We start from the raw sequence: 56868 nt of genomic DNA, 5'->3' as shown, positions 1-56868 counted from the left end.
GCGGCCAGCACGGGGGTCAGCGCCTGCAGATAGCGAACGCCATCGAGCTCGCGTGCGGCGAAGCTGATGTCCTTGTTGGCCTGAGCGACGTAGGAATACGTCATCAACCCGAACGGAACCGCGACCAGCAGCAGAAGGCAGGACAGCTTCTTGCTGATCCTGAAATCAGCGTAGCGAAGGAAACCCATCACGATGACCCGAAGCCCCGGCGACCAAGATGTCGCGGACCGGATGACGATAGGTAAAAAGCTCCTCTATTTGATTAAGACGATGCCTGAAAATCGGGGATCGTCGAAAAGCAGCCGGAAACCGATCTCCAGGCGCTTGATCCATCTGCGTCATCGCTCGATGGTACGCATGACGACGCTGCCGATACTGACCTCGCCGGCTTCGATCACCCGCGCCGTGATCCCGCCATGGCCGCGCACGGCATTGTAACCGCCTTCGCCGAGGATTTCTTCCATCCGAGAGCAGGGATGGCATTCGCCGGTCGCCTCCAGCACCGCCGTGCCGAGCCGGAGATGGCGTCCCTTGAGGGCGGCGAGGTTGATCCCGGAGACCACGATGTTGCGGCGAAGCAGTTCGGGCGTGAGTGCGTCGCAGCCGAGATGGGCGGCGATGGCGGCCAGATGCTCGGCCTGGATCAGCGTGACATGCCGGGCGCCGCCGGTGCGGCTGCTGTAATGGTCGCCGAGCAGACCCTGCTGGGGATCGAGCGTCGCGGTCTCGACGATCTGCATTGGGCCGCGCCGCAGCGGCCGCAGGCCGATCCAGACCACGCGACCGGGCCGCATCGGGGCGTCGAGCAGCCGGGCAAGGGGGGAGGCGGGATCGAGCGGCAAGCGCCTCAGCCCATCACCCGCGCCACCACATCCTTCAGCCCTGCGCCATCCCGCTCCAGCCAGCCCGGCACCGGCAGCCCCTTCGAGCGCAGGAATTCCGGATTGAACAGCTTCGACTGGTAGCGCGTGCCGTAGTCGCAGAGGATCGTCACGATGGTGTGGCCGGGACCGAGCTGCCGGGCGAGCCGCATCGCACCCGCGACATTGACCCCGGACGAGCCGCCCAGACACAGGCCCTCATGCTCGAGCAGGTCGAAGACGATCGGGATCGCCTCCGAATCGGGGATCTGGAAGGAGACGTCGATCGGCGCATCCACCAGATTGGCGGTGATGCGGCCCTGGCCGATGCCCTCGGTGATCGAGGAGCCTTCCGACTTGAGTTCGCCAGTGGTGTAGAACGCGTGCAGCGCCGCGCCCATCGGATCGGCCAGCCCGATGGTGATCTTGGGGTTGAAGCGCTTCAGCGCGATGCCGGTGCCCGCCAGCGTGCCGCCGGTGCCCACCGCGCAGATGAAGCCGTCGACCTTGCCGTCGGTCTGCGCCCAGATCTCGGGGCCGGTCGTCTCGATGTGGCCCTGGCGGTTGGCGGTGTTGTCGAACTGGTTGGCCCAGATCGCGCCGTTGGGCTCGGTCTTGGCCAGTTCCGCAGCGAGCCGGCCCGAGACCTTCACATAATTGTTCGGGTTGACGTAGCCGACGGCCGGCACCTCGACCAGGGTCGCGCCGGCCAGCCGCAGCATGTCCTTCTTTTCCTGGCTCTGCGTCTCCGGAATCACGATCACGCAGCGATAGCCCAGCGCATTGCCGACGAGCGCCAGCCCGATGCCGGTGTTGCCGGCCGTGCCCTCGACGATGACGCCGCCCGGCCGCAGCAGCCCCTTCGCCTCGGCATCGCGGATGATGGCGAGCGCCGCGCGGTCCTTGACCGACTGGCCGGGGTTCATGAACTCGGCCTTGCCGAGGATGGTGCAGCCGGTCGCCTGCGAGGCGCGCTTCAGCCTGATCAGCGGCGTATTGCCGATGGCGTCGATGACGCCGTCGCGGATGCTCATGCGGAATTTCCCTGTTGGTCTGCAACCTGATAGGCGAAAGCACGAAACAGGTCATCCATCTCGCGCCCCTCCGCCTCGCTTCGGAAGAATGGGCTCGACGAAGGCCACCGCAGGAGACAATTCGACCCCGATGACGCTCGCCATGAACGAAATTCTCTCGGTGGCCCGGCTGGGCCAGCGCGGCGACGGCATCGCACCGACGCCGGGTGGCGACGTCTTCGTGCCCTATGCCCTGCCGGGCGAGACCGTGCGCGCCGTGCGCGACGGCGACCGGGCGCAGATCGTCGAGATCATCACCCCCGCCGAATCGCGCATTGCCGCGATCTGCCCGCTGTTCACGCGCTGCGGCGGCTGCGTCGCCCAGCATATGGAGCCCTCGCTTTACAGCGCCTGGAAACGCCAGCAGGTGGTCACGGCGCTGTCGCGGGCCGGCATTGCGGCGCCGGTCGCCGAGATCGTCGACGGCCATGGGGCCGGGCGCCGTCGCGTCACCTTCCATGCGCGGCGCGAGGGCGACGATCGCCAGGGGCTCGGCATGCTGGTCGGCTTCATGGTGGCGCGCAGCCATGACCTGATCGCCGTCCCGGCCTGCCCGGTGCTGGCGCCGGGCCTCGCGCGCGCGCCGGCCGTGGCGCAGCTTCTCGCCAACCGGCTCGGCGGCTCCAACAAGCCGCTCGACATCCAGATCACCAGCTCGGATGCCGGCCTCGACGTCGACATCCGCGGTCATGGCCCGGCCGCCGAGAAGCTGCGGCTTTCACTGACCGAAGCAGCCGAGCGGCTCGATCTGGCGCGGCTGGCGATGCATGGCGAGATCGTGGTCGAGCGCCGCCCGCCGCAGCAGCGCATGGGCAAGGCGATGGTCGCGCCCGCGCCCGGCGGCTTCCTGCAGGCGACGGTCGCAGGCGAGGAGGCGATTGCGGCGCTGGTGCTGGCGGCCCTGCCGGCCAAGGTCAAGCGCGTCGCCGATCTCTTCGCCGGATGCGGCCCGTTCAGCTTCCGCCTCGCCGAGCGCGCGCAGGTCCATGCCGTCGAGAGCGACCAGGCCGCGCTGCTGGCGCTGACCCGTGCCGCCGGTACGACGCAAGGCCTGAAGCCGATCGCGACCGAGACCCGCGATCTGTTCCGCCGGCCGCTGCTGGAGCACGAGCTCGACGCCTTCGACGCCGTCGTGCTCGACCCTCCACGGGCGGGCGCGGAAGCGCAGGTGCGGCGTCTGGCCGCCGCCAAGACGCGCACGGTCGTGTACGTATCCTGCGATGTCGGCAGCTTCGCCCGCGACGCCGCGATCCTGATTGCGGGCGGTTATGCGCTGGAAGCTGTCACGCCCGTCGATCAGTTCCGCTATTCCGCCCATATCGAGCTCGTCGGCGTGTTCCGGCGCGCCAAGAAGATCTGAGACCCCGGAGGCATCCTTGAGCGCATCCATCCTGGACGACATGGCGGCGATCATCGGCGCGAAGAACATCGTCACCGATGCGGACGCGATGGTGCCCTATCTCAAGGAATGGCGGGACCTGTTCCGCGGCAAGGCGCAGGCGATCGTGCGGCCGGGCTCGACCGCGGAGGTCGCCGAGCTGGTCAAGCTCGCGGCCCGGACCGGCACGAAGCTCGTGCCCCAGGGCGGCAATACCGGCCTCGTCGGCGGCCAGATCCCGATCGCCGAGGGACGCGAGATCGTGCTGTCGCTGCAGCGCATGGACAGGATCCGCAGCATCGACGCCGACAGCGATACGATGACGGTCGAAGCCGGCCTGACGCTGCAGAAGGCGCAGGAGGCGGCGGAAGCCGCAGGGCGGCTGTTCCCGCTCTCGCTCGCCTCGGAAGGCTCCTGCACCATCGGCGGCAATCTCTCGACCAATGCCGGCGGCACCGCCGTGCTGGCCTATGGCAATGCCCGCGAGCTCTGCATGGGGCTCGAGGTCGTGCTCGCCGATGGCCGGGTCTGGAACGGCCTGCGCCAGCTGCGCAAGGACAACACCGGCTACGATCTGAAGAACCTCTTCATCGGTGCCGAGGGCACGCTCGGCATCATCACCGCTGCCGTGCTGAAGCTGTTCCCGCAGCCTGCCGCGCGCGCCACCGCCTTCCTTGCCGTGCCCGACCCTGAAGCGGCGCTGGCGCTGCTCAACGCCGCCAAGGCCGGCGCCGGCGGCACGCTCACCACCTTCGAGCTGATGTCGCGGCTCGGTGTCGAATTCGTCCTGCGTCATGCCGCCGGCGCGCGAGACCCGCTCTCGGAGCCCTCGCCCTGGTATGTGCTGATGGAGGTCTCGGCCCAGTCCGCGACCGGGCTCGACGAGGCGGTCGAGGCCTTTCTCGGGGATGCGCTGGAGAACGGGCTGGTCACCGATGCGGCGCTGGCGGGCTCGCTCTCCCAGCGTGCGGATTTCTGGAAGCTACGCGAGATGCTCTCCGAGGTGCAGACCTATGAGGGTGGCTCGATCAAGCACGACGTCTCGGTGCCGCTGCAGGCGGTGCCGGCCTTCATCGCCCGCGCCTCGGAAGCCGTCACGGCGATGGTGCCCGGCTGCCGGCCGCTGCCCTTCGGCCATCTGGGCGACGGCAACATCCACTTCAACGTCAGCCAGCCGGTCGGCGCCGACAAGGCCGGCTTCATCGCCGGCTGGAGCACGATGAACGAAGCGGTCCATGCCATCGTCAGCGAGATGCACGGCTCGATCTCGGCCGAACACGGCATCGGCCGCCTCAAGCGCGACCTGCTGCCCGGGGTCAAGGACCCGGTCGAACTGGCCTTGATGAAGACGCTGAAGGCTACGCTCGACCCGCAGGGAATCCTCAACCCCGGCGCCGTGCTGGCAATGTGAGTTCCAACAGTTCGGGCGGGAAACCGGCTCGATTGTTGGAACCGCTGCTGTGCGTCAGAACAGGCTGCCCTGACCGTCATCCCTGGCACGCGCCACCGGTTTGGCCCTGGCGCTGACGGCGGCGGCCTTGGGCACCGTCGCCGGATCGAAGGGCGCCTGCACCTCCGGCCCGTCATGGGCGACCTTGTTCACGGCGCTGCCGATCCGGACCATCTCCAGCAGATCCTCCGGCGGTGGCCGCAGCAGCGCGTTGTAGGCCTGGGCTTCGGCTGCGGGATCGAGCCAACAGTCGAAGTCGCGCGGATCGAGGATCACCGGGCAGCGATCATGGATCGCCGCCATCAGCCCGTTCGCCGGTCCGTTGACCAGCGCGACCGTGTCGATTTCCGATCCGTCCGGCGAATGCCAGGTCTCCCACAAGGCGGCGAAGGCGAGGAGCCCGCGATCGGGCCGCCGGAACAGATAGGCACGGTTCTCGGCCTGCCGGCCCTGGCCCAGCCGATGCCATTCATAGAACCCGTCCACCGGCATCAGGCAGCGCCGCCGCGTCAGCGCGGCCCGGAAGGAGGGTTTCGTGGCGGCACTCTCGCCGCGAATATTGATCACGAGCGGAAAGTCCTTGGGGTCCTTGACCCAGCCCGGGATGAAGCCCCAGCGCATCAGCATGAACTGCCGCGCCCCCTCGTGCTGCCGGACCACCGGCACGGGCTGCGTCGGCGCGATGTTGTAGCGCGGCGGGAAATTCGGCTGCTCGGCATAGCCGAACAGCGACCGCATCGAAGCTGGCGGCAGGGTAATGGCGTAGCGACCACACATGATCTTGCAGATGTGGCGACGACTTGCTTTCGGATCAACACTTTATTTGGGTTTGCCGAAGCATAGTCCCGTCGGTTTGAGGCTCGAGAGGACCGTCTCCGCGATCGATGCGCAGGGTGATGGAGGGGACGCCAGGGGCGTAGATGTCAGAAGGTCCACGCCTCTCGACCGACTTTCTCAACCGATACAATGAAGCCCTGATGCTGATCGAGCTGGCGGCGGATGATCACGGCGTCATCGACGATCTCAAGGCCTGGCGCAGCATCACCTATTGCGAGCATTTCGAAACGTCGCCGCTGCGTTGCGCTCCCGCTGCGCTGGCGGCCTATGAGCAGGTCTCGCTGGAGCGCCGCTCCGGCTTCGAGGAACTCTGCGTGGCGATGACCCGGCTGGTCGCGACCGCCACCGCCCTGCTCTCCGACAAGCCGTCGGGGCTGGACGCCGCGACCATCGCGGAAGTGGCCGGTGAGGCCTTGCGCCGGCAGATCGGGCGCGCCACCCAGTTCATCAACGCCAACGGTGCGGTCGATATCGGCCGGGTCGAGAGCCGGGCCCTGCAGGCCGAGGTCGATGCGCTTCTGAAGCGCTGATCAGCCCAGCTTTTTGGCGCCGATCAGGAATTCGCGGTTGCCGTCGCCGCCCTCGATCGGGGAGGGGATGGGGCCTTCGACGGCAAAGCCGAGAGTGCCCAGCAAGGCCGCGATCTCGGTGCAGACCGCCTGATGCACGGCCTCGTCCCGGACGATCCCCTTCTTGAGCGCGGCGCGGCCGGCTTCGAACTGCGGCTTGATCAGGGCCGCGATCTGCGCGCCGGGCGCAAGCAGCGCCGCGACCGCCGGCAGCACCAGCCGCAGCGAGATGAAGCTGACATCGATGGCGGCGAGCGTCGGCGCGTCCGGCAGTTCGGCGGGCTTCAGCGTCCGGATGTCGCGCGCCTCGAGGCTGACGACACGGCGATCACCCCGCAGCGAGGCGTGGAGCTGGTCGCGGCCGACATCGACCGCGATCACAAGAGCCGCGCCGCGCCGCAGCAGCAGATCGGTGAAACCGCCGGTCGAGGCACCGACATCAAGGCAGATGCGGCCCTTGGGATCGAAACCGAAGGCATCGAGCGCCTCCGCCAGCTTCAGCCCGCCGCGCGAGACGTAAGGATGGGGTGACTGCGCCGTCAGCACGGCCGTCGGCGCCAGCATCTGCGACGCCTTTCGGACGGGAAGATCATCGGCAGTGACGAGGCCGGCGGCGATGGCGGCCTGGGCGCGGGCGCGGCTCTCGCACAGGCCGCGTTCAACGAGCAACTGGTCGGCCCGGAGCTTCATGACGAGCCTTCCGCGCGCCGTTTCAGGCCCGCCTGACCGAAGCGGGAACGCCGAGCGCGCCCTCGACGGTGCGCACGATGCCGGCGGCGTCGAGCCCGGCCAGCGCATACATTGCGTCGGGCTTGTCGTGTTCCTGGTAGACGTCCGGCAGCGTCAGCGTGCGCACCTTCAGCCCGCCATCGAGCAGGCCGCTGCGCGCCAGCAGATGCAGGACATGGCTGCCGAAGCCGCCGACCGATCCCTCCTCGACCGTGACCAGGACCTCGTGCTCGCGGGCAAGCCGCAGGATCAGCGCCTCGTCGAGCGGCTTGGCGAAGCGCGCATCGGCGACGGTGGTCGACAATCCGCGCTGGCCGAGCTGCTCGGCCGCCATCAGACACTCCGCCAGCCGCGTGCCGAGCGAGAGCAGCGCGACGCGCGAGCCCTCGCGGACGATCCGGCCGCGGCCGATCTCGAGCGGAACGCCGACATCTGGGATCTCGACGCCCACGCCCTCGCCACGCGGGTAGCGGAAGGCGATCGGACCCTCGTCGAAGGCGGCCGCCGTGGCGACCATATGTGTCAGCTCCGCCTCGTCGGCTGCTGCCATCACCACCATGTCGGGCAGGCAGGCGAGATAGGCAACGTCGAAGGCGCCCGCATGGGTCGCGCCATCGGCGCCGACCAGCCCGGCCCGGTCGAGCGCGAAGCGCACCGGGAGCTTCTGGATCGCGACGTCGTGGACGACCTGGTCGTAGGCGCGCTGCAGGAAGGTCGAATAGATCGCGCAGAACGGCTTGTAGCCTTCCGTCGCGAGACCTGCGGCGAAGGTGACTGCATGCTGCTCGGCGATACCGACATCGAAGGTCCGCGCCGGGAACTCCTTGCCGAAGGCGTCGATGCCCGTGCCGGACGGCATCGCGGCCGTGACGGCGACGATCTTGGCGTCCTCGCGCGCGGCCTTGATCAGCGCGTTGCCGAACACCGCCGTATAGCTCGGCGCGTTCGCCGGCGCCTTGGCCTGCTGGCCGGTCACGGGGTCGAACTTGACCACGGCATGATATTTGTCGGCCGTCGCCTCGGCGGGCGCGTATCCCTTGCCCTTCTGGGTCACGACATGGACGAGGATCGGACCGCGGCCGGCGTCGCGCACATTGCGCAGCACCGGCAGGAGGTGGTCGAGGTTGTGGCCGTCGATCGGGCCGACATAGTAGAAGCCGAGCTCCTCGAACAGCGTGCCGCCGGTCCAGAAGCCGCGCGCATACTCCTCGGTGCGCTTCGCCTTGTCGTGGAAGAAGCGCGGCAGCCTCTCGGCCAGTTGCTTGGCCGCCTCGCGGATCGAGCGGTAGGTCCGGCCCGAGACCAGCCGCGCCAGATAGGCCGACATCGCGCCGACCGGGGGCGCGATCGACATGTCGTTGTCGTTGAGGATGACGATGAGGCGCGAACCCAGCGCGCCGGCATTGTTCATGGCCTCATAGGCCATGCCCGCCGACATCGCCCCGTCGCCGATCACTGCGATGACGTTGTTGACACCGCCGGCGAGGTCGCGCGCGACCGCCATGCCGAGCCCGGCCGAGATCGAGGTCGAGGACTGGGCGGCGCCGAAGGGATCATACGCGCTCTCCGAGCGGCGGGTGAAGCCCGACAGCCCGCCGGGCTGGCGCAGCGTGCGGATGCGCTCGCGTCGGCCGGTGAGGATCTTGTGCGGGTAGGCCTGGTGGCCGACATCCCAGATCAGCCGGTCGCGCGGCGTGTCGAAGACATGGTGCAGCGCCACCGTCAACTCGACGACGCCGAGACCGGCCCCGAGATGGCCGCCGGTCACGGAGACGGCACTGATCGTCTCCTGCCGCAGCTCTTCGGCGAGCTGTCGAAGATCGGCATCGGGGAGCTTGCGGAGGTCCTCGGGCGTGGCGACGCGGTCGAGGATCGGCGTGTGAGGGCGCTTTGTCACGCGCCGGGTCTATCGCATCCCGCCGGGGTGGCACAAGGGCGCGGCGTCGCGAAACGCGGACGGCGCCGATGCGCCGCAGCGGATCTCGGTGCGGCCGATACGGCGCGCATGGCGCGGCATCACGTCGGACTGTCACAACCTGCAGTCGCAGCTGACAGCCAGGCCCAGGCCGTGCAGGGCTCGCCTGCTCAGCCTCGAAACCAGGGGGTGCGGCCTGCCGATCTTGAGGGCTTGCGCCACGGCTCGCAACTTGCAAAACGCAACCTGCAAGTTGCAAATTGCGCTGATGGCACTTGGATGATGCGGCGGGGGGGAAGACAATGCGTGGATGGACTTTTGCGGCCTCGCGCGGGCGGCTGGTGGCAGCGCTGAAGATCGCGATGCTCGCCGGCTTGTCCGGGCTCGGGTTGAGCGAGCCCCTGCGGGCGCAGGGCACGCTGCGCATCGCGATGACCGCCTCCGACATTCCGACCGCGACAGGCCTGCCCAATAACGGCTTCGAGGGGATGCGGTTTCTCGGCTACCCGGTGTTCGAGAGCCTCGCCCTGTGGGATTTGACGACGACCGATCGACTGGCGCCGCTGCGGCCGGGCCTGGCCGAGCGCTGGGAGCAGGCGGCCGAGGATCCGAAAACCTGGATCTTCCATCTGCGGCGCGGCGTCGCCTTCCATGACGGCACGGCCTTCGATGCCGACGCCGTGATCTGGAATTTCGAGCGCTACTTCAATAAGGACGCGCCCCAGTTCGAGGCGCCGTCTTCCGCGATCATGCGCGCCCGTGCGCCGATCATGACCGGTTACCGCAAGATCGACGCCTACACGGTGGCGATCACCACCAGCGTGCCGGCCTCCTACTTCCCCTACATGGTCTCGCTGGCGTTGCTCAGCTCGCCCGCCTCCTTCGAAAAGGCGGGCCGCGACTGGGCCAAGGCCGCGCTGCTGCCGTCAGCGGGGACCGGTCCGTTCCGGATCGCCAGTGTCTCGCCGCGCGAGCGGGTCGAACTCGTCCGTCATGACGGCTATTGGGATGCTGCGGGCAAGGCCAAGCTCGACAGGGTGGTGCTGCTGCCGATGCCGGAGGCGAATGCACGCCTCGCGGCGCTGCGCACCGGCCAGGTCGACTGGATCGAGGTGCCGCCGACGGATGGCATTCCCTCGCTGCGCCAGGCCGGTTTCACCATCGCCACGGGCTCCTACCCGCATGTCTGGCCCTGGCTCTTCAACATTGGCGCCGCCGGCAGCCCTCTGAAGGACGTCCGCGTCCGCCAGGCGCTGAACTACTGCGTCGACCGGGACGGCATCGTCGCGCTCCTGAACGGCATGGCCGAGCCGGCGGTCGGCTGGCTGAAGGCGAACGACCCCGGTTTCGGCAAGCCGGCCAACCGCTATCGCTTCGACCCGGCCAAGGCCAAGGCCCTGCTCGCCGAGGCGGGGTTCGGCCCGCAAAAGCCGCTCTCCTTCAAGGTGATGATCTCGACCTCGGGATCCGGGCAGATGGCGCCCCTGCCGATGAACGAATTCCTGCAGGCCAGCATGAAGGAGGCCTGCGACATCCGCATCGACTTCAACGTCACGGAATGGCAGGTGCTGCTCAACAGCATGCGCGCACTGCCTGACCAGCCCTCGCTGGGCGGCGCGATGGCGCTCAACATCAGCGGACCATCGACCGACCCAAGCGTCATGGCGCGCTATTTCGGCGCCGCCAGCGCGCCGCCCAACGGCTTCAATTTCCCGCAGTGGAAGGACGAGGCCTTCGAAGCGGCCCTGGCGAAGCTGGCGGCCGCGTCGGATCCGAAGGTGGTGACGGAGCAGACGGCGATCGCCCATGAGCGGCTGGTGGACGACCCGCCCTGGCTCTATGTTGTCCACGATCTCAACCCGCGCGCCATGTCGAAGAAGGTTCAGGGTTTCATTTCGCCGCAATCCTGGTTCGTCGACCTGGCGCGCATCAGCATGCAGTAGCCGCCATGGACACAGCCCCTCGCATCGGCACGGATCCGGTTCATCTGCCGGCCCATGTCCTGGCGCGGGAGATCGCGGCCCGGCGGCTCTCGCCCGTCGATGTGGTCGAGGCGCTGCTGGCCCGCATCGAACGCCTCGAGCCCAAGCTGCGCGCCTTCGTCGACGTCTATGCCGACGATGCGCGGCTGGCCGCCGAGGGGGCCGAGAAGGCGATCCGCTCCGGCCATGCGGTGGGCCCGTTGCACGGCATACCGGTGGCGCTGAAGGACCTCGTCGATCTCGAGGGACGCATCACGACCGGCGGCTCGGCCCATTGGCGCAGCCGGAGATCGGCGGTCACGGCGACGATCGCCCGGCGCATGATCGCGCAGGGGATGATCGTCCTCGGCAAGACCCACACCGTCGAATTCGCCTATGGCGGCTGGGGCACGAACCAGCATATGGGCACCCCCTGGAATCCCTGGGATCTCGCCCATGCGCGCACGCCCGGCGGCTCCAGCAGCGGCTCCGGCGTCGCGGTCGCGGCAAGGCTCGCCCCCTGGGCGATCGGCACCGACACCGGTGGTTCGGTCCGGCTGCCCGCCGCCTTCTGCGGCCTGACCGGGCTCAAGGTCACGATCGGGCGGATCTCGACGCATGGCATCATCCCGCTCTCGACCTCGCTCGACACGCCGGGCCCGATGGCGCGCGACGTCGAGGACGTGGCGCTGCTCTACAATGTCCTGCAGGGGCCTGATCCGCTCGACCCCAACACGCGCGGCATCACAGCGGCGGACCCGCTGCCGACGCTGAAACGTGGCGTGCGCGGCCTGCGGCTGGCCCGCATGCCGGCCTCGGAACGCATCGGCGTGGATGACGACGTGCTGGCGGCCTATGACCGCTCGTTGGCGACGCTGGCCGGGCTCGGCGCCGAGATCGTCGATGTGGCGCTGCCCTTCGCTTTTTCCGATTTCCTCGATTCTCAGGCGGTCCTGGAGGCGGAAGCCTATTTCAACAGCGGGCACCTGGCGGGTGACCCTGCGGTGGTGCTGGACGAGGCCGTCCGCGCCCGCGTTCTCGGTGGCGCCGGGGTCTCGGCGCAGGATTATCTCGCCACCAAGCGCAGGCAGGTGCGGGCCAAGCAGGCGATGGCGGAGGCGCTGGCGGGGACGGACGCCCTGCTGACGCCGAGCACGGCGATGCCCGCGATCCGCCTCGACGCGGTCGATCAGGCGGTGATGCCCTCGCGCTTCACCCGCTTCGGCAATTTCCTCGAGATATGCGCATTGTCGCTGCCCAACGGCTTCACGGCGGAGGGCCTGCCGCTGTCCCTGCAGATCTGCTGCCCTGCCTATGAGGAGGCGATGACCCTGCGCATCGGCTTCGCCCTGCAGCAGGCGACGGATCATCATCTCAGGATTCCGCCCATGCTCGGATGAGCGACGACACGGCGCGACTGCGGGAGAAGCGGCAGACTTCCCAGAAATCGGGTGGGCCCCGCCGGGCATCGCTGGGAAGACCTCCTGATCCAGGCAGGAGGCCGCCATGTCATCGCTTTTTCTTCCGTCCCTGCTGCTGGCCGGGATCATGGCGCAGTTCGCCGACAGGTTGGCGCTCGACACGATCACGCTGGCGGCCACGCAAGCCGGCGCGAGCCCGCGGCTGGTCGGCCTGCTTGTCGCCGCGCAATCGGCCGCCTGGCTGCTGGTCTCGCTGCCGGCGGGCGTCATCGCCGACCGCGTCGCGCCGCGCAGCCTGATCCGCCTCGGCGGGGTGCTGATGATCATCGGCGCCGGGGCGGGCGCGGGCCTGCTCGCGATCGGCCAGACCGGCTGGCTGCTGGCGGGCTCGACCTTCGTCGCGGCCACCGGGCCGGTCATCATCGCGTTGTCGATCTTCGTGCTGATGCCGCGCATCGTCGCCTTAGCAGAGTTGCCGCGCGCCAATGGCCGGCTCGAACTCGGTCGTGCGGTTTTGAGCCTCGCGGCACCGCTGATCGCAGGCTTTGCGGTTGCGCGCGGGCAGGGTTGGTTCGGGCTGCTGCTCTGCACCGCGGCGGGTGCGCTGGTGCTGGCTGCTGCGATGTCGCTCCCCGGCGAGCGGCCTCCGGCGCAAGCCCGCCTGAAGCTGCATCGCGCCATCGCCGAAGGCGCGGCCTTCGTCGCGCGCCATCCCTATCTGCGGCCGATCGCGCTGTGCGCCATCGCCTGGAACCTCGCCTTCTTCGCCTTCACCGCGATGGTCGCGCCCTATGCCGCGCGTATCCTGCTGCTGGCGCCGGAGACGATCGGGCTCGCCTCATCGGCCTATGGCGCCGGGCTGGTCGCCGGTGCGCTCGGCACCGCCTCTCTCATTGCCGGTTTGCCGACAGGCTGGCTGCTGGTCTTCGGCCCGGCCTCGTCGTTGCTCGGCGCGGGTGCTCTGGCTCTCGCACCCGTCGGGCTCGGCGGGCCTGCGCTGGCGCTCGCCTTCTTCCTGTTCGGCTTCGGCCCGATCCTCTGGTTCATCACCCAGACCAGCCTGCGCCAGGCGGTAACGCCGCAAGCGCTGCTCGGCCGCGTCAGCGCGACCCTGACCACGGCGATGTACGGCATGCGGCCGCTCGGGGCGCTGGCCGGCGGGCTCGCGGGCGAATGGTTTGGCCTCGCTACCGCGATCTGGCTGCCGGTCGCGCTGTTTGGCCTCTCGACGCTGGCGATCCTGGTTTCCGCGATGCCCCGGTTGAAGGCAATGCCGGTCTCGGAGGTCACCCCTCCGGGAGCGGGATGAACTCAGTATCGTCGCCCGGCACCGTGTCGAAGCGCCCCGCCTTCCACTCCGCCTTGGCCTGGTCGATGCGCTCCTTCGAGGAGGAGACGAAATTCCACCAGATGTGGCGCGGCCCGTCCATCGGCTCGCCGCCGACGATCATCAGCCGGGTCTGGTCGAGCGCCAGGATCGAGATCCGGTCTCCCGGCTTGAAGATCAGCAACTGCCCCGCCCCGAATTCGTCGCCGGCGATGTCGACCTTGCCGGAGACGATGTAGATCGCGCGCTCGTCATAGTCGGGATCGAGGGGCAGGACCGCGCCCGGCGACAGCACGGCCTCGGCATAGAGCGCCTCCCACGGGAACGACACCGGCGACGTCTGGCCATAGGCCGAGCCCATGATCAGGCTGACCCGCTTGCCGCCTTCGACGATGCGTGGCAGCTCGGGCGCGGCATGATGCATGAAGGCCGGCGCGGTCTCTTCATGCGTCTTCGGCAAGGCGAGCCAGGCCTGGATACCGTAGAGCCTGGGTCCGTTGGCGCGCGCCTCCAGCCCGGTGCGCTCGGAATGGACGATGCCGCGCCCCGCCGTCATCAGGTTGACCGCGCCGGGCCGGATCGCGAGTTCGGTGCCCAGCGAGTCGCGGTGCATGATCTCCCCGTCGAAGAGATAGGTCACCGTCGAAAGCCCGATATGGGGATGGGGCCGCACGTCGAGCCCTTCGCCGAGATGAAACTCCGCCGGCCCCATCTGGTCGAAGAAGATGAAGGGCCCGACCATCTTGCGCCCGATCGAGGGCAGCGCCCGCCGCACCGAAAAACCGCCGAGATCATGCGCGCGCGGCACGATCACCTGCTCGATCGCCGCGCAGGAGCGGGCATCGCCCAGGACGGGATCGTCGGCAGGAAGCTTGGACATGGTCGGGGCTCCTCGGGGCGGCGCTCTTCAGACTGGGAGCAACCGGGCTGGCGAGCAAGTCCGCGGACTGCGCAAGCCGCAACCGCGATCCGCTCATTGATGCTCGTAAAAGTTGTAAAAAGACTTGATCAATTAAAAAAGCTGTAGTTCTCTCTCCCGACGGCGGGGTCGGCGATGCAGCGATGGTGCTCGCTTCTTGGCGCGGCCGAACATTGTCGGGGGCGGACATGAAGGTCGATCATCACCGGCTGAAGCTGGACAGTGGAAAATTCGCGAGTTTCGTGTCCACGCCCAACATGGGCGGGCAGCTGGAGGGCGGAGCGCCCAGCATCATCGTCGTCCACTACACGGCTGGAGCGACGGCTGCTGGAGCGATCCAGACATTCAAGTCGCAGTCTCCGAATGGCAGGACATCGGCCCATCTGGTGATCGATCACGACGGCAAGATCACGCAGATGGTGCCGTTTGATCGCGTCGCATGGCACGCCGGCGCCAGCCGCTGGCGCGGGCACAACGGCATCAATCAGCATTCGGTCGGGATCGAAGTCGCGAACTGGGGCAAGCTCTCACGCACCGCGGGAGGAGGCTGGGTCAGCTGGACCGGTGCCAGCGTACCGGCAAGCCGTGTGATGCTTGCTCCGCACAAACATTTCCCCGGCCAGGAGCACGGCTGGGAGATTTTCGACGAGGCGCAGATCGAGGCCCTGATTGCCGCCTGTCGGGCGATCGTCGGCGCCTATGACATCCAGGGGTGGGATCTGGTTGGCCATGACGACATCTCGCCGATCCGCAAGATCGATCCCGGCCCGGCCATGGCCATGGACAGCATCCGGTCTCGCGTCTTCGGGCGCGAGGACGACGCCTTCAACGACAGCCTGTTCCGCGTCAACGCCCCGGGCGACGGGCTCAACCTGCGCGAGAATCCTGGGCTCGCCGGCAGCAGGGTGATCAAGAAGCTGCCCCACGGCACCACGGTGCATGTCGTGGAGGTCGTCGGAAGCTGGGCTCTTGTCGCGGAGGTGATCGGTGGCAATGACGATGTCACCGGCTTCACCCATGTGAATTGGCTCGTACCGTTGGCGGCCTGAATTGCGCCTGCCGACGAACGCCACCGCTCCAAACTGCGCGCAACTTTTGGGTGTGCAGTCCGATGCGAAGCATCCTGGGATGCTCCCGGTCGTCGTCGACGGGGCCGATCACGCCTTGTGAGTTGAATCTGCCATTCGAACGCGCGGAAGTCGGCCATGGACGCTTCGAGCCCGAAACCCGTCACATCATTCGTGAAAGGGTTTCTTTTCATCACGCTTTTCGTCGTGTCGATCTACTTCATCCTGCAGTTGATCAAGAACGGGTTCGCTGCAGACAAGCAGATGGACTTCGCGATCTGGGCGTCTGTCTTCATGGCGTTCGTCACGCCGGCTGCCATCGTCATGATCCGGCATGAAGTTCGGCTGAGCCGCATCAAACTCATCGAACTCTTCGCCGAAACCTTCAATTTCGTGCCGTCCGCCCCGCGAACGGCAGCTGTCCCGCCAGCGGTGCCCGTGCAGCAGGACGGGATGATCCAGCCGGCTCCGCAGGAGGCTCAGCTCCCCCAGCGAGATGCGAAGAGCAGGCAAAACGTCTCGTTCGAGTTCGTGAAGGGCAAGTACTTCGCCGATCTCGACATGCCACGGCATCATCAGCAGTCGACGGCGAACGTCCCGCGGTTCCCGATGATGATCCGCTCCGACTGGTTGATGCTGGTGTGCGCGATCCCCTTCATGGTGATCGCCTGGTTCGGCTCGTTCATTCTGTTCGCGCCGCTGATCGAGGTCTCCCGGATCGGCAGGGATTTTGGCGTGGGCTCCTGGCTGTGGCCGAGCATGCTGGCGCTGGGCGGCGCCGACATCAACACGATCAGGGATCCGGCGCAGTTTGAAGCCCAGCACGTCAACGTCCTCACCGTCGCGATGCTGGCGTTCGCGGGGGGGTATTTCTTCAGCCTTCGCTTGTTGCTGCGGGCCGTCGCCGTCTTCGACCTGTCGCCGATCACCTTCTTGCGCTGCTTCGTGCATATCCTGCTGGCGATGCTGCTGGCCGTGGTGATCTACCGCGTCTTCCCGACGGCCGAGAGCTGGGGGAATGCCATCTCCCGGACGGGCCAGGCGCTGCAGACCCTATCGGGCGCGCCATCGCCCCCTGCACCGCCCCCGACCGTGCCACCTGCTGCGGCCCCGGTCGCGCCCGTCATCGTGCCTCAGGGGGGCGTGGCCCCGCCCGTGGTGCCACCGACCCCCGGCCCGGGCGCGCCGGTCGTTTTGCCCGCGCAACCCACCGCCGGCGTGACACCGGCCGCAGCCGAACCGCTGCGCGATCCGAAAGGCGGCACGATCTGCCAGGCCAGCCAACCCTGCCAGGCATTGGGGCCGGCCGCCGGAGTCAGCGCCATCTGGCTGATCATCGCGTTTGCGCTCGGCTTCATTCCCGATGCCGCGCTGCAGTTCGTGCTTCAGAAGGCGGGTCTGAGCTTCAAGGAGCGCTATGCCGACCTCGACCCGCACGCCAAGCTCGTGCCGGTGACCCTGATCGACGGCATCGACAATTTCATCGCCTTCCGCCTGGAGGAGGCGAACATCTTCGATGTGCAGAACCTCGCCACTGCCAACCCGATCATGCTGCACATCGAAAGTCCGTTCGGGATCTACGAGACGATCGACTGGGTGGCGCAGGCGCAGCTCTGCACCGTGACGGGGCCCGATCGGTTCCTGCTGCTGAAGACGCTCAACATCCGGACGATCTTCGATCTGGAGCGGGCGGTGATGCCGCATGTCCCGGACCCGAACGCGCCGGCGGCTACGCTGCCGCCGCCTGCGCCGCCTGACGACGTCGTGCTCGCCATCGGCGAATTGCTGGTGCGCGACAGCGAGCGCGACAAGGCCATGCGGACCCAGCTGGCGCTTGGTCCTTCGGTCGGAGAGGGCCGCGACGGCGCGCGCGGCAAGCCATCCGTCACCGAGACCCAGCATATGGTGACGGTGATGATCGACGACCTCCATGTCCACCGCCTGCGGCAGATCTGGAAGCACATCGTCGGGGAACTCGGCGGCGCCAACGCGAGGTTGTGACGCGCCGCTGCCGCGCGGTTCCGGCCGTTCCACGCCAAAGCAGCGCCAGCCCGCTGCCGCTGGCGGGCCGGTCCGGTGCCTTCAGGGCGCGGCGCGATGCCCTACTTGTCGACGTCGAGCGGTGCGGTGCCCGTCGGCTTGCCGTCGGCGGAGAGGGTGATCTTCTCGATGCGCGCTTCGGCCTGCTTCAGCAGCGCATCGCAGCGGGCTTTCAGCGCCTCGCCGCGGGTGTAGATCGCGATCGATTCCTCGAGCGGCACGTCGCCGCGCTCCAGCCGGGCGACGATGTCCTCGAGTTGTTTCAGCGCAGCCTCGAAGGGCAGGGCGGCGACGTCGTCGTTGGAAATGGCTTCGCTCACAGCATGATTCCCGTTTGCCGCACGCTTATCGGCCGGAGAGACGGGACCCGCAACCCAAAAGCCGCCGCGGCGCACAGGCAGGGGCGGCCGCCCCGTGTGGCGTCACACCGGCAGCGCCGAGCTCTTCTTGATCGAGCGCAGCGTCAGCGTCGATTGCACGCGGGTGACGCCGGGCAGCTGCGTGATGATGTCGGTGTGGATGCGCTCGAAATCCGCGCTGTCGCGGTAAATCACGCGCATCAGATAGTCATGCGCCCCGGCGAGCAGATGGCATTCGAGGATCTCGGGCAGGTTCAGCACCGCCTGCTCGAAGCCCTCCAGCGAGGCGCGGCCCTGCTGGTCGAGCGTGACGAAGACGAAGGCCGTCCCCGGAAACCCCGCGATCTTGTCGTCGAGGATCATCGCATAGCCGCGGATCAGGCCGCTCTCCTCGAGCTGCCGGACGCGGCGCAGGCAGGCCGATGGCGAGAGGTGCACCTTCTCGGCCAGGTCCGAATTGGTGATGCGGCCATCCGCCTGCAGGATGCGCAGGATGGCGCGGTCGCGTGAATCGAGTTCGATGGTCATGATGCCCGTCCCTTGCGCGATGCATCATGGCAAATTCCGCTCAGTGCAAGCAATTTTCTGCATCGATTTTGGCTGGGGCCGCCGATTTCGGCGGCATTGCGGTCAGAGGCCGCACGAAGCTGCCCGGCGCCGCGAGGCCGTGGTGGCCTCAGTCGAGCCGTAGCGCAAACGGTGTGCCCTCGAACGCGTCCGCGCCGCGGCCGATCCGGGCGATCGCCGCGCTCATGCGGCCGTCGCGGCCGAGCATCGCGTCGGCGAGCGCGACGAGGCGGGCATTGGGCGTGGCGGAAGGGGCGACACGGCGCAGCTCGGTGGCGATCGCGTCCTCGTCGCGGGCGGGGCCGAGCGCGCAGGCCGCGATATAGGCCGCAGCCGTCGAGCGGCTGATTCCCGCCCAGCAATGGATCACCAGCGGCGCGGCCCGGTCCCAGCGTCGCGCAAAGGCCAGGAAGCGCTCGACATGGAGTTCGGCGGGCACGACATGGCCGTCCATCGGGGCGCTGATGTCGGACATGCCGAGAAAGAGATGGTTGCTTTCGGCGATGCCGAAGGGGCGTTCGACGACGGTATCGACATTGATCAGCGTCACGAGATGGCTGGCGCCAACGGCGGCAACCGTGTCGTGGAGCTTCGACAAGGGAGAGACGTGGAGGGTTGGCATGGGGTCCCCTGGGCGTGGTGTCGTGCGGCTGACGGTGTTGGCGAGCGCGACCTGCTGTTAAGCCAGCCATGGGACGCCGTCATCCGGCGCAACGTCGCGGCGCGGTCTCGTCGCTGGTCTTGCCCGGTCAAATGGTTCATACGTGAACCATGATGATCGTAGAGCGGCGCTGCCCGGCGTCCGACCCGCGGGGTGCGCCATGAATCTCTGGTTCCGCCTGATCTGGCTGCTGGTCTCGAGCCGGTTCGGCCCGCGGCTCGAGCCCCTGGCCGATCCCTCCCGGCTCGGCTTTCGCGTCTGGCCGCATGATCTCGATACCTCGCTGCACATGAACAACGGCCGCTACTGGTCGCTGATGGATCTCGGCCGCACCGACCTGATGCTGCGGACCGGGCTCTGGCGGGCGGTGCTGCGGCATCGCTGGGTGCCGGTCGTCAATGCCGGCATGATCCGTTTTCGCCGCGAACTGCGTCCGTTCCAGCCGTTCCGGGTCGAAACCGCGATCCTGTGCTGGACGGAGACCTGGCTGGTAATCCGGCATCGCGTCCTCATCCGCGGCAAGGATGGCGAAGAGGTCGTGGCGGCGCATGCCCTCGTGCGCGCCGCCCTCTATGATCGCGCCAACCGTGCCTATGTCCCCGTCGCGAGGCTGATGGCCGAGATCGGGACCCTGCAGGAGAGCCCCGGGCCTGGGCCCGAAGTCGAGGCCTTCCTGACGTCGGAAGAGGCGATGCGCGAGAGCACGACGGCGCCGCGCTGACCGGCGCTACTCGGCCGCGACCCGCGTCGCCCGCCACTGCGCCAGGAGCGCCCGCAGCGCGCCGGGTTTCACCGGTTTGTTCAGCAGGTGGACGTCAAGCGCAGCCGCTGCCTCGCGCACATGCGGCGAGCGGTCGGCGGTGAGCAGGATCGCCGGCAGACGCCCCCGCGACCGTTCGCGCAGCGTGCTGATGGCGGTGAGGCCGTTGCCATGGTCGAGATGGTAGTCGGCGATGACGACATCGGGCGTTCGTCGCTTCTGCTCCGCCAGTGCCGCATCGAGCCCGGCCGCTGTCGCGACGCTGCAGCCCCAGCCCTCCAGCAGCCGCTTCATGCCGTCGAGGATCGCGGGCTCGTTGTCGAGGACGAGCAGCTTGAGCCCGGCGAGCTGGCCGGCGGGAATGGTGCGGGGCGCGGCGCTGACGCTCATCTCGGGCAGGGACGCGGCGCGGGGCACCAGGACCGCGAAGCGGCTGCCCCGGCCGGGCACCGAATCCAGCGTCAGCTTGTGGTCGAGCGTGCGCGCGATGCGCTGGACGATCGACAGGCCGAGCCCGAGTCCCCGCGCGACGCGGGCGCCCTGGTCGAGCCGCTGGAACTCGCGAAACACCGTCTTCTGCTTGCCCTGCGGGATGCCCAGACCCGTATCGAGCACCTCGACCGAGACCTGCGCGCCGCGGCGGCGAAAGCCGATCAGCACCTTGCCGCTCGGGGTGTACTTGATCGCGTTGGAGACCAGGTTCTGCAGCAGCCGCCGCAGCAGCCGCCGGTCCGAGCGCAAGGCGAGGCTCGTCGGCATGAAGACGAGCTTGAGGCCCTTCTCCTGGGCGCTCGGCTCGAATTCGCGCTGGAGCTGGCGCATCAGCTCGTCGAGCCGGAACGCGGTGATCTCGGGTTTCAGCGCCCCGCCGTCGAGCCGGGAGATCTCGAGCAGCGCGGTCAGGATCTCCTCGACCGCGTCGAGCGAGGCGTCGACATTCTCGGCGAGGTCGGGGCTCCCGGCGGCGCGATCGCGCTCGACCAGCGAGGTCGCGTAGAGCCGTGCGGCGTTGAGGGGCTGCAGGATGTCGTGGCTGGCGGCGGCGAGGAAGCGCGTCTTCGAGGCGTTGGCATCCTCGGCTTCGGCCTTGGCGCGCTGGAGTTCGGCGTTGACGCGCAGGATTTCCTCGGTGCGCTCGACGACGCGCCGCTCCAGGCTTTCATTGGTGCGCTCGAGTTCCTCCTGCGCCTCCACCGCTTCCGTGATGTCGGTGTAGGTGGTCACGAAGCCGCCATCGGGCAGCGGGTTGGTGCGGATCTCGATGACCTTCTTCGAGGGGTAGAGCTTGAGCCTCACCGGCTCGCGGTCGCTGACGAAACTCTGCAGCCGCGCCGCCATCAACTCGTCCTGCTGGCCGTCGCCATAGGCGCCGCGCGCCGCATTGTAGCGGACGATCTCGTCGAGGCCCGTGCCGAAGCGCACCATCGCGGGCGGCAGGTCGTAGAGCTGGATGAAGGCCTGGTTCCAGGCCAGCAGCCGCAAATCGCGGTCGAGCACGGTGATGCCCTGGCCGGCATGGTCGAGCCCGTGCTGGAGGATGTCGCGGTTGTATTGCAGCGCCGCCGACGCGTCGTCGAGCAGCTTGAAGGCGGCCTCGGTCGTGAGGTTGCGCCGCCGCAGCAGGAGCGACAGCACCAGCCGAGAGGAGGCGGCGCCGATCGCCGAGGAGAGCAGATGCTCGCCAAAGCGCAGCAGGTGGATGTCGGCGTCGCGCGCGGGCGTCGGCGCCTCGCCCCGGCTGCTGGCGAAGCCCTCGAAGGCGCGCTGCGTGCGCTCCTGGCCGAGATAGCGCCCGATCGTCGATTGCAGCTCGGATTCGGTGACGCTGGAGCGCCAGAGCGAGAAGGATTGCGCCATCGTGGCGCGGTCGGATTCGACGAAGGCGTTGGCCTGCAGGCGCTCCATCGCGGTGGCCGGACGCAGCAGCGAAAAGCCGATATAGGCCAGGAGGTTGAGCCCGAGACTCCAGAACACGCCATGGGGCAGGGCCGGCAGGTCGAGCCCGAACAGGGCCTCCGGTCGCAGGGACGCCTGGCCGAACGGCCCGGATGCGACGATGTCGCTCCAGAAGCTCCCGGGCCGCACGAGGCTCGGCATCAGCAGCGTATAGGCCCAGGTCGCGACGCCGACGATCAGCCCGGCCGCCGCGCCCAGTGCCGTGCCGCGCCGCCAGACCAGGCCGCCGAAGAAGGCCGGTGCGATCTGCGCCGTCGCGGCGAAAGAGAGAAGGCCGATGGCGACCAGCGCCTGGTCGCCCGCCGCGCGGTAATAGGCATAGCCGAGCAGGATCACGCAGAGGATCGCGATCCGCCGGATGATCACCACCTGCGAACCGAGATCGCCGCCCATCGTGCCGTTCTCGGCGCCACGCGCCTCGATCTGGGCCTTCGATCCGGCGGGGTCGCTGAGGCCGCGGCGGCCGCGCAGGAGAAGCGGCATCACGAGATGGTTCGAGATCATGATCGCCAGCGCGACCGATGCGACGATCACCATGGCGGTCGCCGCCGAGAGCCCGCCGACGAAGACGAGCAGGGCCAGCAACCCCGCCTGCTGCTGAAGCGGTAGCAGAAGAACCGTCATGTCGCGGTCGACATCGGAGCCGGGGATCAGCAATTCGCCGGCCATGGCGAGCGGCAGCACGAACAGGTTGATCAGGATGAGGTAGAGCGGAAACATCCAGGCGGCGCGGCGCACATCGGCTGCATCGCGGTTCTCGACGATCGTCATGTGGAACTGGCGCGCCAGCAGCAGCGCGGCGCAGGCCGACAGCAGCGTCAGCGTCAGGAAGGTCGGCCAGCTCGATGTCCGTTCCCAGATCGGCGGCATCCCGCTGGGCAGATGGGCCGCCTGTGCGAACAGGTCGCCGGCGCCGTCATAGAGCCCGTAGACGACGAAGACGCCGAGCACGAGGAACGCCACCAGCTTCACCAGCGATTCCACCGCGATGGCCAGCACCAGGCCATCCTGGTGCTCGGTGGCGTCGATATGGCGGGTACCGAAGGCGCAGGCGAAGCCGGCTAGCACCAGCGCGACCAGGAAGGCGAGGTCGGTCAGCACCGGCACATCGGGCGAGGCCGGCCGGCCGCCGGCCGCCGTGAGCAGCACGGACAGCGAACTCGCCACGGCCTTCAGCTGCAGGGCGATATAGGGCAGGGCGCCGATCACGGCGACGAGGCAGACCAGCGCCGCCACGCGCTCGCTCTTGCCGTAGCGAGCGCCGACGAAATCCGCGATCGAGGTGATGTTCTGGGATTTCGCGGTTCTGACGATGCGCTCGACGAAGCGGTGGCCGAAGCCGATCACCAGGATCGGCCCGACATAGATGCCCAGGAAGTCCAGGCCGGCGCGGCTGGCGAACCCGACCGAGCCATAGAAGGTCCAGGACGTGCAGTAGACACCGAGCGCCAGCGCATAGATCGTCGCGCGCGCCCTGCCGCTGATCAGCCGCCGTCCCGAGGTGTCGGCGGCATGCGCGATCGCAAACAGCGCGCACAGATACGCCAGCGCCACCAGGACCACGGACCATGCGGGGATCATCTTGCCTCCATCGCCAGGCGGAGCTGGCGCCGAACCTTAAAGGAGGACGGCGGCGCGTGGGAACTGGTTTCCACGGCCGCTTTCGTGCTTTAGCCTCCCTTGCGTCATGCGGGGGTGGCCGGCCGGTCGGCCCCGCCGCGCCAGCCATCCAAGAAGGGGCCAAAGCATGCTCGATGAGTTCAAGAAGTTCGCCCTGAAGGGCAATGTCGTCGATCTGGCGATCGGCGTCATCATCGGCGCGGCCTTCAGCAAGATCGTCGATTCGCTGGTCTCCGACATCATCATGCCGTTCTTCGGCGCGCTCGGCGGCCTCGATTTCTCGAACTATTATGTCGGCCTGAACAGCAGCGTTACGGCCCCGGTCCTGGACGAGGCCAAGAAGCAGGGCGCGGTCCTGGCCTATGGCTCCTTCATGACGGTCGCGCTGAACTTCCTGATCATCGCCTTCGTGCTGTTTCTGGTGGTCAAGGGCATCAACCGGCTGCGCCGCGCCGAGGAGGCGAAGCCCGAAGCGCCGACCCCGCCTGCGGCCGATGTCGTTCTTCTCACCGAGATTCGCGATCTGCTGAAGCACAAGCCGGTCTGATGCGAGGCCGATCGGTCACGCTGAATCATCACCGTGACCGATCGACCCGATCTCGCGATTTCATGCCGCGCGACGCCATGATGGGATAAAGCTGCCCGATCGTGATCGCGAGGTTCCCGCCGATGTCCACCGTCCTTCCCGCAGGCTCCAGCCTGATCGCAGGCCTGCGCTCCGAGGCGCGCAACGCGCCCGAGAGCGGCATCGTCGAGGTCGTCAATCACGGCCGGATGAAGGAGGGGCTGATCCCGCTCTGGGTCGGCGAGGGCGATCTGCCGACGCCCGATTTCATCGCGCGCGCCGCCAACGCGTCGCTCGCCGCCGGCGAGACCTTCTACACCTGGCAGCGCGGCATTCCCGATCTGCGCGAGGCCCTGGCGCGCTACCACACGGCGCTCTACGGCCAGCCCTTCGCGATGGACCGGTTCTTCATCACCGGCTCGGGGATGCAGGCGGTGCAGATCGTCGTGCGCATGGTCACCGGTCCGGGCGACGAAGTTGTGATCCCGACGCCGGCCTGGCCGAATTTCGCCGCCGCGCTCGGCGTGGCCGGCGCCGTGCCGGTCAGCGTCCCGATGGATTACGTCCAGGGCCGCTTCTCGCTCGATCTCGAACGGCTCGCCGCCGCGATCACGCCGCGGACCCGCGCCATCGTGATCAATTCGCCCGCCAACCCGACCGGCTGGACAGCCACCAGGGACGAGCTGGCGGCGATCCTGGCGCTGGCGCGCCGGCATGGCCTGTGGATCATCGCCGACGAGATCTACGGCCGCTTCGTTTATGATGGCGCCGCTCGCGCCGCCTCTTTCCATGACGTGATGGAGGCGGAAGATCGCGTCCTCTTCGTCCAGACCTTCTCGAAGAACTGGGCCATGACCGGCTGGCGCGTCGGCTGGATCGAGGCGCCGCCGGCGCTCGGCCAGATCATCGAGAACCTGATCCAGTACTCGACTTCCGGCGTGCCGGTCTTCGTGCAGCGTGCGGCGATCGCCGCGCTCGACGAGGGCGAGCCCTTCGTCGCCGACCAGATCGCGCGGGCCGCGCAGGGGCGAAAGATCATCGCCGAGGGGCTGAAGGCGACCAACCGCGTCACGCTGGCGCCGCCCGACGGCGCCTTCTACCAGTTCTTCTCCGTCGACGGGCGCGAGGATTCCCGCGCGCTGGCCATCGAGCTCGTCGACAAGGCCAATGTCGGGCTCGCCCCGGGAACCGCCTTCGGGCCGGGCGGCGAGACGGGCCTGCGGCTTTGCTTTGCCCGCAAGGCGTCGGATCTGGAGGAGGTCGTCAGGCGGGTTCAGCGGGCGCTGGCCGGGGGCTGAGGTTTTCGCCGGCCAGACCCCGCCGAGCCGCCGTTTCACGCAAGGCGTGCATGTCGCCTCTGCGTCGATGGCGCGCCCCACCAAATTGACCGGGCTCCCGGCTGCCGTCATGAACGCTCATGCTGCGTTGCAGCGAAGCGGCGGGGCGTCATGTCAGGCTCGGGTCATTCGTCGACGGTGCTTACGGTCTGGTCGCGCGAGGCCCTCGTCATCGCCATCGCCGCGATCGGCGGCGCGCTGTTCTCGCTGCTGGGGGCGCCGGCCGCCTGGCTTTCGGGCGCGATGATCCTCAGCGCCGCCGTGGCGCTGGTCCGGCCCTTGCCGGTTCTGCGCCGATCCTGGTTCGATGCGACCGTGCTGTTGTCGGGCACGATCATCGGCGCCTCGGCGACGCCGGAGGCGTTGGCGGCGGCGGCGCGCTATCCGGCATCGCTCCTTGTCCTGCTGATTGCGATGGCGGGGATCATGACCGCGACGGGGGCCTATCTGCGCTATGTCGCGCGCTGGCCCTGGATCGACGCGCTGCTGGCGGCGGCACCTGGCGCGCTCGCGACCGTGCTGGCGGTCGCCCAGGCCAAGGGCGCCAATATCGGGCGCATCTCGGTCGTTCAGCTGTTTCGCCTGCTCGTGCTGGTGGCGCTGCTGCCGAGCCTGATGCAGCTGACCGGCCTCCATCCCGACATCGCGCCTGCTGCGGTGAAGGTGCTGACGCCGGGGACCATGCTGGTGCTGCTGCTGAGCAGCTTCGCCGTCGGGCTGGTCTTCGAGCGGATGGGCGTCGCGGCGCCGATGATGTTCGGGGCCACCTTCACCAGCGCGGTGCTGCACGGCACCGGCCTCGTCGAGGGCAGCCTGCCCCCGGCGGTCCAGATCGCGGTGCTGGTCATGCTGGGCTCGACCATGGGCGGGCGGATCGGAACCATCCCGCGCGGCGAACTGCTCGGCCTGTTTCCGCTGGCGGCCGGCGGCCTCGTGGTGTCGCTCGGCGTCGCCTTCGCCTTCGCCTGGCCCGCCGCGCTGCTGGCGGGCGTGTCCTATGCCGATGCGATGACCGCATTCGCGCCGGGCGGGCTCGAGGCCATGGCGATGCTGGCCTTCGCGATGGGGCTCGACATGCTCTATGTCGGCTCCCACCACCTGATGCGATTCCTGGTCATCGGCTTCGCGATGCCCTTCGTGCTGAGCCGCGTGAAGGCCGAACCGCCGCAGCCCTGAGGCCGCGGCGGCAGGCGGGTCGCCTGTCAGTCGACGCCGATCGTCGTCAGGTCCTGGAACCAGTGCTGGGCCAGCACGAACTTCTTCACCTTCGGCGAAAGCGCGTGCGGGTTGGTGTCGTGCACGACCCAGCCGAGCACCGCGTCGTCGACGATCAGGCTGTGGGCCTTGGCGAGCAGCTCGTCCTGCTTGGCGACGTCGAAGCTCTTGGCGGCCTCGTCGAGCAGGGCGTCCACCGCCGGGCTCGACCAGGTCCCCCAGTTCACGCCGACGGGCGCGACCTGGCTGGAGTGGAAGAAGCGGATGATGGCGTAGAGCGGGTCAGACGTCACATAGGCGATGTTGTTGGAGGAGACGTCGGCATTCATCTCGTCCTTCGCGCCCTTGCGCCAGCGCGTGTAGAGCACCTCGAGCTCGACGACCTTGAACTCGATCTCGATGCCGACATCCTTGAGGTTCTGCTGGATGAACTCGTTCATCGGCAGTGACTGCATCTGGCCCGAGCCACCCTGCGCGATGACGAAGGTGGTCTTGAGCGGCTTCTGCTTGGAATAGCCGGCCTCGGCGAGCAGCTTCTTGGCGGCTTCCAGATCGTACTTGATCTGGAAGGTCGGCTTGCCGAACCAGGGGCTCGTCGGGTCGACCTGCCCGATGGCAGGGCGCGCCAGCCCGTTCAAGAGCGCGACGATGCCCTCGCGGTCGATGGCGAGGTTGAGGGCCTTGCGCAGCCGCACATCGGCCCAGGGCGAGCCGGGCGCCACCGAAAGATGGTAGTTCCAGACATGCGGCGTGACGTTCTCGACGATCCGCATCTTCGCCGACTTCAGCTGCGGCACGGTGTCGGGCGCCGGCGTCTCGATCATGTCGACCTGGCCGGTGATCAGCGCGTTGGTGCGCGCCAGCACCTCGGGCATCGGCAGAAGGATCAGCCGGTCGACCTTGGGGAGGCGCCTTTTGTCCCAGTAGTCGGCGTTCTTGACCAGTTCGGCGCGCTCGCGCGGCACGAACTTGTCGAGCTTGAACGGCCCCGTGCCCGAGGGCGTCATCGCGAACTTGTCCCAGTCCTTGCCGACCTTCTCGTACTGCGCAGGCGAGGACACCAGGAACCAGAGCATCTGGTAGGGGAAGAAGGAATCGACCGCCTTGGTGGTGATCTCGACCGTCTTGGCGTCGACGACGCGGTAGCTCGCCACTGAAGGCAGGCGCGGCTTCACCTGCGCGGCCTGACGGCGGTCGAAATGCGGGGCCTTCTCGTCCAGCACCTTGTCGAGGTTCCAGACCACGGCGGCGGCATCGAGCGTCGAGCCGTCATGGAACTTCACGCCCTCGCGCAGCGTGAACAGCCACTTCTTCTGGTCGGTCGGATCGACCTTCCATTCGGTGGCCAGCCCCGGCATCAGCTTGCCCGGCCGGTCGGCGACATCCATCTCCCAGGCCACCAGCGGGTCGTAGATCGTGTAGCCGGTGAATTTGTAGGCGCCGGCGCCGCGATCGGGCTGGCCCGAGGTCAGTGGGATATCCGCCAGCGAAATGCCGTAGCGCACCACGGATTCGGCTTGCGCACCGCTGGCGAAGGAAAAAGCGAGCGCAGCCGACAATGCCAATCGTTTCAACATGCATGCATCTCCAAGGGGAAAGATGCATGCACTTCAGCAAGGGGTGTGCCATGGCCGCCGCCCTCGCGAACACGTCATCGAAAGCGCTTTGGGCCTCTCAGCGCTGGCCCGGCCACACGGCTCCATTGGTGTTGGTCATCACCGCATAGAGCGAACTGGTGCCGCAGATGAATAGGCGGTTGAGCCTGGGCCCGCCCCAGCAGACATTGGCGACGACCTCGGGGATCGCGATCTTGCCGATCAGCGTCCCGTCGGGGTGGTAGACATGGACGCCGTCGGCGGCGCTGGTCCAGATCCGGCCCTCGACATCGAGCCGGAAGCCGTCGAACAGGCCGGCCGTGCAGGTGGCGAAGATGCGGCTGTCCGCGAGGGCTTTGCGGTCGGCGGTGACGGCGCAGGCCCTGATATGCCGCGGTCCGTTTGCGGGATCGTGGCTGGCGCCGGTGTCGGCGATGTAGAGGATGCGCTCGTCGGGCGAGAAGGCGAGCCCGTTGGGCTTGACGAAATCATCGGCGACGATGGTGAGCGCGCCGCTCTGCCCGTCGATCCGGTAGACATGGCAGGCCCCGATCTCGCTCTCGGCCCGGTTGCCCTCATAATCGCTGAGGATGCCGTAATCGGGATCGGTGAACCAGATCGACCCGTCCGATTTGACCACGATATCGTTGGGCGAGTTGAGCCGCTTCCCCTGCCAGTGGCTGGCGAGCACGGTGACCGAGCCGTCAGGCTCGGTACGCGTCACCTGCCGCCCGCCATGCTCGCAGGTCACGAGCCGCCCATGGCTGTCGACGGTGTTGCCGTTGCTGTTGCGCGCCGGCTGGCGGAACACGCTCGTCTGCCCGCTCATGGCGTCGAAGCGCAGCATCCGGTCGTTGGGGATGTCGGAGAAGACCAGCGTGTTGTGCGCCCGGAACCAGGCCGGCCCCTCCGCCCAGCGCGAGCCGGTCCAGAGCCGCTCGACGCGGGCCGAGCCGGGAATGATGCGGTGGAAGCGGGGATCGAGCACGGTCGAGCCCGTGCCTTCGAGAATGCCGAACATGGAATCTGTCTCCGCCTGCGTGCTGCCGATGAGCCCGTCTTACGTTTACAGCGTCAGCCCGGCGTCCCAATAGGGCGTCTGGCCATAGAGTTCGGCGAGGTAGTCGACGAAGGCGCGCACCTTCTGCTCCATGTGCCGGCGGCTCGGATAGACCGCGTGGATGGCGACACGGCTGCCGACGGAATAGGCCGGCAGCACCCGCTGCAGCGCGCCCGATTTCAGCTCCGGCCCGACATCCCAGGTCGAGCGCAGCGCGATGCCGAGCCCCGCCAGCAGCGCCTCGCGCACGACCTCGCTGGAATTGGTCCGCAACGGGCCGGCGACGCGCACCGTCACCGGCCCGGTGGGGCCGTCCAGCGTCCAGTGGTCGGTGTTGTGGGCGATCAGCGTGTGGCGCGAGAGGTCCTCGATCGTCGCCGGAACACCGGCTGCCGCGAGATAGCCCGGCGTCGCGCAGAGCACGCGGTGGTTCGGCGCCAGCCGCTTCGCGACCAGGCTCGAATCTCTGAGATCGGCGATGCGGATGGCGAGATCGAAGCTCTCGCCGACGATGTCGATGAAGCCGTCGCCGAGCACGAGCTCGACGCTCACCAGCGGGTGCGCGTCGAGGAAGGGCTTGAGATGCGGCGCGATGTGGAGCCGCCCGAAGGAGGTCGGCGCCGAGACCCGCAGCGTGCCGCGCGCCTGTCCGGCCCCGCTGGCGACCCAGGCCTCGGCATCCTCGATCGAGGACAGGATCGAGACCACGCGCTCATAGAAGCCCTGGCCGGCCTCGGTCAGCGAGAGCTGCCGGGTCGTGCGCTGCAGCAGCCGCACGCCCAGCCGCTCCTCGAGCCGGCGGATGCGCTTGGAGATGACGGCCGGCGACAGGTTGAGCTGTCGCCCGGCGGCCGACATGCCTTTGGCCGTCACCACATGGGCGAAGACGTCGAGATCGCCGAACCGGTCCATCGTGCGTCCTATCTTTTCCGATTTGGAAACAATCATGAACGTTGGTCGCACTGCAAGGTTGCTGGAATTGGTCTAGGGTTGCGCTGAAGGTTGGTTCGTCGCGCTCCTCCCTTCCCCCTTGTGGGGAAGGGTATGGGGATGGGGGTGGTGCCGCCTGGTGATCGCTCACCCGGTCGGTCCACCCCCACCCCTACCCCTCCCCACAAGGGGGAGGGGTTCCCGCGCTTCATTTCGATCTGAATAAGACCGGGGAAAACCGCACCATGTCCGCCATCGCCTTTCCGCTGCCCGATCCAGGAATCCTCGCCCGCCGCGACGCGATCATTGCCGGCCTGGCACGGCTTGTTCCCGCGGAAGCCCTGATCACCGCCGAGGACGAGCGCCGCCCCTATGAGACGGACGCGCTCACCGCCTATCGCCGCCTGCCGCTGGCGGTGGTGCTGCCCTCGACGACGCAGGAGGTCGCCGCTGTCCTGAAGTTCTGCGGCGAGCAGGGCGTGCCGGTGGTGCCGCGCGGGGCGGGCACCTCGCTCGCCGGCGGCGCCATCCCGCAGGAGGATGCCGTCGTCATCGGCGTCTCCAAGATGAACCGCATCCTTTCGATCGACTATGCCAACCGCACCGCGAAGGTGCAGGCCGGCGTCACCAATCTCGCCGTCACCGGCGAGGTCTCGGCCGAGGGCTTCTTCTACGCGCCGGACCCGTCCTCCCAACTCGCCTGCTCGATCGGCGGCAATATCGGCATGAACTCCGGCGGGGCGCACTGCCTGAAATACGGCGTCACCACCAACAATGTGCTCGGCGTGACCATGGTGCTGCTCGACGGCAGCATCGTGGAGGTTGGTGGCGCCCATCTCGATGCCGCCGGCTACGACATCCTCGGCCTGATCAACGGCTCCGAAGGCCAGCTCGGCATCATCACCGAGGCGACGGTGCGCATCCTTCGCGCGGCCGAAGGCGCCAGGCCCGTGCTGTTCGGCTTCCCGACCAGCGAGCAGGCCGGCGCGGCGGTGGCGGCCATCATCGGCGCGGGCATCATTCCCGTCGCGATGGAGTTCATGGACAAGCCCGCCATCGAGATCTGCGAGGCTTTCGCCCATGCCGGCTATCCGATGGATGTCGAGGCGCTGCTGATCATCGAGGTCGAGGGCTCCGACACCGAGATGGACGCCCAACTCGCCCGCATCGTCGCCATTGCCCGCGAGCACGGCGTCAAGACGGTGAAGGAGAGCAAATCGGCGATGGAGGCGGCCGCGATCTGGAAGGGCCGCAAATCCGCCTTCGGCGCCACCGGCCGCATCGCCGATTACATCTGCATGGACGGCACCATCCCCACCGGCCAGCTGCCTTACGTGCTGCGCCGCATGGCCGAGATCGTGAAGGGCTATGGGCTGCGCGTCGCCAATGTCTTCCATGCCGGCGACGGCAATCTCCACCCGCTGATCCTCTACAACTGCAACGACCCGGTCGAGGCGCAGAAGGCGGAGGATGCCGGCATGGACATCCTCAAGCTCTGCGTCGAGGTCGGCGGCTGCCTGACCGGCGAGCACGGCGTCGGCATCGAGAAACGCGACCTGATGACCTTCCAGTTCAACCCCGAGGATCTGAACCAGCAGATGCGGGTGAGGGCGGTGTTCGACCAGCGCTGGCTGCTCAACCCGGCGAAGGTGTTTCCGTTGGAAGGACGGGTGGCGGCCTAATTGTCTTTCCGGGGCTTGCGAAGCGAGAACCCGGAACCCACGACCGGGTGAGAGATGGCCTACTTCCTTTATCTCATGGCCAGCAAGCGCAGCGGCACGCTCTATCTCGGTGTCACCAACGATCTCGCCAGGCGTATCCATGAGCACAAGGCGAAGCAGAACGCCGGTTTCACGAGCCGTTACGATGTCGATCGTCTGGTCTGGTACGAAGAGTTCGCCGACATCCGGGATGCCATCGACCGCGAGAAGGTGTTGAAGAAGTGGCGCAGGGCTTGGAAGATCACGTTGATCGAGGACATGAACCCCGAATGGAAAGACCTCTATGAAGGGCTCGCTTGAGGGGCATCGTGCCACCCTGTCATTCCGGGGCGGTCCGAAGGGCCGAACCCGGAACCCACGACCGGGTGAAATGTGTCCGATCGTCTGCTTTCGCGCGGAACGCGAAGCGGCTCGCCCGGTCGTGGGTTCCGGGTTCTTCGCTGCGCGAAGCCCCGGAAAGACAGGGGAGAGCGAATGACCCTCCACATCCCCACCACCGAGGCGCAGGCCTGCGCCATCGTGAAATCGGTGATCGGCAGCGGCGTTCCCCTGTCGATCGGCGGCGGCGGCACGCGCGCCGGGCTCGGCCGCCCGACGCAGACGCAGAGCACGCTCTCCAGCGCCGGCCTCACCGGCATCACGCTCTATGAGCCCGCCGAGATGGTCATCGCCGCGCGCGCCGGCACGCCGCTCGCCGAGGTCGAGCGCACGCTCGCCGACCGCGGCCAGATGCTGCCCTTCGAGCCGATGGACCACCGCGCGCTGCTGGGCACGGAGGGCGAGCCGACCATCGGCGCGGTTGCGGCCGGCAACATCTCCGGCCCGCGCCGGATCAATGCCGGCGCGGCGCGCGATTCCCTCATCGGCATCCGGCTGGTGAATGGCCGCGGCGAGGCGATCAAGTCCGGCGGGCGGGTGATGAAGAACGTCACCGGACTCGACCTGGTGAAGCTCGTCGCCGGCAGCTACGGCACGCTCGGCTTCCTCACCGAGGTCACCTTCCGCGTGCTGCCGAAGCCGGAGCGCATCCTGACCCTGGTCTGGCGCGGCCTTTCGGACGAGGGGGCGGTCGCCTTGCTCTGCACCGCGCTGGGCTCGCCCTATGAGCCCTTCGCGGCCGCGCATCTGCCGGCCGGCCTCGGCACCGAACAGCCGCGCACCCTGCTGCGGCTGGAGAACTTCTCCGATTCGATCGACTACCGCAGCCGCGAGCTGATCGCGCTGCTGGCGGCGCATGGAGCGCCCGACATGATCGAGGGCGAGGCCTCGGTCGAACTCTGGCGCGATGTCCGCGACGCCCGCGTCTTCGCCGGCACCGACGAGGCCGTCTGGCGCCTCTCCGTCGCGCCGACCGACGGCCCCAAGGCGACCGCGGCCATTGCGGCGCGGGTGCCGGGCGCGCGCTGGTTCTATGACTGGGGCGGCGGGCTGGTCTGGCTCGCGGTGCCTGCCGGCGCGGATGCTGCGGCCGGCGCCATCCGCGCCGCGATCAGGCCGCTGGGCGGCCATGCCACGCTGGTGCGCGCGCCTGCCGCGATCCGCGCGAGCGTGCCGGTGTTCGAGCCGCTGACCGAGCCGCTGATGCGGGTGACGGCGGGCATCAAGACGAGCTTTGATCCGGCAGGGATTTTCGAGCCCGGCCGGATGTATGCGGGGGTGTGACGTGAGCCGTCATTCTCGGGCGGAGCCCTCGGGTCCGACCTTTGGTCGGCCCAAGGATAAACTCCACGCAGACCCGAGAATCTCTCGGGAGGAGATGCTCGGGGCAAGCCCGAGCATGACGGGCAGGCGAAACGGATAGACCATGCAAACCAATTTCAGCCCCGCCCATCTCGCATCGGACCCCAGGCTTCCGGCCTCGGAGAAGATCCTGCGGACCTGCGTGCATTGCGGCTTCTGCACCGCGACCTGCCCGACCTATCTGCTGCTCGGCGACGAGCTCGATTCCCCGCGCGGGCGCATCTACCTGATCAAGGACATGCTGGAGAACGGCAAGCCGGCGTCCGAAGAGGTCGTGAAGCATGTCGACCGCTGCCTCTCCTGCCTCTCCTGCATGTCGACCTGCCCGTCCGGCGTGAACTACATGCACCTTGTCGACCATGCGCGCGCCCATATCGAGGAGACCTATGAGCGCTCCTGGCACGACAAGCTGCTGCGGCGCGTGCTCGGCGCGATCCTGCCCTATCCCGGCCGCTTCCGTGTCGCCATGCTCGGCGCGATGCTGGCGAAGCCTCTGGGCCCCGCGCTCGGCGCGCTGCCGCTGGTCGGGGCGCGGCTGAAGGCGATGCTGGCGCTGGCGCCCTCCAAATTGCCGTCGCGCTCGCCGATGGAAGGGCCGCAGAGCTTCGCCCCCGCTGCAGCCCCTGCGGGCAAGCGCGTCGCCATCCTCTCCGGCTGCGCCCAGCCGGTGCTCGACCCCGCCATCAACGAGGCGACGATCCGGCTTCTGACGCGCCACGGCGTCGAGGTCGTGCTGCCGAAAGGCGAGGGCTGCTGCGGCGCGCTCGTCCACCATATGGGCCGCGAGCACGACGCCCACGCCTTCGCGCGGGCCAATATCGACGCCTGGACGGCCGAGATCGAGGGCAAGGGGCTCGACGCCATCCTGATCACCACCTCGGGCTGCGGCACGACGATCAAGGATTACGGCTTCATGTTCCGCAACGAGCCGGCCTATGCCGCCAAGGCGGAGCGGGTTTCGGCGCTGGCCAAGGACGTCACGGAGTTCGTGGCGACGCTCGATCTCGTGCCCGTCCGGGATGTCGCCATGCCGATCGCCTACCACTCGGCCTGTTCGATGCAGCATGGCCAGCAGCTCAAGGATGGGCCCAAGCGCCTGCTCTCGGCCGCCGGATTCAGCGTGAAGGAGGCCCCGGAGGGCCATATCTGCTGCGGCTCGGCCGGCGTCTACAACATCCTGCAGCCGGAGATCGCGGGCCAACTCCGCGAACGCAAGGTCGGCAACATCCAGAAGACCAAGCCGATGCTGGTCGCCACCGGCAATATCGGCTGCATGACCCAGATCGCCAAGGGCTTCGCCGACCGCGGCGCCACCACCCCGGTCGTCCACACCGCCGAACTGCTCGACTGGGCGACGGGCGGGCCGCTGCCGGAGAAGCTGGCGCAGGCGGGGATCGCGGATCGCCCGCTGCGGGATGTGGCGCGGGTGGCGGCGGAGTAGTCAGTCGCGCTCTGCGGCCCCCCGCTCGGGCGGGTAGCCTTCGGGCAACTCTTCGCCCGCAAGAGGAGGCCGGTCGGGAACCTTCGCCAGGACGGCCAGCATGTCGTTGCGGCTGGCGCCGTCCGCGCGGCGGCGAAAGAAGTCGGCCGCAGTTTCCGTTGCCGCCACCTGCTGCGCGACAGCCACCGAAATCCAGTGGTTCAGCGAGACGCCATCCTGCTTTGCCAGACGCTGTGCCTCGCGCTTGAGCGATGCCGGCAGCTTCAAGGCATAGGAACCTGCAGTCATCAGATCATCTCCTTCAACAGATCGCCGGGGGTGAGGATGCGAATTCCGAAGCGCTCGGTCACCCCGGCGAAATCGCGCAGGTTGTGGGTGACGATTGTTGCGACACGTCCATTCGCAGCGGCTTCCAACACGAGGTCGTCAGCCGGGTCGCGCAACTGTGGTCGCCAGCGGAACCAGATTTCGACCGGATCACTGACGGCCGCGAGGCCCGCGAGATAAACGTCGATATCCGCGTTCGACAGTCCATGGACAGCCTGTTGGGCCGGACGCTTCAGAACGTCCTCATATTCCAGAAATAGCGCATGGCTCACCGCAGGAACCAGCAGGCCCCTGCCGATACCTACGAGCAGCGCATGGCTTGCCCCGGTTCGGCTTCGGAAGCCGGAGACCATCACCGATGTGTCGAGCACGACCCGCAGCATATCGGATAGCATATCACAGGTGATATCAAGTCTGCTACCGATCAAGGACGCCTTGCTCCTCGGTGGCGACCGGGCTAACCGACGGGCTCTCCCTTTTCGTCGTCAGATCGAGACCGCCTCCATGTCCGTGGACAAGCCCGCCCCCGCCAAGCTGAAGGCCCGCCAGCCGCGCGGCTTCGTCGATCGTGGACCGGCCGATGTCGCCGCCACAGAGCGCATGCTGGCGGTGATCCGCGAGAGCTTCTCGCGCTATGGCTTCGATCCGGTCGAGACCCCCTTCGTCGAATACACCGACGCGCTCGGCAAGTTCCTGCCCGACCAGGACCGCCCGAACGAGGGCGTCTTCTCCTTCCAGGACGATGACGAGCAGTGGCTCTCGCTGCGCTATGATCTGACCGCGCCGCTCGCCCGCTATGTCGCCGAGAATTACGACGCGCTGCCCAAACCCTATCGCAGCTACCGCGCCGGCTATGTCTTCCGCAACGAGAAGCCGGGCCCGGGCCGCTTCCGCCAGTTCATGCAGTTCGACGCTGATATCGTCGGTGCGGGCAGCGTCGCGGCCGACGCCGAGATCTGCATGCTCGCCGCCGACACGATGGAGGCGCTCGGCATCAAGCGCGGCGACTATGTCGTCAAGGTCAACAACCGCAAGGTGCTCGACGGCGTGATGGAGGCGATCGGTCTCGGCGGCGAGGAGAATGCCGGGCGAAGGCTGACGGTGCTCAGGGCGATCGACAAGCTCGACAAGTTCGGGCCGGAGGGCGTGCGCCTGCTGCTCGGTGAGGGCCGCAAGGACGAGAGCGGGGATTTCACCAAGGGCGCGGGGCTGAGTGATGAGCAAATCGACGTTCTCCAGTCGTTTTTGGAGATGGACTTGTTTCACAATCCAAGCGCGTCACTCGTGCCTCCCAGCAATCCCGAACTGGCTGGAATGAAGGGCGGTATCCTCACGCGCGTCCCTGCAGCTATCGACCGCAGCGCAGCTTATGCTGAAGCAGTCGCTGGCAATGAACTGATCAAGACTGGCATCCGAGAACTTGACGCGATCAGACTCTTGGTCGAATCGGCAGGGTACGCAGCGGATCGCATCGTCACGGATTTCTCCGTCGTCCGCGGCCTCGAATACTACACCGGCCCGGTCTACGAGGTCGAACTGACCTTCCCGGTCACCAATGAGGACGGCCAGGTCGTGCGCTTCGGCTCGGTCGCGGGTGGCGGGCGCTATGACGGGCTGGTCGGCCGCTTCCGGCCCGAGCCCGTGCCGGCGACGGGCTTCTCGATCGGCGTGTCCCGGCTCTACACCGCGCTGAAGGCGGTGAAGTCGCCCATCGTCGATCAGAAGAACGAACTGCCGCTCGTCGTCGTCACGGCGATGGACAACAAGTCGCCGGAGTTCATGCCGCGCTATCAGGCGATGGTTTCTGACCTGCGCAAGGCTACCAAGACAGTCATTGATGAGAACGGCCTTGAGCTGAAGAAGCCCCTTATGCGCGCCGATCTTTATCTGGGCTCATCCGGCTTCAACGCCCAGATGAAATATGCCGACCGCCGCGGCGCCGTCTGCGCGATCATTCAGGGCTCGTCGGAGCGCGAGGCCGGCACGGTCGTGATCAAGGACCTGATCCTGGGCGCCGAACTCGCCGCCGCCTCCCGCGACGTCAAGGATTCCGCCGAGCACAAGGCCAAGCAGGCGGAGGCGCAATTCTCCGTGCCGGTCGAGGGGCTGGTCGAGGGTGTGAAGACGGTGCTGGCAAGGCATTCGTAGGGCGCGGGGAACCCCTCTCCTGTAAGGAGAGGGGCAGGGGAGAGGTGTCGGCCCCTGGACCAGCGAGGCGCCCATCTGTCAGGCAGGCAGCGGTGAGGTCTCCGCCCGAACGTCAAACGGCCGACCCCTCACCCTGCCCTCTCCCTACGGGAGAGGGTTCCCCGCGCCTCCCTCGTTCCGTCATGCGGGTCACGCCCGAGCACGACGCTTGCCGATTCCCGTTCACCCATTTCCCTCAAATGCCTCGAAAATCGCGCCCGCCGCTGCTAGGACAGCGCCCGTAACAGGATGAAGCCGCCGTGCCCGCGACCGCTGCCAGCATCGAGACCGTGATCGCGCTGTTCGCGCGCGAGGGCTATGCCCGCGCCGAGCCCGCGATCCTGCAGCCGGCCGACGTCTTCCTCGATCTCTCGGGCGAAGACATCCGCCGACGCATCTTCATGACGCAGGACTCTGACGGCCGCGACTGGTGCCTGCGGCCGGAATACACCATCCCCGTTGCGCTCGATCACATCGCGTCTCGCCGCACCGAGCCCGCGGCCTATGCCTATGCCGGCCCGGTCTTCCGGATGCGCTCGGGCGAGCCCGGCGAATTCGCGCAAGCCGGCATCGAATCCTTCGGCCGTGACGACTTCGCCGCGACCGACGCCGAGATCATGGCGCTGACCGTGGAGGCCACCGCCGCGCTCGGTCTCGCCAGCCCGAAGATCCTGATGGGCGACGTCGCCCTGCTCGGCGCGCTGCTGGACGGGCTGTCGGTTCCGGCCGGCGCCCGCCGCCGCCTGATGCGCGCCGTCGTGCAGGGCCGCGGCGTCGAGGCCGTCGAGGCGCTCGATCCCCCGGTCGCCACCGGCGAGACCGCCCATGCCGGCCTGCTCAAGGCGCTGGAGGGGCAGGACCCCAAGGCGGCGAAAGCCTTCGTCGAGGACGTCCTCTCCATCGCCGGCATCTCGACCGTCGGCGGCCGCAGTGCCTCCGACATCGCCGAGCGCTTCCTGGCCCGCGCCGCCGAGCGCGAGAACCCGGTCAATGGCGACGTCAAGGCGCTCTTGGCGCAGGTTCTGGCGATCAAGGGCGATCCCGACACGGCGTCGGCCGCGCTGCGCGCGCTCGCGGACCAGGCCTCGCTCGATCTCGGCCGCGAACTCGACGCCTTCGACGAGCGCACCGGCTTCCTCGCCGTGCGCGGCGTCGATGTCGGCGCGATCGGCTTCCAGGCCGCCTTCGCCCGCAATCTCGACTACTACACCGGCTTCATCTTCGAGCTTCACGACGCCAGCCGCAGTGACGGCAAGCCGGTCGCCGGCGGCGGCCGCTACGACGAGGTGCTCGGGCGCCTCGGCGCGGCGGCGCCGATTCCTGCGGTCGGCGCCTCGATCTGGCTCGAGCGCCTGGCGGGAGACGCCGCATGACCGACATTGCCGCTAAAGACTCGGCCGCCAACGACACCCCGCTCGTGCTCGCCGTGCCCTCCAAGGGCCGGCTGCAGGAGAACGCAACCGCCTTCTTCGGCCGCGCCGGCTTGAAATTCGTCAAGTCGCGCGGCGAGCGCGACTATCGCGGCACGATCGCCGGCGTCGAAGGCGCCGAGGTCGCCTTCCTCTCGGCCTCCGAGATCGTGGCGCAGCTCGCCTCGGGCGCCGCCCATCTCGGCATCACCGGCGAGGACCTCGTGCGTGAGCAGGTCGCGGATGCCGATGCAGCGGTGGAGATGCTGACTCCGCTCGGCTTCGGCCATGCCAACGTCGTCGTCGCCGTGCCGCAGGCCTGGATCGATGTGCGGACGATGGCCGATCTCGACGACGTCGCCTCCGCCATGCGCAGCCGCCAGGGCCGCAAGCTCCGCGTCGCCACGAAATACGTCAATCTGACCCGCCGCTTCTTCGCCCGTCACGGCCTCGCCGATTACCGCATTGTCGAGAGCCTGGGCGCGACCGAGGGCGCGCCGGCCGCCGGCACGGCCGAGATCGTCGTCGACATCACAACGACGGGCGCGACGCTCGCCGCCAACGCGCTGAAGATCCTCGATGACGGCGTGATGCTGGCCTCCGAGGCCAATCTCGTCGCCTCCGTGCGCGCGCCCTGGGGCGAGCGGGCGAGGGCGGCCGCCAACGCCATCCTGTCGCGCATCGCGGCCGAGGAGGAGGCACGCTCCGTGCGCGAGATCCGGGCGACGCTCGGCGCTTCGTCCGATACGCTCGGCGATCTCGGCGCCCTGTTCGGCGCGCGGCTGCCCTTCGGCGCGAGCCCGGCCGGTGGCGTGCTGACGGTGCATTGCCCGGAGAAGGCGGTCTTCGCGCTGGTCGAGCATCTCGCTGCCGCGGGCGCCGACGACGTCACGGTCTCCGCACCGGCCTATGTCTTCCGCAAGGCCAATCCGCTGATCGAGCGCCTGCAGTCGCGGCTCTAGCCGCGCCGGCAAGCGAGGCCGCCGCCGGGGGGCAAGCGGCCTCGCCGGTCGCGGACGGCTCCGGGGGGATGAAGCCGGCCACTGGACCTCGTGTTTCCGACATCTTTGGCGGTTACGGCTGGCGAGCGCTGCCGGATGCAGGCTCCTGCGAAAAATCCGGCGGGGCCGCCGCCGCAGGGGCGCGAAATCGCGGCGGGTGTAGCTTGCCGGTTGATCGCGGGACGATTGGCCGCTACGCGCTTTCACAGGGGCGCGCCCATGCGCTAGGGTCGCCCCGAGATGTTCAGGTTAGACGACCGGGTAAGACGACCATGATTCGACGCCTCGGCTATGCCGTTATCCTCGCCGCGATGGCCGCGCCCCTGCTGCTGCCTGCGGATGCGCTGTCACAAAGCCGCCAGCGCATGCCCTCCCGCGAAGAACTCGGCGCGCCGCAATCGGCGCCTGTCCAGCAGCAGGAAAAGAACTTCCCGCTCGGCGCTTCCTGGTCGGCGGTGTCGTTCAACGGCAAGCCGATCGCCGATCGCCGCGCCACGCTGCAGGTCGACGCCTCCTTGCGCGGCACCGGTTTCGGCGGCTGCAACACCTTCTCGGCCTCTGCCTACCCGCTGCGCGCGCAGGGTTTCGCGGTCGGCCCGCTCGCCTTGACCAAGCGGACCTGCGACAAGGGCCTGTCCGATTTCGAGCGCAGCTACCTGACGGCTCTGCGCGCCACCCAGAAATGGGATCTCGTCGACGGCAAGCTCGTCCTCACCGGCAGCGCCGGCGAGCTGCGCTTCGATCGCGGCTTCTGACGCCTTCGGCTTTTTCCGCGGAACCATCACCGTCATCCCGGGCTTGACCCGGGATCCATCGTAGGGCGCAACGGAGCGCTATGAAGGATTCCGGATCTGCGCGGCTCACGCCGCTTGTCCGGGATGACGCGGTGTTTCTCCGCATGATCCCTTGATCGCCGCTCAGGCCTCGGCCGGGAGCTTCACGGGCGCGCGCGGCGTGTAGGTGCCGTCCGGATTCGGCTCCATCGTCACCACCGCATCGTGCATCTCGCGCAGCGTCGAGCGATGGCCGATCGAGACCACGCGCGTCTGCGGCAGGGCGGCATCGATGGCGGCATAGAGCTCACCTTCCAGCTTCTCGTCGAGCGAGGCGGTGGCCTCGTCGAGGAACAGCCAGTCCGGCTTGGCGAGCAGGGCCCGCGCCACGGCCAGCCGCTGCTGCTCGCCGCCCGACAGGCGCTGGCCCCAGAAATCGACCTCGTCGAGCCGGTCCTGCAGATGGCCGAGCTTGACCTTCTCCATCGCGGCGCGAATGGCGGCGTCGTCATAGGCGTCGGCCTCGGCCGGATAGGCGAGCGCGGCGCGCAGCGTGCCCTGCGGCAGATAGGGCCGCTGCGGCAGAAGCATCACCTCGGCCTGGGCGGGAATGCCGACACGGCCCTCTCCGAACGGCCAGATGCCGGCAATCGCCCGAAACAGCGTCGATTTGCCAGAGCCCGAGGGGCCGATCAGCAGCGTTCGCCGGGCCTGGCCGAGGTCGAGATCCTCGATGCGCACGATCGGCGCCCCGTTGGGCAGCGTCAGCACCGCGCCGCCGACATGAACGTTGCGGTCGGGTGCGTGCTCGCGGTGGATCGTCTTGTCGCCGACGCCGGCCGCTTGCGCCTGGGCGATCGCCGCCTCGAAGGTCGTCAGACGGTTGATCGAGGCGAGGTAGGAGGCGATCGACTGGTAGCTGTTGATGATGAAGGACAGCGCCGACTCGACCCGGCCGAAAGCCGAGGAGGTCTGCGTCAGGGTGCCCAACTGGAACTCCTTGGCGAAGTAGCCCGGCGCCAGCAGCAGGAACGGGATGACCACATTGGCCTGGTTGTAGGACAGCGTGAAGCTCGTGATCTTCAGCTTGCGCCACATCAGTTCGAAGAAATTGGCGACGATAGCGCGGAAGCGCTGGCCGAGATGCTGCAACTCCGCCTTCTCGCCGCGCATCGAGGCGATCTGCTCCGAGTATTCGCGCAGGCGCGCCATCGAGAAGCGGAAATCCGCCTCGCGCCGCTCCTGCTCGAATTCGAGCGGGATCAGGTGGCGGCCGATCAGATGGGTGATCCAGGTCGCCAGCGCGGCATAGAGGAACGTCGCCCAGAAGATGAAGCCGGGAATGACGATCTCGGTACCCGGCACCTTGATGACCACCGGCAGCGACCAGAGGATGATGGAGAACGAGACCAGTGTCGAAACCTGGGTCAGCAAGGTCAGCGAGAAGGCATAGGTCTGGTTGAGGAAGGCGCGCGTGTCCTCGGCGATGCGCTGGTCGGGGTTGTCGGCGGTGCCCGCGAGCGACATGCGGTAATGCGCGCCGCTCGACAGCCAGCGCCGGTTGTAGTCGGCGGCCATGTACTCGCGCCAGCGGATCAGCAGCACCGATTGGCCGACGATCTCGACCAGGTTGGTGATGACGGAGATCGTGGCCCAGACGCCGAAGACCCAGATCAGCTGATACCAGAACGCCTGGACGTCATAGTTCTGCAGCGCGTTGTAGAAATCGCGATAGAAGAAGTTCAGCCGCAGCGAGACGCCGACCTGCGCCTGATTGAGCACGACGAGGAAGACGATCAGCGCCACCGCGAGATGGCCGAGCCTCACCCGGTAGCGGCCGAGCAGCCAGAGATTGGCCTCGGTAAAATCGTCGGAGAGAAAATAGGGCGACGAGATGCGCGCGATCCGCTGGACCACCGGCGCAAAGGAGATCGCGTAGATCAGGATGCCGAACACCGCGACCGTGGTGGCCAGGCTTGCCGGAGGGGCGGCGGCCATCCAGTCCTGCGGCCAGAGGCCCCCTTGCGCCAGCAGCGCGCCGCCGCCGAAGACGACGAACTCGGTGCCGAAGATGCCGGAGAAGATCTTCAGGAAGAAGGCGATCTCGGTCGAGCGGTACAGCGCCACCGCCAGCAGAACGCCGACGACTCCCATGCCGATCGTCCCCGCCGCGCCGCTCTGCTGGCCCATGATGAGCGCCACGACGGCAAGCGCAGCGACGGCGAAACTCAACGGGCGCATCGGCTCTTCCTGATCAAAGCTGGAATCGCGGGGAAAACCGCGAGCGCGACCATGTCGCAGCCGATGCGACCGTTCAATGGCGCAGTGCGAAGATGAGCAAATTGTCATCCCCTGGATAGCAAAAGGCCCGGCTCGCGCCGGGCCTGTCGGATGCTGCGTGAGAGGCGAACGCTCAGCCGCCGGGCTTCTGCTTGCGCCGCGCGTCCAACTCTTCGGTGACGGCGATGACGTCGAGATAGTCTTCGTGCTTGGCCGGCGCATAGGTCGAGACCTGGCCATCGGTGAAGGTTTTGAAAACCTCGGGGGCGTCGGTCTTCATCGCCATCATCGCGGCGACGAAATCGCGCTTGAGGCCTTCGGGCAGGTTGGCGCGCGTCGAGAACGGGCTCGCCGGAATCAGGGGTGAGGTCCAGATCACCCGCGTCGAGCCCTGCGGAATCATCGCCTTGCCTGTGAGCCGCTGCACCACCCCGGAGTTTTCGTTCACCTGGAACGTCGCGGCAGCCTCGAACTGGCCGCGCACCAGTGCGATCACTGAATTGTCGTGGCTACCGGAGAAGACAGTGCCGCTGAAATGGCTGGCCGGGTCGAACCCCTGCTTGCGCAGATAATAGGACGGGAAGGCATAGCCCGAGGTGGAGTTGGGGTCGGCGAAGGCAAAATTCTTGCCCTTCAGATCGGCGATCGTCTTGTAGGGGCTATCGGCGCGCACGACGATGACGGAGAAATAGCCCTCCTGCCCGTTATTGTCGACGTCGCGGAACAGCGGCTGCAGCTTGTCGCCGAGCACGCGTCGGCCGAGCGCGTAAACCGCCGGCCCAAAGCGCGAGAATTCGAGCTGGTCGGCCCGCATCGCCTCGACGAGGCCGGCATAGTCGCTGACCCGGTAGAGCTTCACCGGCACGCCGAGCGCTTTGGTCAGGTAGTCGATGACGGGCTGTGTGCGGGCGAGCGCGGCCGCCTCGTTCTCGGCCGAGGACACGCCGAAGCGGATTTCCTTGATGGTCTGGCGCCAGTCCGCCTGGGCGAAGGCAGGCATGGCGAGCGAGCAGCCGAAGCCGGCGAGCAGGTAGCGGCGTGTGAGCATGATGGCGATCCTCCCGAGCCGCGAGGAAGCCAGCATCCGATTGCAGCCCGACGACGGTTGCGTGTCGGTTTCATCACGGAAGCCGTCCGGCCTCGAGCCTGTCGGCGTGTTCGCCTGTCCGGGTGGTGTCGCCGAGCCTCGTCCACTGGTCCGGCCGGCTTGCCCTGCTGCGTGACGGTGCCGTCCTCCCCGTTCCCGCAGCCTCCGGACGGACAGCGCGCTTTGAGGTGCGACAGGTGGCTCAAGCGAATGCAGCGGCACGGATCGGCGACGGGAGGCTCGGCTGATTGACGCCGGTCAACTCGCGAGTTCGCGCGTCTGCGTCTGCATCAGCCGACCGGTCCTGTCGTCGATGAGCGTGACGACGCAATGCGTCACGCCTTCCCAGTCCGATGCGGGAATGTGGCGGATTCCCGCGGTGCGCCTGCCGTTTCCCGGCGTCATGATGGTCTGAACCGTCTCGCGCGATCCGGCGTCGCTCTTCTGTGCCGGTTTCGTGGGCCCATCGAGCGTGTCGGCCGTGTCCGTCTCGAAAAGCTCCCGGGCCGTCCGTCCTATGATCGCGGAGCGGGGCATCCCGAACAGGACTTCGGCAGCCCGATTGACGAAGACATAGCGATCGGTGCTGGTGTCGCGAGCGAGGATCGCTTCGCCGATGTTTTCAGCGACGGTTCCAAACAGCCGCTCGATCCGCTCGAGCATCTGCTCGACCTGATGCAGCCGGGTGAAGTCCTCATGGGTCGCGACCCAGTCGCCCCCCGGCATGGATCGTCCGACGATCCGGATCCAGCGCCCATCCTTCAGGTGGAGGAAGCTCGTCGTCGGCTTGCCCAGCGCAATGCGGGCCTGGATTGCCTTGATATGGCTGGGTGCATCGCCCGAAAACAGGCCGGCTTCAGCGCGATGATGGAGGATGTCGCTCAGGCTGCACGGTGAATCCGTGATGGTGTCCGGCAGCTTGTAGATCTTCTTGTACGCATCGTTCATGAGCACGACGTTTGTCTGCGGGTTGAGGATCACGAGGCCCTGAGCCATGTTGTTGATCGCGGCAACGAAGTGGGCTTCGTTGTCTTTGAAAACGGCTTGCTCGCGCAGGGCTGCGCGTTCCTTCTTCCGAAGCGTTTCGTTGTGCCGAAACACCTTCTGCAACTGCTGTACGGCGGCCGCCAGCTTGCCGATCTCGTCGGTTCTGGTGAGATGCGGGATCGTGATCAGCGGCTTGCCGGCTGCCATGCTGTCCGTCGCGGCCGTGATGTGGAGGATGGGCGTCACCAGCAAGGCTTTGAGCAGGAACAGCGTCATGAAGGTCACTGAGACAGCCAGGACGCCCAGAGCGATCAGAACCAGCTTCGTGAAACCGATGTCGTCACCCATGCGCGCGCGGTTGGCGTAAATGGTGGCGAGGGCTGCGAGGTCTTCATTGAGCGCTATGCGCACCGCGCGGTTCGCGTCGTTGTCGCCCCATTCCCGAGCCGCTCCCTGGCTGACGGTCGTCGCGAGGCGTGCCAACTCGTTGCGAAACCGGATGAAATCCACGACGCGCGACCGGACGGTGTCAAACAGCTTCTGGTCGTCAGCGGGGATGCTGCGCTGCCATCCGTCCAGCAGCTGGGCCAGTTCACGGTTGCGCTGCAGCAGCGCCGAGGTGAAGCGTTGGACGGCCGCCGGATCGGTCGACATGTAGACACCGCGCGATTCCATGACGACCGCGAAGATCAGACCATTGGCCTTTTCGGCGTTGAGGGCACCCTGCGCTGAGGTATCGAACTGATCGCGATAGGTGGATTGCTGGTGGAGAGAGTAGATCGCTACGCCAGTCAGCATGAGGACAAAGGACAGAAGCAGGGCGAACGCAGCGTAAATGCGAAGCCTTACGCTGCTTCGAAGCGGTCGCGCCATGCGATCGAGATAGGATCTCGGCATTTTGAGCGTCCAAGTTACCAACAAGGCAAGTTTGCGCCCCGATCATTGAGGTTTGATTTCGTAATCCCGTACTCTTTGATGCTGATGATGGCTCGGCCGGCATCGTCCTTGTGGCCGCCTGGCTGCCGGCGCTGGGTGATCCGCGTGGGGACGACACGGGCCAGTCCCGTTGGCGCGGTGGCGTCGGTCATGGCTGAAGCGCGACGAAAAAGGCCCGGCTTGCGCCGGGCCTTTCATCGTTTTCGCAGGAGCGAAGGGTGCGTGGATCAGAAGTCCATGCCGCCACCGAAACCGGGCTTGCCCGGTTTCGGCACTCCGACGCTTTGGGCGTCTGGATTTCCTCAGAAATCCATGCCGCCCATGCCGCCGCCGCCCATCTGCGGCATCGGGGAGTCCTTCTTGGGAAGCTCCGCGATCATCGCCTCGGTGGTGATCAGCAGGCCGGCGATCGAAGCCGCGTCCTGGATGGCGGTGCGCACGACCTTGGTCGGGTCGATGATGCCGGCCTTGACCAGATCGCCGTACTCGCCGGTTTGGGCGTTGTAGCCGAAGTTGTAGTCCTTCGACTCCAGCAGCTTGCCAACCACGACCGCGCCGTCATCGCCGGCGTTGTCGACGATCTGGCGAGCCGGGGCCATGATCGCCTTGCGGACGATCTCGACGCCGGTCTTCTGGTCGTCGTTCTGGGTCTTGATCGACTTGACCGTCTGGAGCGCGCGCAGGAGGGCGACGCCGCCACCCGGCAGGACGCCTTCTTCCACGGCCGCGCGGGTCGCGTTCAGGGCGTCGTCGACGCGGTCCTTCTTCTCCTTGACCTCGACCTCGGTCGCGCCGCCGACGCGGATGACCGCGACGCCGCCGGCGAGCTTGGCCAGACGCTCCTGCAGCTTCTCACGGTCGTAGTCCGAGGAGGTTTCCTCGATCTGCGCCTTGATCTGCGTGACGCGAGCCTCGATGTCCTTCTTCTTGCCGGCGCCGTCGATGATCGTGGTGTTCTCCTTCTCGATCCGCACCTTCTTGGCGCGGCCGAGCATGGCGAGGGTCACGGTCTCGAGCTTGATGCCGAGGTCTTCCGAGATCATCTGGCCGGCGGTCAGGATCGAGATGTCCTCGAGCATGGCCTTGCGGCGATCGCCGAAGCCCGGAGCCTTGACGGCCGCGACCTTCAGGCCGCCACGGAGCTTGTTGACGACGAGCGTGGCGAGAGCCTCACCTTCCACGTCCTCGGCGATGATGAGCAGCGGCTTGCCGGTCTGCACCACGGCCTCGAGGATCGGCAGCATCGCCTGGAGCGAGGACAGCTTCTTCTCGAAGATCAGGATGTAGGGGTCTTCCAGCTCGGCGACCATCTTCTCCGAATTGGTGATGAAGTAGGGCGAGAGGTAGCCACGGTCGAACTGCATGCCCTCGACGACGTCGAGTTCGGTCTCGGCGGTCTTGGCTTCCTCGACGGTGATGACACCCTCGTTGCCGACCTTCTGCATGGCGGTCGCGATCATCTTGCCGACCGTCTCGTCGCCATTGGCGGAGATGGTGCCGACCTGCGCGACTTCCGAGTTGGAGGTCACCTTCTTGGAGTTCTTCTTCAGGTCCGCAACGATCGCCTCGACCGCAAGGTCGATGCCGCGCTTCAGGTCCATCGGGTTCATGCCGGCGGCCACCGACTTCATGCCTTCGCGCATGATGGCGGCGGCGAGAACGGTCGCGGTCGTGGTGCCGTCGCCGGCGTGGTCGTTCTGCTTCGAGGCCACTTCGCGCACCATCTGGGCGCCCATGTTCTCGAACTTGTCGGCGAGCTCGATCTCCTTGGCGACGGTGACGCCGTCCTTGGTGATGCGGGGAGCGCCGAACGACTTGTCGATGACGACGTTGCGGCCCTTGGGACCGAGCGTCACCTTGACGGCGTTGGCGAGGATTTCGACGCCGCGCAGCATCCGGTCGCGCGCATCGGTGGAGAACTTGACGTCTTTGGCTGCCATGAGAGCAACTCCTTATGTAGTGACGGGAAGGGCGGTCTCAGGCGTTCAGCCGATGACGCCCATGATGTCGGATTCCTTCATGATCAGGAGATCCTGGCCGTCGATCTTGACCTCGGTGCCGGACCACTTGCCGAAGAGGACGCGATCGCCCTTCTTGACGTCGAGCGCGACGAGCTTGCCGGCGTCGTCACGGGCGCCGGGGCCCACGGAGACGACTTCGCCCTCTTGGGGCTTTTCCTTGGCGGTATCGGGGATGATGATGCCACCCTTGGTCTTCTCTTCGCCATCAAGGCGACGGACCACAACGCGGTCATGCAGCGGACGGAACTTCATGGTTCTGTCTTCCTCTCGTACAAATTCGATGCGGGCTTCTGAACAGCCCGCGCGGGCATCTGTTAGCAGTCTCGATCCGTGAGTGCCAACCGATGGCGCGGAGATAGGCGCAGGGGCATCCAGAGTCAAGAATTGACGCTGCAGAAAGGTGAACGGCGCTGCCGGGACCGTGCGTCTGGACCGGCGTTCGACCACGAAGGCATGGCGTTATGACGACACAGCCCCGTCCCGACCGGGGAAGGGGTGGGAAAGTCGCTCGCCGCGCGGTTACGCCCGCCGGCTGATCGCGATCGCGCCGGCGACGATCAGCACCGCGCCGGCATAGGTCGTGATCAGCGGCACCTCGCCGAAGACGAAATAGCCCAGCAGGCTCGCCCAGATCAGCGCGGTGTATTCGAGCGGGGCGAGCCGCGACGCCTCGGCGCGCGCAAAGGCCGAGGTCAGCGTCAGATGCCCGGCGACGCCGAGCATACCGGCGACGAGGTAGACCAGGAGGTCGGTCGTGCTCAAGGGCACGAAGTTCAGCGCCGCCGGGATCGCCAGAACCAGCGCCGGCCCGCAGTTCTGGAACGCGACGATGACCGCCGGATGCTCCTTCTGCGCGATCCGCCGCAGCAGGATCAGGTTGAAGGCGTAAGCCACGGCCGAGAACAGCGCCGCGGCGACGCCGAGTCCCGCGCCGCTGACATGCCCCTGCAGCCGCGGCCAGACCATCACCAGCATGCCGGCAACGCCGAAGCCGAGCGCCTGCAGGATGCGGGAATCCATGCGCTCCTTCAGCATCAGGGCGCCGAGCAGCGCCACGAAGACCGGCGCGAGGAAGGCGAGCGTCAACGCCTCCGCGAGAGGCAGCACCGAGAGCGAATAGAAGAAGCTGCCTGCGGTCAGCACCACCACCGGCACGCGGATGCTGTTGCCGATCAGGCTCGCGCGCGTCGGCGTCGGCGGGCGCACGATCGCCAGCACCGCGAGCGCGCAGATTCCGCCCATGGCGAAGCGCATGAACAGCGCCACGATGAACGGGTGTTCCTGCATCTGCGCCTTCACCACCGCATCCATGACGGTGAGGAGCGCAATGCCCAGAAGCGCGCGCAGCGCCGGCCCGACGCTCATCGCGGCGCAGGGCTGACAGGCTGGCCCGCCAGGCTCAGCCGGAAATGATACTCCCAGGTCGCCGAGACGTCGGCGAGATAGCGCTCGCCGGGCCAGCGCCGGAAGCCGAGCTTCTCGTAGAAGCGATGCCCGCGCGCAAACCGCGTATCCGACCACAGCATCATCTCGCTGTGGCCGCCGGCCTGCGCGAAGGCCAGCGCCTCGGCAAACAACGCCTGCGCCAGCCCGCTGCCGCGAAACGCCGGCGCGGCATAGACCTTGGTGATCTCGACGGCGTTCTGCTCGGGGAGCGGCGTCGCGGCCAGCGAGCCGGCAATGCCGCCATCGGGGCCGTCGACGATCCAGAGCCGGCCGCCCTTGGCCGCGAAATGGCTGGCGGGCGCCCGCAGTTCCGGGAATTCGTCCCAGACGAATGCGCAGTTGGGGTACTCGGCAAAGCACGCCGCGATCAGCCGCGCGAGCGGCTCGGAGTCATCGTCGCGCGCGGGGCGGATCTCGGGATGGGCGGTGTTCATGGCCGCTCCGCAATAGACGGACCGGCGGGCGGCGGATAGCGGCCTTCGACGCCGCGTCGCATTCGGGCAGCGCATGCGGTGGCTGCAGGCTGCTACCGGGTGTGCTTGGCCTCTTCGAGGCTGAGCGCCTGCGCGAGCGAAACCGCCGTCTCGAAATCGACCCTCGAGGGGTCGATTTGGCCGGAGATGCCATGCGCGGCAAAGATCGGGTCCTGCTGCGGCGTCCGGCGATATCCGCCCATCTTCCATTCGCGGAAGAGGCGTGTCTCGGCGGGATGGGTCCCCAGCACCGACACGTCGCGGTGGCGCTCGTCGGCTGCGATGCGCGCCATCGTCGCCTCCAGCGCCGCCAGCGGGCCCTCGAGAACCTGGATGAAGCTGTCGCCGTCGAAGATCAGATAGCCGGTCACGTTGGCGGCCTCGTTGTTCTTCCGCGACGTCGACAGAATGGCGCGCAGCGCCGAGAGCGCGTTGTCGACCCGCCCTGCGCGATAGACAGACGTGTAGACAAGCCGATGAAGAGGCGCTGTGTTCATGCTGTCTCCTTGCTCGACAAAGGTCCCGGGCGTCAACGCAGATCAGCACGTCCGGTTCAACGCTTACGTGCGGCCGGCGACGGTCGTCGCCCCGCGCCCTCCCGACGAGATGCCGGCGGTGCTTGCAAAAAGCGCCGCCGGCCCGCTACGCCGGATCCTCAGGACAATCGCGCTCGCAGGCGAGTCGCCCGGTGTGGCTGCTGACGGAAAAGGGCATCGTCGGACGATGACGGAGACGCGATGACGGTTCTACTGCCTTTCGTCATCAATGCGGGCCTGAACTTCGTCCTCGGGCTGCTGATCGCGTTTTTCCTCGGCCCGGAGGCGTTCGGCCGCTACGCCATCGGCGCCGCTATCATCGTCCTCGTCAACACCGCGATGCTCGACTGGCTCAAGCTATCGGCGGTGCGGTTTTATTCGCTGGGGACGCGCGAGAGCCAGCCCGAGATCCGCGCCACGCTGGACCTCCTCGTCGCCGGGGTCAGCATGACGCTCTGCGCGCTGCTGGTGGCGGCGATCGCAGCCGGCGTGGATTTCCGCATGCCGGCGATGATGCTGGCGGCCTCGGTGCTCGCCGGCATCGGCGCCGGCCTGTTCGACTATCATGGCGCGATCGCGCGGGCGCGCTTCCTCGATGCGGCCTATGCCCGGCTGGTGATCGTCAAGAACGTGCTGGCGCTGATCCTGATGGTCGGCGGCGCCTGGCTGACGCGCGATCCGACCGTGGTGCTGCTGGGCGGGCTGCTCAGCGCCGCGGTCGCGCTGATCTCGGTGCGCCGGCGCCTCGCCGATGCGCCCCTGTCGGTGACGGCGGCCAGGCGCGACCTCGCCTGGACCTTCGCGAAATATGCCCTGCCCATCGTCGCGGGCAACGCGATCTACTCGCTGATGCCGCTGCTGAACCGTTCGCTCGTCGCGGGCGCGCATGGCTTTGCCGAGGCCGGCTATTTCTCGCTCGCCTCGGATATGGGGCTGCGCCTGTTCGGCACGCTGGGCGCCACGCTCGAGATCATTCTCCTGCGCGAGGTGCTCCGCCTTGACGAGACGCGCGGCCGGCGCGCGGCGCAAAAGCGCATCGCCGCCAATCTGACCATCGTGCTCGCCGTGGCGTTGCCGGCCGCGGTCGGCTTTGCGCTGGCGCTGCCCGCCTTCGACCGGCTGCTGGTGCCGCCGAGTTTCCAGGGCCGCTTCTCCGCCTACATGGCGTTGCTGCTGCCGGGCTTCGTCGCTCTGACGATCTTCCAGGCCGGGCTGTATCCGGCCTTCCTGCTGGAGAAGCGCACGCTCGTCGCCACGCTGGCGGCGGTCGCGGGCCTGGCCGCGAATGGCGCGATCGTGTTCGTCTTCGCCGCGTCGCCGCCGACCATCTATGCCGTGGCGCAGAGCGTGGCGCTCCTGCTGGTGCTGGCCATCACCGCAACGGCGGCGCTGCGAATCCTGCCGGTAAGGCCCTCGCTGCGGGACGGCGGGGCGATCCTGCTCGCGGTCACCGCGATGGCGCTGGCGATTGCACCGCTGCAGGGTCGGCTGCCCGCTGCAGCCGAACTGACGCTTCAGGTCGGGCTGGGCGCGCTCGTCTATGTCGCCGTCATCCTCGCCTGCGACGTCGCGCGCTGGCGAACGCTCCTGTGGCTCTGGTGGGCGGCGCGGCGCAGCCGGAGGCGCTGAGCGCCGCGGATCGCTCTCGGGGCGGCTGCGCAAGGGTTCGTTCACCCTGTCCGTTGGCATGGCGATAAGGTTAATTCCGCGAATTGCGTGGTTTGGTTGAGCATTCGCGCGACGCGAATCCACGATTCACCATTCCTTTTAAGACATCCCGGCATGCTCTCGGCAGTCGATGTCGAAAGAGTTGCGTCATGCGTCCGGTCCTCTGCTTCCCGCTGTTCACACTCGCGGTTGTGCTGGCCGCTTCCGGTCCGGCCCTGGCGCAGAGCTACGCCTATCCCGCTCAGGTCGATCCGATGATGACAGCCTCGACGGCCCGCGGCCAATATGGCGGCGGCTTCATCGAACTGCTGATGACCGGGCGCGATCCTGGGTCGCAAGGGCGCGGCGCCGCCGTCTACAACCGGCCGGGCGGCTACTCCGCCTATGGCCGCAGCGCCCGGCCGCAGGCCGGCTACGAGGCCGATCCTTTCGAGCAGGCGAGGGGGCAGCAGAGGTCTCCGGGACGCGTCGCGGCGCTGGGCCAGCCGATCGAGATGGAACGTCCGATCGAACGCGTCATCGACCCGCGCTTCCACAAGCAGGAGGTCGCCTATGGCGGCCCGCACAAGCCGGGCACGATCATCATCGACACGCCGCAACGCTTCCTCTTCCTGGTGCAGCCGGGCGGCCGGGCACTGCGCTACGGCATCGGCGTCGGGCGTCCGGGGTTCTCCTGGGCCGGCATGAAATCCGTCAGCCGCAAGGCCGAGTGGCCGACCTGGACCCCGCCGCCCGAGATGCTCAAGCGCCGGCCCGATCTGCCGCGCTTCATGCCGGGCGGCCCCGAAAACCCGATGGGCGCGCGCGCGCTCTATCTCGGCTCCTCGCTCTACCGCATCCACGGCACCAACGAGCCGCACACGATCGGCCAGGCCGTGTCCTCCGGCTGCATCCGGATGACCAATGACGACGTCACCGATTTGTATGAGCGCGTGCGCGTCGGCGCGAAGGTGCTGGTGATCTAACCGCATAACGGCTGCCGCCGTCGGCGCTGGCGCCATCGCCATGAAAAGACCCGCCCGGCTCGCGCCGGGCGGGTTTCTTATTTGTGCGGAGGGTGGCAGAGGCCGATCGCGGGATCAGGCCCAGCTGTCGTCGTCGCCGCCGTCGAACCCGCTCGAGCCGTCGTCATAGCCGGCATCGGCAGGCTCCGGATAGGCGGCCTGCTGGTAGTTCCCGGCATTGGACGACCCATCGTCGTAGCCGGCCTGCTCGGTGTTCGCCGCAGCTTCCCCGGCCGGTGTCCCGGCCGCAGCGTCGGCGGGCTTGGCTTCCGCAGCCTTGGCCGAACCACCGCCAAAGGCATTGGCCAGCATGCTGCCGACGACCATGCCGCCGGCGACGCCCGCCGCCGTGGTCAAGGCGGTGGCCATGAAGCCGCCCCGCCCGGGAGCCTGCTGCTGTGCCCCCTGGTTGGACCAGGGACCAGGCTGTGCGCCGGGAGCGGGCTGACCGCCCGGAACGGCCTGCATCGCGGAGCCGGGCTGCTGTTGCCCGGCCCATGCGGGCGAGGCCCCTTCCTGCGAACGCGGCGGGAAGGAGGGCACCGAGCGCGGCCGCGCCGACGGTTGTGCGCCGCCGCCGAAGATCCCCGAGAGGAAGCCGCCAGCGGGTGCGGGCGCCTCGGCCGGACGGCTCTGCAGGTCGCGCAGCTGTGTCTGCAACTCCTCAACCTGAGCCTGCAGGTTGGTCAGCGCGGTCTCCTGGACATAGACCGCCTGCGCCATCGCATAGGGAGCATAGGGCTGCTCGCGCAGGCGCTGCGCGATGAAGTTTTCAGCCTCGGGGTCGCGGGGCTGGTTGGCCGCCTGTTTCAGGCGATCGAAAATCCCGGCGATCACGTCGCGTTCTTGCGGCGTCATCGTCATCTCCTCTCATCGTTGGACGGCGCGGATGCGCCGCCGCACAAGAGGTGGTGGCTGGTTATGACGGTATCAAGGCGGCGGGCAGGGCCACCATCCCAGAACGCCGATAAACCGGATCTGGACCTCAGATACCGTCCACCGCGGCAAATTCGTCAAAGCTTTCGCCGGGCTGGGGCGTGAGCAATTGTCCGCGGTTCAAGACCACCACCGTCGTGCCGGTCGGCACCCTGCTGTGCAGATCGATGATGTCCTGGTTGAACAGGCGAATGCAGCCGCTCGAAACCGACTGGCCGATCGACCAGGGCTCCGTCGTGCCGTGAATGCGGTAGAGCGTGTCGCGATTGCCCTGGTAAAGATAAAGCGCCCGGGCGCCGAGCGGGTTGTCGAGGCCCGATTCCATCCCGCCGGCCCACGGGCCGTTCTTCTCGGGGTCGCGTGCGATCATCGCGGCCGTCGGCGTCCAGCGCGGCCAGGCGGCCTTGCGGGCGATGGTGGCACGCCCACGCCAGGACATGCCCTGCTTGCCGACGCCGATGCCGTAGCGGATCGCGCGGCCGTTCTCGCGGACGAGATAGAGGAACTTGTTGTCCGTATCGACGATGATCGTGCCTGGCTGCTCGCGCGTCGGATAGGAGACCTCGCGGCGCAGGAAGCGGGGATCGACTTCGGAGATGTCGGTCGCCGGCAGCGGGAACTGTTCGTCGGGACGCTCGCCATACATCGCCAGGTATTCGGCGCTGACGCTGAAGCCGGGAGCGCGCGCCACCTCATAGGGTTGCTGCGGTCCCGAAACGCACGCGGCCAGCGCAAGCGGCATCATCAGAATAGTCAGTCGCCGCGTCGGACGCGCGAGAGCAGATGGAAGATGGCTGGCGACGGACGAGACAACGGACATGAAGTTGGGCTCTGCTTTATTGGTCTTGCGGATGTGGCTGATGAACGGCGAAACGGCGTCGACGTTCCATGCGTCACGCCGATCACGACCTTCAAGCCCTATCGCATGTCCGCGGGGTGAACGCGATGCGGCGAAAATATGTCGCGCCGCCGTTGTGATCTATCCGCAACAGATTGCTGAAGGACGGTGCGGGGTCGTCACGGCCGACGACCCGGTCCGGGGGTGGTGAGTAAAAACATAGCAGTCACCGCTTAGAATCCGGACAGATCGCCGATAGGTTGCAATTTAAGTGATTGTTCATCGATTTGATCTAGATCAATTCCAAGATCGGACGAAGGGCGCTGCGGCATGCCAAGTGCAGGGCGCTCGGGACGGTCCGGTAGACCAACTGGCCTCCCATTTTCGTCCTTTTGTTCATTGATGCGCGCCCCGCGCTCGAAGGTGAAACCGGCGCCGTCTCATGACGGCCAGGCTCTGTGCTGCACAGAACGCCCCGTGGGTCGACGCCGCTTCCAACCCAGGCTGTCTTCATGAAAAAACTCCTGTCGTTTCGTCTGCCCTTTGCCACCCGTCTCGCCGTTCTCGGCGTGATCTTCGTCGGATTGGCCGTGGCCGCCTCGGTGCTGGTCTCCCTGCGGGCGACGGAAGCCGCCATGCGCGAGCGCGCCCAGAACGACCTCACCGTCAACATCAACCTGCTGCGGGACCTCGTCGCGGCGAAGGGGGAGCCCCGGCTGGAGGGCGACAAGCTCTATTTCGGCAACGAGCTGATCAACGGCAACTTCGCCGCCGTCGACAAGGTCAAGGCGCTTGCCGGCAGCGTTGCGACGATCTTCATGGGCGACGTCCGGGTGGCGACCAATGTGCAGCGGCCCGACGGGACGCGCGCGGTCGGCACAAAGCTGGCGGCGGGGGTGGCCTACGACACCGTGCTCAAGCAGCGCGCCACCTATTCGGGCGCGGCTGACATTCTGGGCCAGCCCTACTTCACGATCTACGAGCCGATCATCCAGAAATCCAACAACAGCGTCGTCGGCATCCTCTTCGTCGGCATCAAGCAGCAGGATTTCGTCAGCGTCATCAGCGAGATGATCGTCGTCAACGTCATCGCCGGACTGCTGATCGCAGCGGCCGCCGGCCTGGCGCTGTTCCTGCTGGTGCGCCGGATGATGAAGCCGCTCGGCAGCCTCAAGGCGGCGATGGAGCGTCTCGCCACCGGCGATCTCGTCTCGGCCGTCCCGACTTTCCGCAGCGGCGAATTCGCCGAGATGGCGGGGGCGGTCGATGTCCTGCGCAGCGCCGCCATCGAAAAGGAGCGCCTCGAAGCCGAGGCTCAGACACAGGCCGGCATGATGGACGAGAACCGGCGCTCGACCGAGGAGCAGCGCCAGCTGGCCGCGCAGCAGCGCATGCAGCAGGCACAGGACCTTGAAAGGGTCGTCGGCGCGATCGCCACGGGCCTCGCCCATCTGTCGGACGGCAACCTGACACATCGCATCGAGGCGCCCATCCCGGCCGAATACGCCAAGCTGCGCGACGATTTCAACGCCACGGTCGATCGCCTGTCCGCGACGGTCAAGACCATCCAGGCGACGACGGCCGATGTCGGCCTGGCGGCCCGCGAGATCAACACGGGCGCCGACGACCTGTCCAAGCGCACCGAGGAGCAGGCCTCCTCGCTGGAAGAGACCGCGGCGACGACCGAAGAACTCGCCGCCTCGGTGAAGGCCACCGCCCAGGCCTCGCGCCAGGCGGCGACCGTTGCCGACGAGGCGATGAAGGCGGCGCAGAACGGCGGCGCCATCGCCGGCCAGGCCGTCGACGCGATGTCGCGGATCGAGAGCGCCTCGACGAAGATCTCCGACATCATCCGCGTCATCGACGACATCGCCTTCCAGACCAAT

The 56868-nt window shown here is 67.6% G+C and carries 49 protein-coding genes (1 of these 49 only partly in view); 23 read left to right on the top strand and 26 right to left on the bottom strand.

The genetic code is table 11. The features are described from left to right. The 3 genes from Q8S38_RS11485 to Q8S38_RS11475 all read right to left on the bottom strand — a co-directional run. Window positions 1–188, bottom strand: partial view of a methyl-accepting chemotaxis protein gene (locus Q8S38_RS11485; RefSeq protein ID WP_305680565.1) — the beginning only. Its footprint begins 1777 nt before the window's first position; the window shows 188 of its 1965 coding nt (coding positions 1–188); the start codon lies at window positions 186–188; its stop codon lies off the left edge, out of view. Window positions 189–338: 150 nt separating this feature from the next. Beyond that, entirely contained in the window at window positions 339–842 is a 504-nt protein-coding gene (locus Q8S38_RS11480; protein ID WP_305680564.1) for an MOSC domain-containing protein, read from the bottom strand. Between the two features lie 5 nt (window positions 843–847). Next, window positions 848–1894: a cysteine synthase A gene (locus Q8S38_RS11475; protein ID WP_305680563.1), complete on the bottom strand. Its 1047-nt coding sequence runs from the start codon at window positions 1892–1894 to the stop codon at window positions 848–850. 142 nt (window positions 1895–2036) lie between these two features. Between Q8S38_RS11475 and Q8S38_RS11470 the strand changes: the two genes are divergently transcribed. Continuing rightward, complete coding sequence (locus tag Q8S38_RS11470; RefSeq protein ID WP_305680562.1) at window positions 2037–3293, top strand: class I SAM-dependent RNA methyltransferase; 1257 nt, start codon at window positions 2037–2039, stop codon at window positions 3291–3293. 40 nt (window positions 3294–3333) lie between these two features. Next, window positions 3334–4722, top strand: coding sequence for an FAD-binding oxidoreductase (locus Q8S38_RS11465; protein WP_305680646.1), 1389 nt, complete (start codon window positions 3334–3336; stop codon window positions 4720–4722). A gap of 54 nt (window positions 4723–4776) precedes the next feature. Here Q8S38_RS11465 and Q8S38_RS11460 read toward each other — a convergent pair whose 3' ends face one another. Further along, complete coding sequence (locus Q8S38_RS11460; RefSeq protein WP_305680561.1) at window positions 4777–5538, bottom strand: SOS response-associated peptidase; 762 nt, start codon at window positions 5536–5538, stop codon at window positions 4777–4779. A gap of 143 nt (window positions 5539–5681) precedes the next feature. Between Q8S38_RS11460 and Q8S38_RS11455 the strand changes: the two genes are divergently transcribed. Further along, window positions 5682–6128, top strand: a complete 447-nt coding sequence (locus Q8S38_RS11455) for a hypothetical protein (protein ID WP_305680560.1) — start codon at window positions 5682–5684, stop codon at window positions 6126–6128. Here the strand turns inward: Q8S38_RS11455 and Q8S38_RS11450 are convergent, their stop codons facing one another. Together Q8S38_RS11450 and dxs are read right to left on the bottom strand one after the other, a co-directional pair. Then, a complete protein-coding gene (locus tag Q8S38_RS11450) occupies window positions 6129–6857 on the bottom strand; it encodes a TlyA family RNA methyltransferase (protein ID WP_305680559.1) in 729 nt (242 codons plus the stop codon). It abuts the gene before it with no gap. Window positions 6858–6879: 22 nt separating this feature from the next. After that, window positions 6880–8793 (bottom strand): 1-deoxy-D-xylulose-5-phosphate synthase, encoded by a 1914-nt coding sequence (dxs, locus tag Q8S38_RS11445; RefSeq protein WP_305680558.1) that lies wholly within the window; start codon window positions 8791–8793, stop codon window positions 6880–6882. 320 nt (window positions 8794–9113) lie between these two features. Here dxs and Q8S38_RS11440 point away from each other — a divergent pair, with 320 nt between their 5' ends. The 3 genes from Q8S38_RS11440 to Q8S38_RS11430 all read left to right on the top strand — a co-directional run bounded on the left by Q8S38_RS11440 (window position 9114) and on the right by Q8S38_RS11430 (window position 13502). Beyond that, window positions 9114–10754, top strand: coding sequence for an ABC transporter substrate-binding protein (locus Q8S38_RS11440; RefSeq protein WP_305680557.1), 1641 nt, complete (start codon window positions 9114–9116; stop codon window positions 10752–10754). A gap of 5 nt (window positions 10755–10759) precedes the next feature. After that, window positions 10760–12172 carry an amidase gene (locus tag Q8S38_RS11435; protein WP_305680556.1) on the top strand — a complete coding sequence of 471 codons (1413 nt, stop codon included), beginning with the start codon at window positions 10760–10762 and terminating at the stop codon, window positions 12170–12172. Between the two features lie 106 nt (window positions 12173–12278). Continuing rightward, complete coding sequence (locus Q8S38_RS11430) at window positions 12279–13502, top strand: MFS transporter (RefSeq protein WP_305680555.1); 1224 nt, start codon at window positions 12279–12281, stop codon at window positions 13500–13502. Here the strand turns inward: Q8S38_RS11430 and Q8S38_RS11425 are convergent. Continuing rightward, entirely contained in the window at window positions 13480–14400 is a 921-nt protein-coding gene (locus Q8S38_RS11425; RefSeq protein WP_305680554.1) for a pirin family protein, read from the bottom strand. The two genes, Q8S38_RS11430 and Q8S38_RS11425, sit on opposite strands and share 23 nt — an antisense overlap. 227 nt (window positions 14401–14627) lie before the next feature. Between Q8S38_RS11425 and Q8S38_RS11420 the strand changes: the two genes are divergently transcribed. Both Q8S38_RS11420 and Q8S38_RS11415 read left to right on the top strand, forming a co-directional pair. Further along, window positions 14628–15488: an N-acetylmuramoyl-L-alanine amidase gene (locus Q8S38_RS11420; protein WP_305680553.1), complete on the top strand. Its 861-nt coding sequence runs from the start codon at window positions 14628–14630 to the stop codon at window positions 15486–15488. Window positions 15489–15680: 192 nt separating this feature from the next. Then, window positions 15681–17507: a hypothetical protein gene (locus Q8S38_RS11415; RefSeq protein WP_305680552.1), complete on the top strand. Its 1827-nt coding sequence runs from the start codon at window positions 15681–15683 to the stop codon at window positions 17505–17507. A 101-nt stretch (window positions 17508–17608) separates the two neighbouring features. Here Q8S38_RS11415 and Q8S38_RS11410 read toward each other — a convergent pair whose 3' ends face one another. From Q8S38_RS11410 to Q8S38_RS11400, 3 genes are all read right to left on the bottom strand, one after another. Then, window positions 17609–17866: an exodeoxyribonuclease VII small subunit gene (locus Q8S38_RS11410; protein WP_305680551.1), complete on the bottom strand. Its 258-nt coding sequence runs from the start codon at window positions 17864–17866 to the stop codon at window positions 17609–17611. Window positions 17867–17968: 102 nt separating this feature from the next. Beyond that, window positions 17969–18433 carry an Lrp/AsnC family transcriptional regulator gene (locus Q8S38_RS11405; RefSeq protein WP_108044714.1) on the bottom strand — a complete coding sequence of 155 codons (465 nt, stop codon included), beginning with the start codon at window positions 18431–18433 and terminating at the stop codon, window positions 17969–17971. 148 nt (window positions 18434–18581) lie between these two features. Further along, window positions 18582–19094 (bottom strand): tyrosine phosphatase family protein, encoded by a 513-nt coding sequence (locus Q8S38_RS11400; protein ID WP_305680550.1) that lies wholly within the window; start codon window positions 19092–19094, stop codon window positions 18582–18584. A 199-nt stretch (window positions 19095–19293) separates the two neighbouring features. Here Q8S38_RS11400 and Q8S38_RS11395 point away from each other — a divergent pair, with 199 nt between their 5' ends. After that, window positions 19294–19854, top strand: coding sequence for an acyl-CoA thioesterase (locus tag Q8S38_RS11395; protein ID WP_305680549.1), 561 nt, complete (start codon window positions 19294–19296; stop codon window positions 19852–19854). A 6-nt stretch (window positions 19855–19860) separates the two neighbouring features. On the opposite strand, the gene Q8S38_RS11390 is transcribed toward Q8S38_RS11395, so the two are convergent. After that, complete coding sequence (locus Q8S38_RS11390; protein WP_305680548.1) at window positions 19861–23430, bottom strand: PAS domain-containing hybrid sensor histidine kinase/response regulator; 3570 nt, start codon at window positions 23428–23430, stop codon at window positions 19861–19863. Window positions 23431–23596: 166 nt separating this feature from the next. Here Q8S38_RS11390 and mscL point away from each other — a divergent pair, with 166 nt between their 5' ends. The 3 genes from mscL to Q8S38_RS11375 all read left to right on the top strand — a co-directional run bounded on the left by mscL (window position 23597) and on the right by Q8S38_RS11375 (window position 26547). Beyond that, entirely contained in the window at window positions 23597–24016 is a 420-nt protein-coding gene (gene mscL, locus Q8S38_RS11385) for a large conductance mechanosensitive channel protein MscL (RefSeq protein ID WP_305680547.1), read from the top strand. A gap of 122 nt (window positions 24017–24138) precedes the next feature. Then, window positions 24139–25332, top strand: a complete 1194-nt coding sequence (locus Q8S38_RS11380; protein WP_305680546.1) for a pyridoxal phosphate-dependent aminotransferase — start codon at window positions 24139–24141, stop codon at window positions 25330–25332. A 150-nt stretch (window positions 25333–25482) separates the two neighbouring features. Continuing rightward, window positions 25483–26547, top strand: coding sequence for an AbrB family transcriptional regulator (locus Q8S38_RS11375; protein WP_305680545.1), 1065 nt, complete (start codon window positions 25483–25485; stop codon window positions 26545–26547). 26 nt (window positions 26548–26573) lie between these two features. Here Q8S38_RS11375 and Q8S38_RS11370 read toward each other — a convergent pair whose 3' ends face one another. From Q8S38_RS11370 to Q8S38_RS11360, 3 genes are all read right to left on the bottom strand, one after another. Next, window positions 26574–28163, bottom strand: coding sequence for an ABC transporter substrate-binding protein (locus Q8S38_RS11370; protein ID WP_305680544.1), 1590 nt, complete (start codon window positions 28161–28163; stop codon window positions 26574–26576). Window positions 28164–28260: 97 nt separating this feature from the next. Then, window positions 28261–29202, bottom strand: a complete 942-nt coding sequence (locus tag Q8S38_RS11365; RefSeq protein WP_305680543.1) for an SMP-30/gluconolactonase/LRE family protein — start codon at window positions 29200–29202, stop codon at window positions 28261–28263. A gap of 45 nt (window positions 29203–29247) precedes the next feature. Continuing rightward, window positions 29248–30153 (bottom strand): LysR family transcriptional regulator, encoded by a 906-nt coding sequence (locus tag Q8S38_RS11360; RefSeq protein ID WP_305680542.1) that lies wholly within the window; start codon window positions 30151–30153, stop codon window positions 29248–29250. A 263-nt stretch (window positions 30154–30416) separates the two neighbouring features. On the opposite strand from Q8S38_RS11360, the gene Q8S38_RS11355 reads away from it, so the two are divergent. From Q8S38_RS11355 to glcF, 4 genes are all read left to right on the top strand, one after another. Next, complete coding sequence (locus Q8S38_RS11355) at window positions 30417–31853, top strand: FAD-binding oxidoreductase (protein WP_305680541.1); 1437 nt, start codon at window positions 30417–30419, stop codon at window positions 31851–31853. A 54-nt stretch (window positions 31854–31907) separates the two neighbouring features. Beyond that, window positions 31908–32192: a GIY-YIG nuclease family protein gene (locus tag Q8S38_RS11350; RefSeq protein WP_305680540.1), complete on the top strand. Its 285-nt coding sequence runs from the start codon at window positions 31908–31910 to the stop codon at window positions 32190–32192. A 174-nt stretch (window positions 32193–32366) separates the two neighbouring features. After that, on the top strand, window positions 32367–33554 hold the full coding sequence (locus tag Q8S38_RS11345; RefSeq protein ID WP_305680539.1) for an FAD-binding protein: 1188 nt from the start codon (window positions 32367–32369) through the stop codon (window positions 33552–33554). 142 nt (window positions 33555–33696) lie between these two features. After that, entirely contained in the window at window positions 33697–35073 is a 1377-nt protein-coding gene (gene glcF / locus Q8S38_RS11340; RefSeq protein ID WP_305680538.1) for a glycolate oxidase subunit GlcF, read from the top strand. Here glcF and Q8S38_RS11335 read toward each other — a convergent pair whose 3' ends face one another. Both Q8S38_RS11335 and Q8S38_RS11330 read right to left on the bottom strand, forming a co-directional pair. Then, window positions 35074–35361 (bottom strand): pilus assembly protein HicB, encoded by a 288-nt coding sequence (locus Q8S38_RS11335; RefSeq protein ID WP_305680537.1) that lies wholly within the window; start codon window positions 35359–35361, stop codon window positions 35074–35076. Beyond that, window positions 35361–35828, bottom strand: coding sequence for a putative toxin-antitoxin system toxin component, PIN family (locus Q8S38_RS11330; RefSeq protein ID WP_305680536.1), 468 nt, complete (start codon window positions 35826–35828; stop codon window positions 35361–35363). The genes Q8S38_RS11335 and Q8S38_RS11330 overlap by 1 nt, the downstream gene beginning before the upstream one ends. Before the next feature lie 76 nt (window positions 35829–35904). Here Q8S38_RS11330 and hisS point away from each other — a divergent pair, with 76 nt between their 5' ends. The 4 genes from hisS (at window position 35905) to Q8S38_RS11310 (ending at window position 40752) form a co-directional block, all read left to right on the top strand. Next, window positions 35905–37548, top strand: a complete 1644-nt coding sequence (gene hisS, locus Q8S38_RS11325) for a histidine--tRNA ligase (protein ID WP_305680535.1) — start codon at window positions 35905–35907, stop codon at window positions 37546–37548. A gap of 299 nt (window positions 37549–37847) precedes the next feature. Further along, window positions 37848–38960 (top strand): ATP phosphoribosyltransferase regulatory subunit, encoded by a 1113-nt coding sequence (locus Q8S38_RS11320; protein ID WP_305680534.1) that lies wholly within the window; start codon window positions 37848–37850, stop codon window positions 38958–38960. Then, window positions 38957–39958 carry an ATP phosphoribosyltransferase gene (hisG, locus tag Q8S38_RS11315; protein WP_305680533.1) on the top strand — a complete coding sequence of 334 codons (1002 nt, stop codon included), beginning with the start codon at window positions 38957–38959 and terminating at the stop codon, window positions 39956–39958. Before Q8S38_RS11320 ends, hisG begins: the two co-directional genes overlap by 4 nt. Before the next feature lie 68 nt (window positions 39959–40026). Then, window positions 40027–40752 carry an META domain-containing protein gene (locus tag Q8S38_RS11310; RefSeq protein WP_305680532.1) on the top strand — a complete coding sequence of 242 codons (726 nt, stop codon included), beginning with the start codon at window positions 40027–40029 and terminating at the stop codon, window positions 40750–40752. Between the two features lie 162 nt (window positions 40753–40914). Here Q8S38_RS11310 and Q8S38_RS11305 read toward each other — a convergent pair whose 3' ends face one another. The 8 genes from Q8S38_RS11305 to Q8S38_RS11270 form a co-directional block, all read right to left on the bottom strand. After that, window positions 40915–43011: an ABC transporter ATP-binding protein/permease gene (locus Q8S38_RS11305; protein WP_305680531.1), complete on the bottom strand. Its 2097-nt coding sequence runs from the start codon at window positions 43009–43011 to the stop codon at window positions 40915–40917. Between the two features lie 172 nt (window positions 43012–43183). Beyond that, complete coding sequence (gene phnD, locus Q8S38_RS11300; protein WP_305680530.1) at window positions 43184–44098, bottom strand: phosphate/phosphite/phosphonate ABC transporter substrate-binding protein; 915 nt, start codon at window positions 44096–44098, stop codon at window positions 43184–43186. A gap of 297 nt (window positions 44099–44395) precedes the next feature. Continuing rightward, entirely contained in the window at window positions 44396–46021 is a 1626-nt protein-coding gene (locus Q8S38_RS11295; RefSeq protein WP_305680529.1) for a PAS-domain containing protein, read from the bottom strand. Window positions 46022–46362: 341 nt separating this feature from the next. Beyond that, window positions 46363–48000, bottom strand: a complete 1638-nt coding sequence (gene groL / locus Q8S38_RS11290) for a chaperonin GroEL (protein WP_305680528.1) — start codon at window positions 47998–48000, stop codon at window positions 46363–46365. A 45-nt stretch (window positions 48001–48045) separates the two neighbouring features. Next, entirely contained in the window at window positions 48046–48333 is a 288-nt protein-coding gene (groES, locus tag Q8S38_RS11285) for a co-chaperone GroES (protein ID WP_054143942.1), read from the bottom strand. Window positions 48334–48600: 267 nt separating this feature from the next. Then, complete coding sequence (locus Q8S38_RS11280; protein WP_305680527.1) at window positions 48601–49446, bottom strand: DMT family transporter; 846 nt, start codon at window positions 49444–49446, stop codon at window positions 48601–48603. Next, complete coding sequence (locus Q8S38_RS11275; protein ID WP_305680526.1) at window positions 49443–49961, bottom strand: GNAT family N-acetyltransferase; 519 nt, start codon at window positions 49959–49961, stop codon at window positions 49443–49445. The genes Q8S38_RS11280 and Q8S38_RS11275 overlap by 4 nt, the downstream gene beginning before the upstream one ends. A gap of 92 nt (window positions 49962–50053) precedes the next feature. After that, the gene (locus Q8S38_RS11270; RefSeq protein ID WP_305680525.1) at window positions 50054–50497 is read right to left on the bottom strand and encodes a BLUF domain-containing protein; all 444 of its coding nucleotides are present in this window, start codon (window positions 50495–50497) and stop codon (window positions 50054–50056) included. A 240-nt stretch (window positions 50498–50737) separates the two neighbouring features. On the opposite strand from Q8S38_RS11270, the gene Q8S38_RS11265 reads away from it, so the two are divergent. Together Q8S38_RS11265 and Q8S38_RS11260 are read left to right on the top strand one after the other, a co-directional pair. After that, entirely contained in the window at window positions 50738–52165 is a 1428-nt protein-coding gene (locus tag Q8S38_RS11265) for a lipopolysaccharide biosynthesis protein (RefSeq protein WP_305680524.1), read from the top strand. 188 nt (window positions 52166–52353) lie between these two features. Beyond that, complete coding sequence (locus Q8S38_RS11260) at window positions 52354–53169, top strand: L,D-transpeptidase (protein ID WP_371125870.1); 816 nt, start codon at window positions 52354–52356, stop codon at window positions 53167–53169. Between the two features lie 114 nt (window positions 53170–53283). On the opposite strand, the gene Q8S38_RS11255 is transcribed toward Q8S38_RS11260, so the two are convergent. Both Q8S38_RS11255 and Q8S38_RS11250 read right to left on the bottom strand, forming a co-directional pair. Beyond that, a complete protein-coding gene (locus tag Q8S38_RS11255) occupies window positions 53284–54066 on the bottom strand; it encodes a DUF2076 domain-containing protein (protein ID WP_305680523.1) in 783 nt (260 codons plus the stop codon). Between the two features lie 127 nt (window positions 54067–54193). Next, on the bottom strand, window positions 54194–54889 hold the full coding sequence (locus Q8S38_RS11250; RefSeq protein ID WP_305680522.1) for a L,D-transpeptidase: 696 nt from the start codon (window positions 54887–54889) through the stop codon (window positions 54194–54196). Between the two features lie 605 nt (window positions 54890–55494). Between Q8S38_RS11250 and Q8S38_RS11245 the strand changes: the two genes are divergently transcribed. Then, on the top strand, window positions 55495–56868 hold a 1374-nt coding region (locus Q8S38_RS11245; RefSeq protein ID WP_305680521.1), incomplete at its 3' end, for a methyl-accepting chemotaxis protein.

Origin of the sequence: Allobosea sp. (genome assembly GCF_030695125.1) — a bacterium.
Classification (GTDB): domain Bacteria; phylum Pseudomonadota; class Alphaproteobacteria; order Rhizobiales; family Beijerinckiaceae; genus Allobosea.
This window is presented reverse-complemented; position numbering and strand designations above follow the sequence as displayed.

Coding starts and splice junctions, on each gene's coding strand:
- mscL (WP_305680547.1), top strand. CDS start 23,597: ATGCTCGATGAGTTCAAGAAGTTCGCCCTGAAGGGCAATGTCGTCGAT.
- Q8S38_RS11270 (WP_305680525.1), bottom strand. CDS start 50,497: ATGAACACAGCGCCTCTTCATCGGCTTGTCTACACGTCTGTCTATCGC.
- Q8S38_RS11460 (WP_305680561.1), bottom strand. CDS start 5,538: ATGTGTGGTCGCTACGCCATTACCCTGCCGCCAGCTTCGATGCGGTCG.
- Q8S38_RS11295 (WP_305680529.1), bottom strand. CDS start 46,021: ATGCCGAGATCCTATCTCGATCGCATGGCGCGACCGCTTCGAAGCAGC.
- phnD (WP_305680530.1), bottom strand. CDS start 44,098: ATGCTCACACGCCGCTACCTGCTCGCCGGCTTCGGCTGCTCGCTCGCC.
- Q8S38_RS11370 (WP_305680544.1), bottom strand. CDS start 28,163: ATGTTGAAACGATTGGCATTGTCGGCTGCGCTCGCTTTTTCCTTCGCC.
- Q8S38_RS11335 (WP_305680537.1), bottom strand. CDS start 35,361: ATGACTGCAGGTTCCTATGCCTTGAAGCTGCCGGCATCGCTCAAGCGC.
- hisG (WP_305680533.1), top strand. CDS start 38,957: ATGACCGACATTGCCGCTAAAGACTCGGCCGCCAACGACACCCCGCTC.
- Q8S38_RS11430 (WP_305680555.1), top strand. CDS start 12,279: ATGTCATCGCTTTTTCTTCCGTCCCTGCTGCTGGCCGGGATCATGGCG.
- Q8S38_RS11400 (WP_305680550.1), bottom strand. CDS start 19,094: ATGCCAACCCTCCACGTCTCTCCCTTGTCGAAGCTCCACGACACGGTT.
- Q8S38_RS11380 (WP_305680546.1), top strand. CDS start 24,139: ATGTCCACCGTCCTTCCCGCAGGCTCCAGCCTGATCGCAGGCCTGCGC.
- Q8S38_RS11260 (WP_371125870.1), top strand. CDS start 52,354: ATGCGTCCGGTCCTCTGCTTCCCGCTGTTCACACTCGCGGTTGTGCTG.
- groL (WP_305680528.1), bottom strand. CDS start 48,000: ATGGCAGCCAAAGACGTCAAGTTCTCCACCGATGCGCGCGACCGGATG.
- Q8S38_RS11375 (WP_305680545.1), top strand. CDS start 25,483: ATGTCAGGCTCGGGTCATTCGTCGACGGTGCTTACGGTCTGGTCGCGC.
- Q8S38_RS11450 (WP_305680559.1), bottom strand. CDS start 6,857: ATGAAGCTCCGGGCCGACCAGTTGCTCGTTGAACGCGGCCTGTGCGAG.
- Q8S38_RS11405 (WP_108044714.1), bottom strand. CDS start 18,433: ATGACCATCGAACTCGATTCACGCGACCGCGCCATCCTGCGCATCCTG.
- Q8S38_RS11275 (WP_305680526.1), bottom strand. CDS start 49,961: ATGAACACCGCCCATCCCGAGATCCGCCCCGCGCGCGACGATGACTCC.
- Q8S38_RS11470 (WP_305680562.1), top strand. CDS start 2,037: ATGAACGAAATTCTCTCGGTGGCCCGGCTGGGCCAGCGCGGCGACGGC.
- Q8S38_RS11365 (WP_305680543.1), bottom strand. CDS start 29,202: ATGTTCGGCATTCTCGAAGGCACGGGCTCGACCGTGCTCGATCCCCGC.
- Q8S38_RS11390 (WP_305680548.1), bottom strand. CDS start 23,430: ATGATCCCCGCATGGTCCGTGGTCCTGGTGGCGCTGGCGTATCTGTGC.
- Q8S38_RS11280 (WP_305680527.1), bottom strand. CDS start 49,446: ATGAGCGTCGGGCCGGCGCTGCGCGCGCTTCTGGGCATTGCGCTCCTC.
- Q8S38_RS11360 (WP_305680542.1), bottom strand. CDS start 30,153: ATGGACCGGTTCGGCGATCTCGACGTCTTCGCCCATGTGGTGACGGCC.
- Q8S38_RS11435 (WP_305680556.1), top strand. CDS start 10,760: ATGGACACAGCCCCTCGCATCGGCACGGATCCGGTTCATCTGCCGGCC.
- Q8S38_RS11250 (WP_305680522.1), bottom strand. CDS start 54,889: ATGATGCCGCTTGCGCTGGCCGCGTGCGTTTCGGGACCGCAGCAACCC.
- Q8S38_RS11265 (WP_305680524.1), top strand. CDS start 50,738: ATGACGGTTCTACTGCCTTTCGTCATCAATGCGGGCCTGAACTTCGTC.
- Q8S38_RS11455 (WP_305680560.1), top strand. CDS start 5,682: ATGTCAGAAGGTCCACGCCTCTCGACCGACTTTCTCAACCGATACAAT.
- Q8S38_RS11425 (WP_305680554.1), bottom strand. CDS start 14,400: ATGTCCAAGCTTCCTGCCGACGATCCCGTCCTGGGCGATGCCCGCTCC.
- hisS (WP_305680535.1), top strand. CDS start 35,905: ATGTCCGTGGACAAGCCCGCCCCCGCCAAGCTGAAGGCCCGCCAGCCG.
- Q8S38_RS11355 (WP_305680541.1), top strand. CDS start 30,417: ATGTCCGCCATCGCCTTTCCGCTGCCCGATCCAGGAATCCTCGCCCGC.
- Q8S38_RS11465 (WP_305680646.1), top strand. CDS start 3,334: ATGGCGGCGATCATCGGCGCGAAGAACATCGTCACCGATGCGGACGCG.
- Q8S38_RS11395 (WP_305680549.1), top strand. CDS start 19,294: ATGAATCTCTGGTTCCGCCTGATCTGGCTGCTGGTCTCGAGCCGGTTC.
- Q8S38_RS11475 (WP_305680563.1), bottom strand. CDS start 1,894: ATGAGCATCCGCGACGGCGTCATCGACGCCATCGGCAATACGCCGCTG.
- Q8S38_RS11350 (WP_305680540.1), top strand. CDS start 31,908: ATGGCCTACTTCCTTTATCTCATGGCCAGCAAGCGCAGCGGCACGCTC.
- Q8S38_RS11255 (WP_305680523.1), bottom strand. CDS start 54,066: ATGACGCCGCAAGAACGCGACGTGATCGCCGGGATTTTCGATCGCCTG.
- Q8S38_RS11440 (WP_305680557.1), top strand. CDS start 9,114: ATGCGTGGATGGACTTTTGCGGCCTCGCGCGGGCGGCTGGTGGCAGCG.
- glcF (WP_305680538.1), top strand. CDS start 33,697: ATGCAAACCAATTTCAGCCCCGCCCATCTCGCATCGGACCCCAGGCTT.
- Q8S38_RS11310 (WP_305680532.1), top strand. CDS start 40,027: ATGAAGCCGGCCACTGGACCTCGTGTTTCCGACATCTTTGGCGGTTAC.
- groES (WP_054143942.1), bottom strand. CDS start 48,333: ATGAAGTTCCGTCCGCTGCATGACCGCGTTGTGGTCCGTCGCCTTGAT.
- Q8S38_RS11420 (WP_305680553.1), top strand. CDS start 14,628: ATGAAGGTCGATCATCACCGGCTGAAGCTGGACAGTGGAAAATTCGCG.
- Q8S38_RS11305 (WP_305680531.1), bottom strand. CDS start 43,011: ATGCGCCCGTTGAGTTTCGCCGTCGCTGCGCTTGCCGTCGTGGCGCTC.
- Q8S38_RS11345 (WP_305680539.1), top strand. CDS start 32,367: ATGACCCTCCACATCCCCACCACCGAGGCGCAGGCCTGCGCCATCGTG.